This window comes from Campylobacter sp. 2457A (genome assembly GCF_020135895.1).
GTDB lineage: Bacteria > Campylobacterota > Campylobacteria > Campylobacterales > Campylobacteraceae > Campylobacter_D > Campylobacter_D taeniopygiae.
The window spans coordinates 1-43,623 of record NZ_JACHTO010000014.1; the positions used below are offsets into that span (position 1 = coordinate 1).

Below are 43,623 nucleotides of genomic sequence, written 5' to 3' on the forward strand. Positions count from 1 at the left end.
AAGTTTGAATTTATAGATTTTTTTGTTTGAGTAGGGTTTGAAATGGTTTTTTAGAAGGTTTTAGGGTTATGTTATCACACCTTAATATTCACACTTCTATGTTTAGTTTTAGTTCTAGAACTTAATTTACTAAGATGATTAGTATTAGAGTTGGAATTGTTATCATTAGAATTATCATTGCTATTAGAATTGTTATTTGTATTGTCATTATCTATTTTTACATTAAAAAGAATTTCTAATTCTTTTGCTAAATCAAATTTATTTTCAAGAAGTTTTTTTATGAGTTCATTTCTTATATTATCATCTTTATAAGTTTCTTTGTTTTTACTTTCTGCTTGGATGGGTTTGAAGGGTTTATCTTTTGTTTGATTAGTTTCATTGGTTTGTTGTGTTAAGTTAGAATTATTTTGTTGTGCTATTTGCGCCTTATATTTTTCTCCCATAGCGTCACTTTTAGCTTTCATTTCTAGCCATTGTTTTTTAAATTCTTCTATATCTGTATTTCCACTTAAAAGCTTTATTGTATTTACAAAATCAACTCCTATATCTCCAGTTATACTATAAGTAATAGGATTTTGCTGAATGAAATCTCTTAAACTTTGTATTTCATTTGCATTCATAGTTTTATCAAGTCCTAAAATTTTACCTTGTATGGTTACATCACCAACTAAAATTGAATAATTAGCTTCTGAAATTCTAGCATTTAAAAAAGCCATTAATGCACCACCTTTAGTTATACTTCCATCATTATTTGTATAAACATTTTGTCCTATATCAGTTTTTGCGGTATAAAAAATATTATCGATTTTAGGATCAATAAAATTTTTATTAGGATAAGTTTGAGTAGCGTTATGACTTTCATTAACGTATGGAGGTACAACTTTATAATAATCTTTAGCTTCATCTTGATTGAATGTTTTTGTAATTTCAAATGTATCGACGTCATAAACAAAAGCTACAGGCATACTTTGCAATTGTTCAAGTGTAAAAGAGTTTGATTTTGTATCTGGTGCAATTTGTGAAAAAAGCTTATAAGCATTTCCTATGGTTTTAGCAAAATCTACATTAACAAAAGTATTATTTATTCTTTTATAATATTCATTTGCAAAATTCTCCATACCCTTAGCATAGATCTTATAATCTTTAGGTATTCCTGCAGCTTCATTGAAATCACTGGTAAAAAAACCATCTTCATCTACACCATAACCTAGTATTTTATTAATAGCCTTAGATTTATCACTTACTAAATTTGAATTTGTTTCTTGGGTTTGTTTTAATGAGGTATTGTTTGAAATATTGTTATTTAAATTTGTATTGTTGTTTATTTCTTTATTATTATCTACTGAATCATTTGTTTTAGAATTCTTTTTAGAATTTAAAGTATTTGTATAGTGATTATAATTTGAATAAGAATTTATACTGTTTATCATTTTACTGCCTTTTGGTTGTAGTGGTAGATAATATTTTTATCATTTCTATATCATTTCTATATCATTTCTATATCGGTTAGAAATGATGAGAAGTTTATGTTATAGAAATAATGATGTATTTTTATAAATTTGTTTTTTTTAATAATTTTAAATTTTAAAATTATTTTTTAAATTCTTTTATCTATACCTTTTTCATTAAGTTTTTCCATAAGTTCTAAAATATCTACTCCATTTTCTTTTTGAACTTTTAAAAATTGTTCCCAAAAACTATTTTTTATTTCATCTTTATAAGTTTCTTTGTTTTTACTTTCTGCTTGGATGGGTTTAAAAGTTTTTATTTCTTGTTCTTGTGCAGTTTGCATTTCTTGCTGAATATCTTTTCTGCTTTGCTCGGCAATTTCACCAAATCTAGCTTCGTGTTTGGCTTGAAGATCTAACCATTTTTGTTTAAATTCTTCTACACTCATACTTGTGTGATAAATTTTTACATATTCTTTTTGTAAGTCTTCATCCATCCAATGCACCGAAGCTTTATTTTTTGCTTTAAAATCTTCAATTTCTTTAAAATCTTCTTGGCTTAATTCACCCTTTAAAATCTGATCTTGTATAGAGCCTTTAGCGATAGGAATTTCTTTTGTAAGTTCATCATAATAATCTTTGTAAGATTTTAGAAGTTCATCTAAATTTGCAACATTTGACTTTTTTTATCATTTGGAGTTTGAGCGGTATTTTTATCGCTCAGACTCCAGTCATTCGTTATACTTATTCCAAAAATACCCAAACTTGAATTAATGGTATTCATATTTTACCTCCTAGGATACCAACCGCCAAGAGTGCTTTTATATTTATTTGCCATTTTCTTGATTGTCATAATTATTATTTAGTATTTAATATCGACAAAATACAAATTTTTATTAATATCAATAAAATATAAAAATTAAATTTTATTGATACATTCTTTAAAGGTTTTTCCGCGTTCTATATAAGAACTAAATTGATCTAAACTAGCACAAGCTGGGCTTAAAAGAGCGACTTCATTTTTTTGAAGAACTTTTGAAATTTCTTCTACGGCTTTGCTTAATATTTCGCATTTGATTATTTTTATATTAGCATTTTTAGCATAATCAAGCATTTTTTTTGTGCTTATACCTATGGCATAAAGCGTAATGTCAAATTTTTTTATAAATTCAAATAAAGTGCTTAAATCCACACCCTTATCATCTCCGCCGATGATTAAATGGATTTTTTTATCCTTGTACCGATTTAGCGCCGCCATAACAGCACTTTCATTGGTCGCTTTTGTATCATTTACCCAAAGTCTTCCTTGGGTATCAAATAATTCTTCAAGTTTATTTTCTTCAAGGATAAATTGATTTAAAAGATCATAACTTAAGGTATCTAGTAAAATTTTTTCTATAGCTAAAGACATAACAGCATCAAGCAAAAAAGGACTTTTAAAAGAAATTTTATCTATATCAATAGCAAATTTACTTGCTAAATCTTTTTCATCTTCATAAGAAACAATATAGGCTTTAGTAGGGGTGTTCTCATAAATTTTTGGCAAAATTGCTATATCGCATTCATTCATTCTCTCTAAAACGCTGAGTTTATCTTTGACATAGTTTTCAAAATTTCCATGCCACGAAAGATGATCTGCGCTTATAGGTAAAAGAGCGTAAATTTCAGGTTTGGCAATATGGGTATAGTGAAGAGTAAAAGACGAGGTTTCAAGCACCCAAAGTTTAGCATGAGTATCAAGTTTGGCTAAAGGAGTTCCAATATTTCCTCCCATTATTGCGCCTACGTGTGATAATAAATGCGTTGTCATTTGCGTGGTTGTCGTTTTTCCATTTGTGCCACTAATCCAAACAGATCTTGGCATAGCATCATAAAAAAAGTCATATTCGCTTTGTAGATTTTTTGCTTTTTTTATTAATGCATGGTTTGGTGGAAAACCTGGGCTTGGAATTTCAAGATCGCTTAAATTTTCATCAAATTCTTTAGGATTTAAAAGATAATTACCTAATTCATCTTGAGTTGTATTTTTAAAATTATCATCATAAATATTAAAAACGCCAAATTTATCAGCAAGATTTTTTGCTATAGCCTGTGTTGTTTTTCCATATCCAAAAAGAGAAATTTTCATCAGCGTAACTTTATGGATGCAAGTGCGAGTAAATTTGTAAGAAAAGCGATCATCCAAAAGCGCACTATGATTTTATTTTCTACCCATCCTACTTTTTCAAAATGATGATGAATAGGTGCCATTTTAAAAACTCTTTTGTTAAAAATTTTAAAGCTTCCCACTTGTAAAATAACTGAAATGGTTTCAAGAACAAAAACAAAACCTATAAGCAAGAGTAAAACTTCATTTTTGCTGATGATAGCTAAAAAGCCTATAAATCCTCCGATAGCCAAACTTCCACTATCTCCCATAAAAACTTGAGCTGGATAGCAGTTATACCATAAAAATCCCATTAAAGCACCAATCAGCGCAGCACAGATAATGCTAACTTCGCCTAAACCTTGAATTTTTGGTAAAAGTAAGTATTCGCTATAGTTAAAATTTCCACTCAAATATAAAAGAATGCCTAAAGTTGATAAGGAAAAAATACTAGGTACGGTTGCTAATCCATCAAGTCCATCGGTTAAATTTACAGCATTTGAACTTGAAATTAGAACTAAAACCCAAAAGAAAAGTGCAAAAATTTCCATGTTAAAAAGAGGGTATTTGTAAAATGGAATATAAAATTCAGTGTTAAATTGAGAACTAAAATATAAAGGTAGGACGCAAATTAAACCCGCACCAATTTGGGCTAAAAGTTTCATTTTTGGACTGAGTCCTGAGTGATTATCTTTTTTTAAAACTTTGCCAAGATCATCAACAAGGCCAATAAGGCAAAAAAGAGTAAGACAAAGTAAAGAGCTTATAGCAAAAACATTTTCATATCTTATGCACAATAAACTTGCCAAAAGAGCGCAAAATATAAATACAAGACCACCCATAGTTGGAGTATGTGATTTTACCTTGTGGTTTTCAGGAGCATATTCATAAATAGGTTGATTAGCATTTTTAGTTTTTGCCCAAGCTATAAATTTAGGCATTAAAAACAAAGATAAACATAAAGCGATAAAAAACGCAAAACCAGCACGCACACTAATATAAGTAAAAAAAGCATAATTGCTTAAATCAGAAAGATAATACAAATTGAACCTTCTTTTTGGTTTTTAAAAGCTTAATTTTATTAAAATGTAACCAAAAAAATTCTTATAAAGTTTAGAATAATGAAACAAAAATGTATTTTAGTGATTACAGATGGAATAGGTTTTAATCAGGATAAAAAATTCAATGCTTTTGAAGCAGCAAAAAAACCTACCTATGAAAAGCTTTTTAAAGAAGTACCTTATTCTTTATTAAAAACCAGTGGTTTGGCAGTGGGTTTGCCTGAAGGTCAAATGGGCAATAGCGAAGTAGGTCATATGTGTATAGGCAGCGGACGGATTATTTATCAGAATTTGGTGCGGATCAATCAAGCTATTCAAAATGATCAGCTTAAAAACAATTCTAATTTAAAAAGTTTATTGGCAAAATGCAAAAAAATTCACATTATAGGGCTTTATAGTGATGGTGGGGTGCATTCTATGGATACGCATTTTAAGACTTTACTTGAAATTTGTGCTAAAAATGGCAATGAAGTTTTTGCGCATGCTATCACTGATGGACGAGATGTAGATCCAAAAAGTGCTTTAAATTTTATTAAAAATTTGCAAGAACATTGCGATCAATTAGGAATTTGTTTTGCAACTTTATGCGGGCGTTTTTATGCGATGGATAGAGATAAGCGTTGGGATAGAATTCAAGAATATTATCAATGTTTAATGGGTGAAAGTCAGAGTAGTGATGATTTTATAAAATATATACAACAATCTTATCAAGATCAAATCACAGATGAATTCATAAAAGCGGTCAAACATAAGGACTATAAAGGGATGGATGAGAATGATGGGTTAATTTTCATTAATTTTAGAAACGATAGAATGAAACAACTTGTTGAGGCATTAAATTTTCAAGATTTTAAAGAATTTAAACGAGATAAAATTTTTCAAAATTTATTAACCATGAGTGTTTATGATGATCGTTTTGATATCCCTGTAATATTTCAAAAAGAAAAAATTCAAAATACTTTGCCAGAAATAATTTCTAAAGCAGGATTAACTCAACTTCATACGGCTGAAACTGAAAAATACGCCCATGTGACCTTTTTCTTTAATGGAGGCAAAGAAGAGTTATTAGAAAATGAAACAAGAATTTTAATTCCAAGTCCTAAGGTTAAAACTTATGATGAAAAACCTCAAATGAGTGCTTTTGAAGTATGTGATATCGTAAAAAAGGGGATCAATAAGGGCGAAGATTTCATCGTTGTTAATTTTGCAAACGGTGATATGGTAGGACATACTGGAAATTTTGATGCGGCTATTAAAGCTGTAGAGACGGTGGATACTTGCTTGGGTGAAGTGATTGAATGTGCTAGAAAAAATAATTATGCTTTTATTATTACAAGCGATCATGGAAATTGCGAAGCTATGCAGGATGAAAAAGGTAATTTACTCACCAACCATACAACCTTTGATGTTTTTGTATTTATAGAGGCAAATGGAGTGCAAAAAATTAAAAACAATATGGGGCTTAGCAATATAGCTGCAAGTGTTTTAAAAATTTTAGATTTAGAAATTCCAAAAGAAATGAATGAAGCTTTGTTTTAATTGATTTGCTTTTTTCTTTTTAAATTTGTTAAAATTCTGACAAATTTAAAAGATTAATTTTTAATAAGGATAAAATGATGAAATTTAGCGGAAAAAACGTTTTAATAACAGGTGCAAGTAAAGGTATAGGTGCTTCTATTGCAAAAACTTTAGCTGATTTTGGACTTAAAGTTTGGATTAATTATCGTTCAAAACCAGAATTAGCGGATGCTTTAAAGGATGAAATCATTGCAAAAGGTGGCAATGCAGCGGTGATTAAATTTGATGCAAGCAAAGAAGATGAATTTGAAAATGGTGTGAAAACTATCGTTGAAAGCGATGGAGAGCTTAGTTATCTTGTAAATAACGCGGGTGTTACCAATGATAAATTGGCTTTAAGAATGAAGTTAGATGAATTTAGTTCTGTTGTGGATGTGAATTTAAATTCAGCATTTTTAGGATGTAGAGAAGCTTTAAAAACAATGAGTAAAAAGCGTTTTGGTGCTGTGGTTAATATCGCTTCTATTGTTGGGGAAATGGGAAATGCAGGACAAGTAAATTACTCAGCAAGTAAAGGCGGAATGATAGCCATGACAAAATCTTTTGCTAAAGAGGGAGCAAGTAGAAATTTACGTTTTAATTGCGTAACTCCAGGTTTTATAAAAAGCGATATGACTGAAGTTTTAAGCGAAGAAATTAAAAAAATGTACCAAGATGGCATTCCATTTAAACGTTTTGCTGAACCTGAAGAGGTGGCTTATTGCGTCGCATTTTTATTAAGTGATTATTCTTCTTATATTACAGGAGATGTGCTTAAGGTTAATGGCGGTTTGTATATGTAAGGAGTTGTGATGAATTTAGAAGAAATCATGCAATTTTTAGATAATAATCCACCTGCTTTTTTAGCAACTCTAGGTACTTGTGGAAATCCTAGAGTTCGGCCTATACAGAGTCCGCTTTTATTTAAGGATAGAATTTATTTTTGCACTTCAAATACTAAAGGACTTTATAAACATATCAAAAATTATAATGGAATTGAGTTTTGTTCTTGCTCTAAAGAGGGAACTTTTTTAAGGCTTAGAGCTAATGCGATTTTTGAATCTAATTTGGAAGTTAAAAAAATGATGTTTGAAAAATATCCTTATTTAAAAAATTTATACAATACTCCAGAAGATTTAAGATTTGAAGTTTTTTATCTCGATAATTTAAGTGCTAGAATGCAATTTAGCAATGGAGAATTTAAAACCTTAAAGTAAGAAAATCTTACTTTAGGTTTAAATATTTGTTTGCATTTTTAAAGAATGCTCCCAAAAAGCAATTTCCAAACGCACGACATTATGAAAAATTGAATTAAGTTTTTTAAATTTTTCTTCAGAAATTTGATCACTATAAGAATTAACAAAATCTTCAAATTCTTTTACTGTTGCCTGAAATTCTTGACTTGAATAAGTTAAAATCCATTCTTTATAAAGATGGTTTTGCAACTTTTCTTTTGAGATATTTTTACAAATTTCATTCCCTATGTATCCATAGCCTATTGCACAAGCACTAAGAGCAATTAGCATGTCTAAAAAATCTCCATTTTCACCCACGCTTAATATATAACGCGAATAAGCAATATTAATAAGACTTTCATCTTTTTCATTAAAATGACTTGTATCAATACCTAATTCCAAGATACTTTTATGAAGTTCCAATTCTCCTTCTAGGGTGTAATTTTGAAATTTAATAGCAAAACGTAACTCCTCTACTGTATTAGCATTTAAAGCAAGTCTTGCATAACATTTTGAGTAATTAATAAGATACATATAATCTTGCTTTAAATAGAAAAGAAATTGTTCTTTGCTTAAAGTTTCATCTTCAAGCTGTTTTACAAAATTATGATGTATATACTCATTCCAAATTTTTAAATTTTCTTTGATAAGTTTTTGAAAGAGCATTTTTTATCCCCTTGGTTGATTTAATTTTTTTAAAGTATAATCAAAAACTATAAATATTTTAAGTTTTTTATAGTAAAATACGCTTTATTTTTTAATTTTTTATTTTTAAGGAGATATAAATGGCAACATTTGATGATGTAAAAGCAGTAGTAGTAGAACAATTAAGTATTGATGCAGATACAGTTAAAATGGAATCTAAAATTATTGAAGATTTGGGTGCAGACTCTTTAGATGTTGTAGAATTGATTATGGCTTTGGAAGAAAAATTTGAAGTTGAAATTCCAGATAGCGATGCTGAAAAACTTATTAAAATTGAAGATGTTGTAAATTATATTGACAATCTTAAAAAGTAATTTTTATTAACTTTACAAGGAGTTTATTCTTGAAAAGAGTCGTGGTTACAGGCATTGGGATGATCAATGCCCTTGGTTTAGATAAAGAGAGTTCTTTTAAAGCTATTTGCGAAGGTAAAAGTGGGGTAAAAAAAATTACCCTTTTTGATACAACAGATTTTCCAGTTCAAATAGCGGCAGAAATCACTGACTTTAATCCTTTGGATGTTATAGATCCTAAAGAGGTAAAAAAAGTAGATCGTTTTATTCAGTTAGGTATAAAAGCTGCTAGAGAAGCAATGCAAGATGCTAATTTAAAAGATAATTTTAATCAAGAAGAATTTGGCGTAGTATCTGCTGCTGGTATAGGAGGTTTGCCTAATATAGAAAAAAATTCGATCATCTGTTCTGAACGAGGACCGCGAAAAATTTCTCCATTTTTTATTCCTTCGGCTTTGGTTAATATGCTCGGTGGTTTGATTTCGATCGAACATGGACTTAAAGGACCAAATATTTCTTGTGTGACTGCTTGTGCCGCTGGAACTCATGCTATCGCTGAAGCCTATAAAAGCATTGCTTTAGGTACTGCAAGTAAAATGCTTGTTATAGGTGCTGAAGCTGCTATATGTCCAGTAGGAATAGGTGGTTTTGCTTCTATGAAAGCTCTATCAACTAGAAATGATGATCCAGAACGTGCCTCAAGACCTTTCGATAAAGAAAGAGATGGTTTTGTTATGGGAGAGGGTGCAGGTGCTTTGGTTTTTGAAGATTATGAAGAAGCTAAAAAACGAGGGGCTACTATTTATGCAGAATTGGTAGGTTTTGGCGAAAGTGCCGATGCCCATCATATCACTTCTCCAACTTTAGATGGTCCTTTAAGAGCTATGAAAAAAGCTTTAAATATGGCTGGAAATCCTAAAGTTGATTATATTAATGCACATGGAACTTCAACTCCGGTTAATGATAAAAATGAAACTGCTGCCATTAAAGAGCTTTTTGGTGCTAATGTTCCATTGGTTAGTTCTACAAAAGGACAAACAGGACATTGTTTAGGAGCTGCTGGAGCAATTGAAGCGGTTATAAGCATCATGGCTTTAAGAGATGGTATTGTTCCACCAACTATAAATCAGCTTGTAAAAGATGAAGAATGCGATTTAGATTATGTTCCAAATTCTGCCAAAAAAATGGATCTAAAAGTAGTAATGAGTAATTCTTTTGGCTTTGGTGGCACTAATGGTTGTGTCGTTTTTAAAAAAGTAGATTAAGATGGCTTCATATTTAGAATTTGAAAAAAATATTCAACAACTTGATGAAGATATTGCTAATGCACAAATCAAGGGAGATGTTGATGCCATTGTTATTTTAAAAAAAAATCTTGAAAAAGAAATTATAAAAACTTATAAAAATTTAAACGATTATGGTCGTTTGCAGCTTGCTCGTCATCCTGATCGTCCTTATGCTCTTGATTATATAGATCTTATATTGCAAAATGCACATGAAATACATGGAGATCGTGCTTTTAGAGATGATCCTGCTATTGTTTGTTTTATGGGATATTTGGGTGATAAAAAACTTATTGTTATCGGTGAGCAAAAGGGTAGAGGAACTAAAGATAAAATAGCAAGAAATTTTGGAATGCCACATCCTGAGGGTTACCGAAAAGCTTTAAGAGTTGCGAAGCTTGCAGAAAAATTTCAAATTCCAATTTTGTTTTTAATTGATACTCCAGGTGCTTATCCTGGTATTGGTGCTGAAGAGCGTGGTCAAAGTGAAGCTATTGCTAAAAATCTTTATGAATTTAGCGATTTAAAAACTCCTACTATAGCCGTAGTGATTGGAGAAGGTGGTAGCGGTGGAGCTTTAGCTATAGGAGTTGCTGATAAACTTGCTATGATGAAAAATTCTGTTTTCTCTGTTATTTCCCCTGAAGGTTGTGCGGCAATTCTTTGGAATGATCCTAGTAAAATCGAAGTAGCAACTAAAGCAATGAAGGTAACCGCAGATGATCTAAAAGAGCAGGGTTTGATTGACGATGTTATAGAAGAACCCATTAATGGCGCACATAGAGATAAAGAAGGAGCTGCTATTGCTATTGCTAATTATGTAAAAAAAGCATTAGATGAATTAAATACAATAAATCCAAATGAGCTTGTGGCTAATCGTATGCAAAAAATACTTAAACTCGGAGCTTTTTTAGAAGTTTAATTTATTATTTTATCTTAATTTAAAATACCCGCGATATCATTAATAAAAAATTATTTTCTTATATCAAAGGTTTTTTAATGGCATTTAAAAATTTAAAAGAAATATTATTTGATCATTCCGAATATATTAAGCCTAAACGTTTTTCTTATGAAAGTAATGATAGATATTGCACTTGGGATTTTATAGAAGCAAAAGATAGTGTTTCTATACTTTTATATCATGAAGAATTTAAAAGCTTTGTTTTTGTTCGTCAATTTAGAATACCTCTTTGGTATCATCAGATCCATCATGAAAATTATCAAGGTAAAGAAATAGGATATACAGTAGAACTTTGTTCTGGTTTAGTAGATAAGAATTTATCTTTAGAGCAAATAGCCAAAGAAGAATGTGTGGAAGAGGTTGGATATTGTCCTAAAAAACTTGAAAAAATTAAAGATTTTTATACCGGTTTTGGTTCGGGGGTAAGTAAGCAAAGTCTTTATTTTGCAACTATAAATGAAAATGATAAAATTTCTGATGGCGGAGGAATAGATGGAGAGCAAATTGAAGTTATTTTTGTAAAAATTGAAGAATATGAAAAATTTTCACAAAATATTATTTGCAACCCTTTGTTAGATTTTTCTTATTTGTGGTTTTTAAAAGAAAAAAAAGATTTTTACCTTTAAAAAAGGTAAAAAGATTATTTTTTTGTGCTTTCGTGAAGCATTTCTTTAAAGACGTCGAATAAATTTAAGGAAGCATTTTCAGCTGTCTGACATCTTTCTATGATTTTATGTTGAGTTAAATTTGAACTTACGTCTTCTGCAGCAGCTATATCAATAGCACTATTCATATTTTCATGTACTTTTTCATGAGGTTCTGCAATTTTCAAGAAGCTTTTACTAGTTCCAAATCTTTCTTTTCCAGTACCAGCTAACCATTTTCCAAGACGACAGCTTGTGTGATCTGCTAATCTTTTTCCAGTTTTTGTAAAGATTTCTCTATATCCATTCAGTTTAAAAGCAATATGGTCTAATTTAGCAAGAGATATAAACGCTTCAGAGGCAATATTAACTGCGTTTGAATTTGTAGAATGTGCTTCAGATACAAGGTGGGAGAATTTCTCTGAAAAATTGACAATATGAGCACTAGAATCAAGAGAAATTTTTTCAACTTGTTCGCTTTGACTATACATTTCATTAGTATTTTGTTTTAAAAGATTGATATTCATTTCTACTTCTGTAGTTGCTTTTTGTGTTTTTTCTGCTAGTTTTCTAACTTCATCGGCCACGACAGCAAATCCTCGCCCATGTTCTCCTGCACGTGCAGCTTCTATAGCAGCATTAAGCGCTAAAAGATTGGTTTGATCTGATACATCTTTGATTAGATTAATAACATTAGTAATTTCATCAACGCTACGATGTAAAGTTCCAGCTGTATCGCGTGTTTTATTGGCGGATTCTGTGATATTACTTAAAGAAGCATTAATAGAATCTGCAATATGACTCAATTCATCCATTTCTATAAGTGAAGTTTTGGAGTAATTAGATATAACTTCGGCTTTATCAACATTTTCAAGCATATCATTTTGAACTATAGTGATATTTTTTAAAATACCATTTAATAATACGTTTAAAAGATCGGTTTTTAATTTAGATTCTAAAGCTTCTTGCTCTAAGTCTGAAATTTTATTTTTTAACTCTAAATTTTCGGCTTTAATTTTTTGAATTTGATTTGAAAGATTTTTATTTTCTTCTTCTAATTTTTGAAAACTCTCATAATTAGTTTTTTTACTAAACATAGCTCCACCTTTATTTTTTATAATTTTCTAAATATTTTTTCAATTCATCTTTAATATGAAGTTTTTCTTTTTTAAGATTTGAAATTTCAATATCACTAAGAGTTGAAATTTTATTTTCTTCTGCATTTTTAATTTGCTCATCAAGTTCATTGTGACGTTCAAATAATTTATCAAAATGAGCATCTTTACCTTTAAGCTCTGAAATAAGATCGCGATATTCGTGTAACATAAATTTCTCCTCATGTTGTGAAATTAATATTGTGTAATTAATTATATCTAAGTAAGTTAATATTTTTACTTAAAAAATATTAAAAATTTAATGATAAATTAAATGTATATATAATTTGGTAAAGTTTTAGTGTGATTTTTTGAGGATAAATCCTCAAAAATATTACTTAGAATTTTGTTTTTTTAGGGTTCTTAAAGTAGACGCAGCGATTTTCATTTTTCTAGTAGTACCATCTTCTAAGGTTACACGAACTGTTCTAAGATTAGGTAAAAAACGTCTTTTTGTTTTATTATTAGCATGGCTAACATTATTGCCTACCATTGGCCCTTTGCCTGTGATTTGACATACTCTTGCCATTTTAGTTCCTTATTGTTTGGGATAATTTTTAAATAGGGATTTTAACAAATTTAAACTTAAAATATTCAAATATTTATACTATTTTTATTTATAAATGGATAGAATATTTTTCTAAAAATTATTCTTACAAGAAGGTTTTTTAATCATGTATGTTGCTCCAAGTTTATTATCTGCTAATTTTTTAAATTTAGAAAAAGAAATTAAAGCTGTAGAAGAAGCAGGAGCCGATCTTTTGCATATTGATGTAATGGACGGTTATTTTGTACCTAATTTTACTTTTGGACCTTGCGTGATAGAAAAAATTTCTAGCATTAGCAACCTTCCTTTGGATGTGCATTTGATGGTAGAAGATGTTAAGAAATTTGTAGATTTATTTATTCCATTGAAACCTAAATTTATTTCCTTTCATGTGGAAATAGAAAAACACCCTATAAGAATGTGTGAGTATATAAGATCTTGTGGAATTCATCCAGCTATAGTTTTAAACCCTCATACGCCTATAGATTCTATTAAACACATGATTGATTTTGTAGATATGATTCTTTTAATGAGTGTAAATCCTGGATTTGGTGGACAAAGTTTTTTAAATTTTACCTATGAAAAAATTAAAACATTAAGAGAACTGATTGATTGTAAAAATGCTAAAGTTTTTATTGAGGTTGATGGTGGTGTTAATGGTTTAAATGCAAGCGAATTAGAACAAGCAGGAGCAGATATTTTAGTTGCTGGAAGCTATATCTTTTCTTCTAATGATTATAAAACTTCTATTTCATCATTAAAGTTAGAATTTTGAGTTCTCAACAAGTTGAGCAAATTATTTCTGTTTTGAGCAAACAAAGCAAACCTTATGAATGGGTGATTAAACAATTTTGCAAAGTTGATGAACTTCAAGATTATCAGCTTGATTTAGAAACTTTTGAACTTTTGGGCTTAGGTTTTTATTTAAATCATGATAATTTTTTAAGTTTAAAAACGCGTACTACAAAAATTAAAGAAGAGACTTTTTGCATAGTAGATATAGAAAGCACTGGCGGTATCAAGCATGGGCAAATTTTAGAAATTGGAGCTGTTAAAATTAAAAATTCCAAAGAATTAGATCGTTTTAATACTCTAATAAAAGTTGATCAAATACCGGAAAATATTACTGAATTAACAGGGATTAGTTTTGATATGGTTGAAAATGCCCCAAATTTAAAACAAGTTTTAAGAGATTTTAAACTTTTTTTAAAGGATAGTATTTTTGTAGCACACAATGTTCGCTTTGATTATGGTTTTATTTCCAAAGCTTTACATGAATGTGGCTTAGGAATTTTGCTTAATCGCTATATTTGCACTATAGAATTTGCACAATGCTGCATACAAAGTCCTAAATATAAACTTGATGCCTTAAAAGAATTATTGGGGATAGAAAGTGTCCACCATAGAGCTTTAAGTGATGCTTTAGCGGCGGCTGAAATTTTTAAATATTGTCTAGCAAAACTTCCCTATCATGTTCAAACTACAGAAGAGTTAATAAAATTTATTAAAACCTCTCGCACTCAACGTAAAATTGCGATATAATAATACAATAAATGACGGGAGCTTGTGAAACAGGCTGAGAGTAAGCTAAAAGCTTAGACCGAACCGGATCTGGATAATGCCAGCGTCGGGAAGATTTTATTATTAAACGCTTTAAAATTTACATTCACCCTTCATTTATCCAAAAATTTTTCAAGGATAAAATATGAAAACTCAAATGCTTTATGCTAAAGAAGGTATTTTTACCAAAGAAATGCAAATTGTCGCCCAAAAGGAGCAAGTAAGTCAAGATTTTTTACTTGAAAATATTGCTTGTGGCAAAATCATCATACCTGCTAATATTAATCATAAAAGCCTTGATCCCAATGGTATAGGATTTGGACTTCGCACGAAAGTAAATGTTAATTTAGGTGTTTCAAATGATTGTATCGACTATAGCGAGGAGATGAAAAAAGTAGAACTTGCACATAAATTCGGAATTGAGGCTATTATGGATTTAAGTAACTATGGAAAAACGAGTCATTTTAGAGACGAACTTATCACTTTTTCAAAGGCAATGATAGGTACAGTTCCTGTTTATGATGCAGTGGGATTTTTAGAAAAAGATTTAAAGCAAATTGAAGCTAAAGATTTTTTAGACGTGGTTTATCATCATGCAAAAAGCGGTGTAGATTTTATGACTATACATGCTGGAATAAATTCACGTGCTGTTAAAGTTTTTAAAGAGGGAAAAAGGCTTACAAATATAGTTTCAAGGGGAGGATCTGTGCTTTATGCTTGGATGATGATGAAGCAAGCTGAAAATCCTTTTTTTGAATATTATGACGATTTGTTAGAAATTTGTTTAAAATATGATGTAACCTTGTCTTTAGGTGATGCCTTGCGTCCAGGTTCTACGCATGATTCAACCGATGCATCACAAATTACAGAACTTATAGAATTATCTTTGCTGACGCAAAGGGCTTGGGAGGCTGGAGTTCAAGTGATGATAGAAGGTCCTGGGCACATGGCAATAAATGAAATCGAAGCCAATATGCAACTTGAAAAACGTCTTTGCAAAGGAGCACCTTTTTATGTTTTAGGGCCTTTGGTGACTGATATTGGCGCAGGATATGATCACATCAGCGGGGCAATTGGCGGCGCTGTAGCGGCTGCGAGTGGTGCTGATATACTTTGCTATGTAACACCAGCTGAACATTTAAGACTTCCAAATTTGGATGATGTTAGGGATGGAATAGTGGCAACAAAAATTGCAGCACATGCTGGCGATATTGCTAAGTTGCCAAAAGAAAGAATGAGAGATGATGATATGAGTAAAGCAAGGCAAGATATAGATTGGGAAAAAATGTTTAAACTTGCCATTGATGGAGAAAAGGCTAAAAAGATGTTTAATGAACGCCGCCCAGATGATTTAAATTCCTGCTCTATGTGTGGAAAAATGTGTGCGATGAATACAATAAATCAAATCTCAAAAGGAGAAGATGTCAATTTAATCTGAGTAAATTTCCACAGAAAAATTTATAGCAATGCCTTTTGGTGTTGCTTTTAATGTAATAGGATAACTGACTTTAATTAAATTATCATAATTTTTTAAAGCATTGATAAAATTGTAAAAATTTTTAGGATTATCCATTAAAGCTTCGATTTTTAATTCTTTACGTAAATATTCTTGTGGAGTTTGTATCTTTATGTTTGTTATTTTGATGTTTTTAAAATAATATTTTAGAAAATCATTGAATTTTTTTTCATCGAATTTTTGTTGAAATTGATCTAAGTTTTTTTCATTGTTATGTTTTAATTGTGTAATTTTATCTTCACTAGTTTTTAAATCGATTTTAAAAGAATTAACCGTTCCAATTTGAGAATTTTCTCTTAAATTAATTTGTTCATAATCTTTCAATACCGGCAATAATAAAAACAAAATTAAAGCCGTACATATACTAATAAAACTTAAAGCAAGAATGAGAATTCTTACTATATTGAGTTCTTCGAGGCTTTTATCTTTCATCGCAGCAACCTCCAGTATTTTTTTTGCTTATGCTTACAAAACGATACCATCCATTGCTTAAGCGATAATATGTGGTGTTGCTTTGATCAAAAATACTTTTCAAAGGAGTTTCCAAAAGAAGGCTAAACATTTCCATGGTTGGAGTTACTCCAATAAGTTGCAAAGAGTCTTTTTCTTGATCTACGCTTTCAAGTGTTATGGATCCTGTTTGCACAACGATGTCAAAAAGATTTTTTAAGCTTTTTTTTGCGATTTCATTTTGATCTTTGATATTGTTAGCAATTTTACTCTTATTTAAAAGAATTTGGTATAAATTTTCATTATCTTTGATTTCTTTTTGCATTTTAACAACTTCTTCTTTTTGTTTTTTAATAGAATGAGAAACAAATGCAATTTTTGTTAGATATAAAAAATACATAAAAAAGATAAAGACAATTCCAAAAATAAAAAGAGCAGCCCAAATTTTAATAAATAAGGTTAAAATAGGTTTTTTTCTAGGCTTTATAAAACTGTAAGTCATTGAATTTCCTTGTGCATAAGCTCAAACATGAGATCAAAAGTATTTATTTGTTTAGTAGTAATTTCTAAAAAAGTTTCATTTTCCAAAAATTCAGTAGCCTCTATACTTAGTTCTTGTTCGCTTAGTACATGTATATTGTTGATAAAATTTCCAGAATATTTTTCATCGTTGTAAAATTTTTCAATGCTAGAAATAATACAATGTGCAATTTCCATATCGTTATTAAATTGACTTAGACTATCAAAATTTAAAAATCCTTCCTCTTCTGAATCATTTTTTTCCTGTGATAAATCTTCAAAATTTTCATCCAAATTTTCAAAATTTAATTCATTATTGAAAATATCTTCATCTAATTCTTCATTTGATGTTTCATTGTTTTCAGACTCTTGATCTAAAAAATTTAATTCTCCGTATAAAATTTGATGATTTTTGCAAACCATAATTGTTAGCATTTGCCTACATTGATAAGCATATAGAGTTATTTTATCATCATTTTTGTTCTGCTTTGAAATATTAAAATAAAGCAAAGCAAAAGGAGAGTATAAAAAATCTAATCCATTATAATCTTCAAAAAGTTCATGGAAATATTCCACATGTTCGGTTGCTGTATAGGTTAAAGCATTATTAAGGGTTATAAATTTTAAACTTATCTTACCAACATTAAATTTTTCCAAGTCTTCATTTTTTGTGCTCGGGATAAGACCTTGTTCTTTGGCATTTAAAAAAAGTGCAGTATGGAAAAATAAGAATTTTTTACTTAAGGTTTTAACATATTCTAGCAAATCTTCACTTTTTTCAAAGCTTTTTTCGCTGCTACTTATTAATTTTTTATTTCTATATATTGCTGCTTTAAGGATATTTTTTTCATCTTCTAAAATAATACCAATAAAAATTTGAGGTAGGATTTTTTTAAGCAAAAATAACATTCTATTCCTTAAAACTGTCTAATTCTTCAATATCTTTAAAAAAAGCTAATAATTTTTTTTTAGCTTCCTCTTTATCTAAATTTGAAATATCTAAAGGCTCGCTTAATCGATAAATCAATGTTGTAAATGGCTTAGGAAGGATCATTTTATCCCAACTTTTAAATTCCCAAAAATGCTTTGCTTCATAATTTAGTAATCTTATTTTAACATTTTTTTTCTGAGCAAGCAATACAGCTCCATCTGCAATACTACGATAAGGACCGCGTGGTCCATCCGGAGTAATAACAATATCGTCTTTTTCATCCAAAACTTTAAAAGCAGATCTTAAGGCTGCACTGGCACCTCTTGAGGTACTCCCTCTAATGGTATCTAGATGAAATAATTTAATAATTCTAGCAATCATTTCCCCATCTCTATGATGAGAAATCATAACATAGGCTTTTTTATTTTTTTGTCTAAAATATCTAAAAGCAAAAGGCATTAAAGCCAAGCGTCCATGCCAAAAAAGTATAACATAAGGCGCTTTATCGACTTTATCTCCTTTATAGATTTTTTTACAACTTAAGAAAATCAGCCATTGTAAAATAAATACTAGATACGTTATTAATACGGTTTTAAACGAGTTCCCCATATAAAACCATACGCTTTGCATTTGTGATTTTTACTTTTTTAATTTGCCCCAAAAGTTCTTCGCTATGTTCAACTTGGACTAAGAAATTGTTATCTGTTCTTCCTGCTACTGAATGATTAGGTCTTAATTCTTCAAATAAAACTTCAAATTCTTTATTGTTTTGTTTTTCAACAATTTCATCTAAAATTTCATTATGGCGATTTTGCAAAATAGAAAGTCTTTGAGATGCTACTTCAGGATCAATTTGATTTGGCATAGTGGCCGCTTTGGTTAAAGGACGTTTTGAGTATTTGAAAGAAAACATTTGCTCAAATCGAATTTTTTCCAAAACATCCATAGTATCTTCAAAATCTTTTTCACTTTCTCCAGGAAATGCAACGATAATATCTGTCGAAATGCTAACATTTGGGCATAATTCTCTAAGTTTTAAAGCTCTATTAAGATACCATTCTTTTGTATAGCCGCGTTTCATTGCTTTTAGGATCTCAGTTGAGCCGCTTTGTAAAGGCATGTGCATAGATTTACAAACTTTAGGATTTTTTGCAAAAACTTCTAAAAATTTATCATCCATGTGCAAAGGATGAGGGCTAGTAAAACGAATACGCTCTAAGCCTTCTATGGTACTAAGTTCTTCAAGTAGATCTGAAAAATCCATTTTTTTATGATCATTTCTAAATCTTTTGCCATAATTATTAACATTTTGTCCAAGTAAAAAAATTTCTTTTGCTCCCTTTTGTACAGCTTTAGTTGCTTCATTGTATATGATGTCAAAAGGTATAGAAATTTCATCACCTCGGGTATGAGGAACTATACAATAAGTACAATGTTTATCACATCCTATAGAAATATTAATATAAGATTTATAAATACTGTTTCTAAAATCGGCAAAAGCAAATTCGCTTTCATCATAATCAATATCAACGCTAATAAATTTTGGAGTATTAATAGCTTGAGTAATTTTAGAAATATTTCTCGCACCTAAAACAAAATCAACATAAGGAGCACGACGAAAAATTTCATTACCTAAATGTGAAGCAGTGCAACCACATACTCCTATTTTAGCATCTTTCTTTTTGACTTTTTCAAATCCCCCAACTTCAGAAAAAAGCTTATGTACTGGTTTTTCTCTAACAGAGCAGGTATTAATAAGTATCAAGTCTGCTTCTTTAATATCTTGAGTTAGAGAATAATTTTCTTTTTGAGTAAGTTCTGCGATCATGTGTTCAGAATCTCTGACATTCATCGCACAACCTAAAGTTTGAATAAAAAGTTTTTTAGCACTCAAAGAATATGCACCTCATACATAAAATCATTATCATCTAAACCATATTTAATAGTTCTATGATAAACACTTAAACCTTTTTTTTCAAAATATTCTACTAGGGCAATAAGATCTTTGTGTGAATTTTCCTTGTCAAAATAGAAAAACTTTTGTCCATCCTTTACTACAGCTTCTTCAATTTTGCCAAGGCTTATATTTTTCGGTTTTTCATCAATTAAATTTCTTGCTAATTTTAAATCCATGTTATATCCTTAAAGCATCTTTTAAATTTATAATTTTATCAAATTTTACTTTTAATTAAACTTATTAAAGGTATACTTTTAATCTACTTTTTAAATTTAAATCCCAAAGTTAAGGTATTAATAATAATGGAAAAAATCGCAGATATTATAGAAAGCATTGCGAATGAAAAAAATTTGGAACTAGAAAGTGTTAAAGAAAAGGTTATCTTGGCCTTAACAAATACCGCTAAAAGAATTTATGGTCAAGAATATGATTTTTTTGTGGATAGAAAAAAATTAAATCTTTATCAAAAAATTACTGTTGTGGCAGATAATGATCCAAGATTGGAAGAAAATAAAGAAAGCTTTATAGCCCTTAGCAAGGCAAAAGCTGAAGCTCCTGATGTTGAAATTGGAGATGAACTTACTTATGAGTGTTCTTTGGAAAATTTAGGAAGAACGGCGGTTAATATATTGCATAAGGAATTAGAATATCATATCCAAAAATTATTAGAGCAAACTATTTTTGAAAAATATAAAAATAAGGTTGGTAAAATAGTATTTGGTAATGTTGTTCGTATTGATAATGATGAAAATACCTTTATAGAAATTGATGAATTAAGAGCTTTTTTACCGAGGAAAAATCGTATTAAGGGTGAAAAATTTAAGATAGGGGATGTTGTAAAAGCGGTTATAAAGCGTGTTTATACCGACAAAGGTATTAAGATGGAATTAAGCCGAACAAGCCCTAAGTTTTTGGAATGTTTATTAGAAGCTGAAGTTCCAGAAATTAAAGATGGGTATGTTAATATTATTGGATGTGCAAGAATTCCAGGAGAAAGAGCAAAAATTATACTCAAATCTAATGGAATCAATATAGATGCAGTTGGAGCTACAGTTGGAGTTAAAGGGGTTAGAATCAATGCTGTGAGCAAAGAATTGCACAATGAAAATATTGACTGTATTGAATTTAGCAATGAACCTGAAATTTTAATTGCAAGAACTTTAGCACCTGCTATAGTAAATTCTGTTAGAATTGAAGATAAAAAGGCCATTGTAAGTTTAAACAGTGAACAAAAAAGCAAAGCTATAGGAAAAAGCGGTATCAATATACGCCTTGCAAGTATGTTAAGCGGTTATGAAATTGAGCTTTGTGAATTAAAAAATGGACAATCTGGCCATTCTTTAAGCAATGAAGAAGCCTTAAAGAATTTACAAGATTTATTTAAAATTTAAAGCTAATCTGTAAATTTTTAAAATTTACAGATATTTTTTTTCAAACCATTTCCAATAAAAAGCTGCAAAAATAAATAAAGTTCCAAGAAGAAAAGTGATCATTCTTAAACTTAAATTTAATTCAAATAAAAATCCCATCAGTTGAGAAATAATAGCACTAAAACTAAGATAAACCATATCAGTATAAGCAATCACCCTTCCATAATAAACCTTATCGCAGTTTTTTTGTATCATGGTATAGGTATAAGCCCAAAGCGAAGAAGTGAAAAAACCTGCAGCAATTAGCCCTAAAAAAGAGATATAAAAATTAAATTGAGTCAAAGCCCATAATATAATCCCAAATGCCTGTCCTAAATATAGATAAAATAAGGTTTTATTGTTGATAAATTTGCTTAAAATTACAGGTCCTAATGCCAAAGAACAAGCACGCACAGCATTTAAAAAACCAATCACCAAAGCAGCGGATAAAACTTCTTTGTTGGTGAAAAAAAATTCTTTAATAGCAGATAAAGATTCTTGATATTGATGTTGAGCGAGCAAAGCTACTAAAGTTTCATAAGCTGTTAATCCTATAAAAGCATGAAGCAATATAAGATGAAGTATGATTTTATTTTTTAAAATGTAATTAAATCCCTCTTTAATCATCAAAGAGAAATTATCTTGATTTTTTTGCTTAATTTTGGGAATATCAAGTCTTGTTAAAATTAAAAAGCCACTCATAATAAGAAAACAGTCAAATAAAAAGGCGGTTTTTATTCCAAAGAAATAAATGAAAATTCCAGCGCTTGCCATTCCAGCTGTATAAGAAACTGCCCAAATAACACTATGCATTTCATTAGCAAGTTTTAATTCTTGTGTGTTTAGAATTTTAGCAAGAAGACTCATTTCAGTTTGAAAATAAATAGAGGCAACACACAATCTAATGAAGATTAGAATAAATAAAAGCCAAAGCATGCTAAGATTTGTCACAAAAGTAAGACAAAAGATAGAAATAAATTCAATACTTATCATGCTTAATAAAAGCTTTTTAGGTTTATTTCTTTCAACTATAACCCCATTAATAGGGGCGAGTAAAACTCCAGGTAAAAAGGCGAGCATAGCACTTGTCGAGGTTGCCCAAGTAGGAGCATTAAGATTAACCAGTAGGGTAAAAACACCTGTTTGTGAAAACCAAGCACCAAAATAAACTATAAATTGAACCGAAGCTAGAATTCTAATCGTCTTATTATTTTTTAGTAAATCAAAGTAATTCATAAATGAAACTATAGCACAATTTATATTTTAAATGCTATAATATTTTAAAAATTTAATGCATTAAGGATAAATATTTGAAAAGATTAAATAAAACGGAAGCTTTGGATTTATTGAAAAATGCGAGTTTGGTTGAGCTTGGAGAAATGGCTTATCAAAAAAAAATAGAACTTCATCCTGAAAAAATTACTACCTTTGTGGTGGATAGAAATATAAATTATACTAATGTTTGTTGTATTGATTGTTCTTTTTGTGCGTTTTATCGTCATCACAAGGAAAATGATGCTTATATCTTAAGTTTTGAAGAAATTGGTAAAAAAATAGAAGAATTAGAGGCTATAGGTGGAACTCAAATTCTTTTTCAAGGTGGAGTGCATCCAAAACTTAAAATTGAATGGTATGAAGAACTTGTTTCTTGGATTAAAGAGCATTATCCAAATATTACTATCCATGGTTTTTCCGCCGTTGAAATTGCTTATATTGCCAAAGCATCTAAAATTTCCATAGCAGAAGTGTTACAAAGATTGCAGCAAAAAGGTTTATTTTCTATACCCGGTGCAGGGGCTGAGGTTTTAAGTGATAGAGTGCGTGATATCATAGCACCAAATAAATGTGATACTAAAACTTGGTTAGAAGTGCATCGTCAAGCTCATAAAATCGGCATGAAAAGCACCGCCACTATGATGTTTGGAACGGTTGAAAATGATGAGGAAATTATAGATCATTTAGAACATTTAAGAGCACTACAAGATGAAACGGGCGGGTTTAGGGCTTTTATCTTGTGGAGTTTTCAAAGCGAAAATACCCTTTTAATTCAAAAACATCCTGAAATAATGAAACAAAGCTCTAATAAATATCTTAGACTTTTAGCACTTTCAAGGCTTTATTTGGATAATTTTAAAAATTTACAAAGTTCTTGGGTGACTCAAGGTTCTTTAATAGGACAGCTTGCTTTAAAATTTGGTGCTAATGATTTAGGTTCAACTATGATGGAGGAAAATGTAGTGAGTGCTGCGGGTGCAAGTTATAGAATGAATCAAGATGAAATGATAAGATTAATTAGAAGTTTAGGCGAAAATCCTGCAAAACGTAACACAGCTTATGAAATTTTGGAGAAATTTTAATGCAATATTTAGAAAGCAAAGGGGTAAAAATTCCTTTTATCTTTGAAAAAAATCAAGATTTGCCTATCGTTGTTTTAAAGCTTGTTTTTCAAAATTGTGGGCGAAGTTATGATGAAATTGCCGGACTTGCAAAAATGTTTTCTCGTATTTTAAACGAAGGCGTTGATGATCAATTTTTTAAAGAGTTGGAATTTAGGGCTATTAGTTTAGAAGCAAGTAGCGGTTTTGAGAGTTTAGAAATCAATCTTTCTTGCTTGAAAGAACATTTTAAATTTGCAATGCATCAAATTGAACGATTATTGTTAAATCCTAGAATAGAAGAAAAAATTTTAAAAAAAATAAAAATTAATGTTTTAGGAGAATTAGCAAGTAAAAAAAGCGATTTTGATTATTTGGCAAAAAATTTACTCAATTCTGAAGTTTTTGAATATTCAGAATTTCAAAGTCCTAATGATGGAGATGAAAAAAGTATCGAAAATATCACTTTAGAATCACTACATCGCTACCACAAAAAAAATATTCATTTAAATAATTTAGTATGTGTTATAGGTGGAGATATTGAAGAAAAAGAGGCGAAAGATTTTTTAAATGGCTTATTTGAAAAGCTTCATAAAGGAGAAACAAATAAAAACAAAAAATATGATCTTTGCAAAGAAAATAAAGATAAAATTTTAATCCGAAAAGAAAGCGAACAGGCTTATATTTATTTTGCCACTCCATTGTATTTAAACCTCGATGATAAAGATATTCATCTAGCCAAAATTGCTTTATTTGTTTTGGGTCAAGGTGGATTTGGCTCAAGAATTATGGAAGAAATTCGCGTAAAAAGAGGGTTAGCTTATTCAGCTTATGTTATGTTAGATGTTAAATTATCTTTTTCTAGAATTTTTGGATATTTGCAAACTAAGAATGAAAGCGCCGCACAAGCAAAAAAAATTATCAAAGAACTCTTTAAAGATTTTTTACAACATGGTATCAATAAAAATGAACTTCTTCAAGCTAAAAATTTCATTATAGGTTCTTCTCCTTTGCGTTATGAAAGTCTTTCTAAGCGTTTAGCTATAGCTTTTAATGAGTATTATCAAGGGTTAGAGCAGGGGTATTATAAAAAAGAATTAAATTTGATACAAAAGGTAAAACTTGAAGAAATCAATGCTTATATCAAACAGCATAAAGAGATATTAAATATGAGTTTTGCTAGTATTCAAAATGAAAATTAAAGAAAATGATTTTGAACTTTTTAAAAAGTTAAAAATAAAGAGCGCTATTGATTTGGCGCTTATTTTACCTAAAAAGATTGAAAATTTAAATTCAAGTAAATTTCCTAAAGAAAATGAAATTTGCACTCAAAAAATTATTTTAAAAAATGTAAATTATAATAAAAATCAACTTTTTGGTACAGGATTTTGCAAAGAGTGGAATAAAAATATTTCTTTTGTTTTTTTTCATCCAAGACCTTGGCATCATAAAATTTTAAAAACAGGAAAAGAAGTTATTTTTAACGCTAAACTCACTCTTTTTAATAATTTTTGGCAATTTAATAATCCTAAAATTTTAAATTCTTTTGAAGGTTTTATTCCAAAATACCAAATTGCAGGTATAAGGGATTTAAAAATTCAAGAATTCATGGCAAAATATCTTACTTTTGAAAATTTAAAAGAAAGTGGAATAGATGATAAATACATCAATTTTCTTTTAAATCTGCACGCTTATGATGAAAAAAGTTTTGCGATGTTTCAAAATTTGGAATTTTTTCTAAATGATTTAAAATATATTGAAATTTTTAATTTTCTAAGACGGTTAGGGGCAAAAAAAACTAATTACAAATCTTATAAAATTGATATTTTCAATATCGACAATTGGCTTAACAACCTCCCTTTTGCACCCACTCAAGATCAAATTAAGGCTTTAAAGGATATAAAGCAAGATCTCAATTCAAGTGAAGCTAAAAGACGGGTTATTATGGGTGATGTTGGATGCGGAAAAACCTTGATTTTATTAGGAGCCGCTTTAATGGTTTATCCAAAACAAGCCATTTTGATGGCACCAACTAGCATACTTGCCAATCAGATTTATGAGGAAGCAAAAAAACTTTTGCCCGATTTTGTAAATATTTTATTTATTAAAGGAGGTAAAAAAGAAAAAGATTTAGCGCAAAAATTACAAAGTGCTAATTTGATTATAGGTACTCACGCTTTAATACATTTAGAAAATCATGAGGCTGTTTTAGTGATGATTGATGAGCAACATCGTTTCGGTTCTGCTCAAAGACAAAAAATTTATACTTTAAACAAAAAAGATTTTGCACCGCATTTTATACAATTTTCAGCAACGCCCATTCCAAGAACTTTAAGCATGATACAATCAGAATTTTTACAATTTAGTTTTGTCAAACAAATGCCTTTTAAAAAAGATATTTCTACTTTTTGCATACAAAATGAAGATTTTTCAAAATTAAATGAAAAGATAAAAGAAGAGATTGCGCAAAATCATCAAATTATTATTATTTATCCTTTGGTTAATCCAAGTGATAAAATTCCTTATCTTTCTTTGGAACAAGCTAGTGAATACTGGCAAAGTCATTATGAAAAGGTTTTTATAACTCACGGAAAAGATAAACAAAAGGATGAAATTTTAAAGCGTTTTCGCGATGAAGGAAATATTTTATTAAGTACTACCGTCGTAGAAGTTGGAATTTCTTTGCCAAGATTAAGTACTATTGTCATAGTTGGGGCAGAGCGTTTAGGACTTGCCACTTTACATCAACTTAGAGGAAGAGTCGGAAGAGTGGGGCTTAAAAGTAGTTGTTATCTCTATACAAAACTTAAAGAAATTCCTATACGTTTAAAAGAATTTGCAAACACTTTAGATGGTTTTAAAATCGCAGAACTTGATCTTAAAAATCGTTTGAGTGGAGATTTGCTTGATGGCTTTTTTCAACATGGAAGTGAATTTAAATTTTTTGATTTTTCTAAAGATGAAGAGATTTTAAAACAAGCAAAAGAGGACTTGAGAAAAATAAAAATTTAATTTTTTATGATGGCGTCGATTAGTAAGACGCCTTATTGATAAAGCATATTTTTAAAATGAGAGGCTATCATCTGTGCTCGTTGTAAAATTACATTTTTCATTTCTTCATTATAGATTTTATCCAAGCTTTCTTCAAAAAGTTTTAACCAAATTTCAAAAAATTCTTTAGGAAAAGAAGGTAATTCGAGATGCTTTTTTAAAGGTTGTCCATTGTAATCACCTTTGCCTAAAAGAATACCTGACCAAAAATTTCCTATTTTTATTTTATGTTCCTCCCATTGTTTGTCGCTTGTTCCTATGGCATTGTTAAAAATAGATCCCAAATTTTCATCTTTTCTTATTTTTTCATAAAATATTTCCATAAGTATTTTTATATTTTCTTGGGTAATAGTATTTGATTTCATAGTCGATTTTCTCCAATATTAATTTTATAAAGCTAATATAACAAAAAATAGGAGAATTTTATTTAACATAGGTTAAAAATGAAGGATGAAAATTTATTAAAATATTTATATAAAATAGGAAAAACAAGAAAAATGCAAAAAAATAATATTTTATTTTATGAAGGAGAATTGGCAAAAAATTTTTTTATTTTATTGCAGGGAAGAATACGAGTTTATAAACATGCTAAAGGTGAAAAAGAAATTACTCTGCATTATTTCAAACCTTTTGATTTTATTGCAGAAATGCCAGCTTTTAAAAGATTAAATTATCCAGCGAGTGCTATCTGTGAGGAGGAGAGTCAAATATTAGAAATTAATTTTATTGAGTTTGAAAATTTATGTAATAACAATAATGAATTTAACTTGATACTGATTAGTTCTTTATTAAATAAGATAAAAATTTTGGAGAAAAAGATATTGCAGAATTCTTTAGATTTGAAAACAAAATTACTAAAATATATTTTGGAAAATGAAAAAAAATTAGATACAATTCCCCAAAAACAAATTGCGATAGATTTAAACGTAAGAGTGCAGTCTTTATCTAGGATGTTAAAAGAGTTAAAATTAGTCAAACTAATTGACACAAAAAAAGGTAAAATTGAAATTATAAATAAAAAAGCACTCTTGGATGAAGTTTGGTAAAATTAAGGATAAAAAGAATATGGATTTAAATTTTATAATCAATCATTTAAGTGTATTTGCAATAGCTGGTTGGCTTACTTTGAAATTAAGTTTTTTTGGTATAGCTTTTTCTATAATTATAGGATTATTTTGTATTTTAATGAGTTATTTTAGAATTAAATTTATAGAACAAATGTGTAAAATTTATATAGAATTATCTCGAAATACTCCTTTATTGATACAGCTTTTTTTTCTTTACTATGCTTTGCCCAAATTTGGCATCCATTTAGAAAAAATTCCTCCTTTAAATTTGATTTGTTTAAGCGTTGATGAAACTTTACGCCCCGCTTTTGCTTGTGCGATTGTTGGTCTTAGTTTTTTGGGTGGATCTTATATGGCTGAGAGTTTTAGATCGGGATTTGAGGCTATTAGAAAACAGCAATTTGAAGCAGGGCTTTCTTTAGGTTTTACAAAATTGGGAAATTTTTGCTATGTTATTTTACCTCAAATACTTGCTGTTTCAATATCAAGCATTAGTGCAAATATTATTTTTCTTATTAAAGAAACTTCGGTGGTAAGTATCATAGCCTTGCCTGATTTGGTCACGGCTATGAAAGATTTAAATTCTCTAACCTATAAAACAGATGAGCTTTTATTTCTTTTGTTTATGGGGTATTTATGCATTATTCTACCGATTTCTTTGATATTATTTTTTGTGGAAAAAAGGCTTTCAAATGCTTAATTTATTAAATTTAGATACTTTAAATCGTCTTTGGCAAGGTTTATTTGTTACGCTTGAAATTTCCATAATTAGTATTATAATTACATCTTTCTTTGGGCTTTTTTTAGGTATTTTGATGAGTTTTAAAAATCGCTATATTTATATTTTATGCCGTTTTATTTTAGAATTTGTGAGAATTATGCCTCTTTTGGTTTGGCTTTTTATAGTATATTTTGGTTTTTCAAGGTGGCTTGGGGTTAATTTAAGCAGCACAGCTTCAGCTATTATTGTATTTAGTATTTGGGGAAGTTTTGAGATGATGGATTTAGTTAGATCTTCATTGCAAAGTATTCCTAAACATCAATATGAAAGCGCTAAAAGCTTAGGTTTAAATAAATTTCAAGCGTATTTTTATATCATTATTCCACAAGCCTTCCGTCGTCTTACTCCTGTAAGTATGAATTTGCTTACTCGTATGATTAAAAGCACAACCTTTGCTTATTTAATTGGTAGTGTGGAGCTTGTAAAGGTAGGGCAGCAAATTATTGAATTTAATAATAAAAACGATTTAGCTCCTTTTATAATTTATGGTTTTATTTTTTTTATTTTTTTTATAATTTGTTATCCTATTGCTTTATATTCTAGAAAATTAGAAAAAAAATGGAGTTAAAATGAGTATTTTAAAAGTAACAAATTTGCAAAAATATTATGGAACTCATCATGTTTTAAAAAATATTAATTTAGAGGTAAAACAAAAAGAAGTTGTTGTGATCCTAGGTCCGAGTGGCTGTGGGAAATCAACTTTTTTAAGATGTATTAATGGATTAGAAGAAATTGCAGACGGAACGATACAAATTGGTCAGGATAAAATCGATAAAAATTTTAAAGATTGGACAAGGGTGCGTCAAAAAGTAGGCATGGTGTTTCAATCTTATGAATTATTTGAACATTTAAGTGTTAAAGATAATATACTTTTAGGCCCTTTAAAGGTGCAAAAAAGATCCAAAGAAGAAGTTTTAGAAGAGGCTAAAATATGGCTTGAAAAGGTAGGGCTAATCCATAAACTAGACGCTTTTCCTAGAGAATTAAGTGGGGGGCAAAAACAAAGAATTGCTATAGTAAGAAGCCTTTGTATGAATCCAGAACTCATGCTTTTTGATGAGGTAACGGCAGCACTTGATCCTGAAATTGTTCGTGAAGTTTTAGAAGTTATGTTAAATTTAGCTAAAGATGGTATGACTATGTTAATTGTTACACACGAGATGGGCTTTGCCAAAGCAGTTGCTGATAAAATAGTTTTTATGGATAATGGCGAAGTGATCGAGGAGAATAACCCACATGATTTTTTTGAAAATCCTAAAAGTGAAAGGGCGAAAAAATTTTTAAATTTGTTTGATTATCATAAATAATTTTATGATAATATTCTTTTTTAAAGAATATCTGGTAAAATTAATAAATATTTTCTTGACAAAATGTTTTTTTTAATATATAATTCGTCTTTTAAAAATTTTGATTCTAAATTTTAGGACGTAAGATTTGCTGGTTTAGCTCAGTTGGTAGAGCAGCTGCCTTGTAAGCAGCAGGTCGGGGGTTCAAGTCCCTTAACCAGCTCCATATTTATTTTTTTTAACAGTGTTTGACCAGATATTTTATATGGTGACAATGGTGAGTTACTCAAGTGGCCAACGAGGGCAGACTGTAAATCTGCTGGCTTTCGCCTTCCGTGGTTCGAATCCACGACTCACCACCATGCTTTGCGGGAGTAGCTCAGTTGGCTAGAGCATCAGCCTTCCAAGCTGAGGGTCGCGGGTTCGAGTCCCGTTTCCCGCTCCAATGTTTAACTGGGAGCTGTGTTTTCATTATAACTACAGTATATTCCCATAATTTTTTTCAGTTGTCTGTATTATATTGGTTTTCTGAGCGCTCGTATGGCTCAGAGGTAGAGCACTCCCTTGGTAAGGGAGAGGTCGCGGGTTCAATTCCCGCTATGAGCTCCATTGTTTTATTGAAAAGATTATAAATATAGACTTGGTTTTGCTTACATTTATTTTTATATTGGAGGAAAAAAATGGCTAAAGAAAAATTTTCACGTAATAAGCCACACGTAAATATAGGTACTATCGGTCACGTTGACCATGGTAAGACTACTTTGACAGCTGCTATTTCTGCTGTTCTTTCAAGAAGAGGTTTGGCAGAGCTTAAAGATTATGATAATATTGATAATGCTCCTGAAGAAAAAGAACGTGGTATTACCATTGCTACTTCTCATATTGAATATGAAACAGAAAATCGTCACTATGCACACGTTGATTGTCCAGGTCACGCTGACTATGTTAAAAATATGATTACAGGTGCTGCACAAATGGACGGTGCGATTCTTGTTGTTTCTGCAGCAGATGGCCCAATGCCACAAACTAGAGAGCATATTCTACTTTCTCGTCAAGTTGGTGTTCCATATATAGTTGTTTTCATGAATAAAGCAGATATGGTTGATGATGCTGAACTTTTAGAGTTAGTTGAAATGGAAATTAGAGAATTATTAAGCTCTTATGATTTCCCAGGAGATGATACTCCAATTATTTCTGGTTCTGCATTAAAAGCTCTTGAAGAAGCTAAAGCTGGTCAAGATGGCGAGTGGTCTAAAAAAGTATTGGATCTAATGGCAGCAGTTGATAGCTATATTCCAACTCCAACTCGTGATACTGAAAAAGATTTCTTAATGCCAATTGAAGATGTTTTCTCGATTTCTGGACGTGGTACGGTTGTTACCGGAAGAATTGAAAAAGGTGTAGTTAAAGTAGGTGATACTATTGAAATTGTTGGTATTAAAGATACACAAACTACTACTGTTACCGGCGTTGAAATGTTTAGAAAAGAAATGGATCAAGGTGAAGCTGGAGATAACGTAGGTGTTCTTCTTCGTGGTACTAAAAAAGAAGAAGTTATTCGTGGAATGGTTCTTGCAAAACCAAAATCAATTACTCCTCATACTGATTTTGAAGCTGAAGTTTATATTTTAAATAAAGATGAAGGTGGTAGACATACTCCATTCTTTAACAATTATAGACCTCAATTCTATGTGAGAACAACAGACGTTACAGGTTCTATTAAATTAGCAGATGGCGTTGAAATGGTTATGCCAGGTGAAAACGTAAGAATTACAGTAAGCTTGATAGCTCCAGTAGCTCTTGAAGAAGGAACACGTTTTGCTATTCGTGAAGGTGGTAAAACAGTTGGTTCTGGTGTTGTTTCTAAAATAATTAAATAAATATTATGAGAAAGTCAAGTTTTTTATACTTGACTTTTGTTTTAAGGGAAAAAAATGAGAATTAAAGTTGGTTTAAAATGTGAAGAGTGTGGTGATATCAATTACAGCACTTATAAAAATAGTAAAAATACAACTGAAAAGTTAGAATTAAAAAAATATTGTCCAAGATTAAAAAAACATACACTTCATAAAGAAGTAAAATTAAAAAGTTAAGCTCTTAGGGCAATAGCTCTAACGGTAGAGCGTCGGATTCCAAATCCGCAGGTTGGGGGTTCGAATCCCTCTTGCCCTGCCATATTAAGGTTTATATAAATGGAAAAATTAATAACTTATTTTAAATTATCAAAGGCTGAACTAAGGAAAGTAATTTTTCCTTTAAAAGAACAGGTGCGAAATGCTTATATTACTGTTTTTATAGTAGTTGCGGTTATTTCAGTATTTTTGGCATTAGTAGATTGGATTATGTCATCTATTGTTTCTTTGGTTGTATAAGGAGATAATGGTGAATACTTATAAATGGTATGCAATTCAAACTTATGCTGGTAGTGAAATGGCTGTAAAAAGAGCTATTGAAAATTTAGTTAAAGATAATGGTATTGAGGATAGACTAAAAGAAATAGTTGTTCCAACAGAAGATGTTATCGAATTTAAAAATGGAAAAGAAAAAATTAGTGAAAGAAGTTTGTATTCAGGATACGTGTTTGCAAATCTTGATTTAAATACGGAACTTTGGCACCGAATTCAATCTCTTCCAAAAGTAGGACGTTTTATTGGGGAATCAAAAAAACCAACCCCTTTAACAGAAAAAGATATCAATTTAATTTTGGAAAAAGTTCATAATCGTGCAGCTCCTAAACCAAAAATTTCTTTTGAAGAAGGAGAAAATGTAAGAATCACTGAAGGCCCATTTGCGAATTTTACTGCTATTGTAGAAGAATATGATATGGTTAGAGGTTTATTAAAATTAAATGTTTCTATTTTTGGACGTTCAACTCCAGTGGAGATTTTGTATTCTCAAGTTGAGAAAATAATTTAAATTTATTAAGGAGAATTGTTATGGCTAAGAAAGTTGTAGGCGAAATTAAATTACAAATTGCTGCCACTAAAGCAAATCCATCGCCACCAGTTGGCCCTGCTTTGGGACAGCAAGGTGTTAATATTATGGAATTTTGTAAAGCTTTTAATGAAAGAACAAAGGATATGGCAGGTTTTAATATCCCTGTTGTTATCACAGTTTATGCAGATAAGAGTTTTACTTTTATTACAAAACAACCACCAGCTACAGATTTAATCAAAAAAGCAGCTGGTATTTCTAAAGGCACAGATAATCCTTTAAAAAATAAAGTGGGTAAATTAACTCGTGCTCAAGTTTTAGAAATTGTTGATAAAAAAATTGCGGATTTAAACACTAAAGATAGAGACCAAGCAGCAAAAATTATTGCTGGTTCAGCTCGTTCTATGGGTGTTGAAATCGTTGATTAATCCTTTTGACCGCTAAAGTAAAAAGCGGTAGCACTTTAAAAATGCGGAGAGTATAAAAATGGCTAAAATGGTAAAAAGATTAAAAAATTTATTAGAGAAAATTGATTCAAATAAAATTTACAGTCTTAATGAGGCAATAGAAACAGTTAAAGAGTTAAAATCAGCAAAATTTGATGAAACTGTCGAAATTGCTTTAAAATTAAACGTTGATCCAAGACATGCTGATCAAATGGTAAGAGGATCTGTTGTGCTTCCTGCTGGAACAGGTAAAAAAGTTCGTGTAGCTGTTATTGCAAAAGATGCTAAAGCAGACGAAGCTAAAAATGCTGGAGCAGATATTGTTGGAAGCGATGATTTAGTTGAAGAAATTCAAAAGGGAAATATGAATTTTGACGTATTGATTGCGACTCCAAATTTAATGGGTTTGGTAGGTAAAGTAGGTAGAATTTTAGGTCCTAAAGGTTTAATGCCAAATCCAAAAACTGGAACAGTAACTATGGATGTTGCACAAGCTGTAAATAATGCTAAAAGTGGGCAAGTAAATTTTAGAGTTGATAAACAAGGAAATATCCATGCTGGACTTGGAAAAGTAAGTTTTTCTAAAGAGCAATTATGGGATAATATCTCAACTTTTATAAAAGCTATTAACAAACATAAACCAGCTGCAGCAAAAGGTAGATATATTAAAAGCGCTGCTTTATCTTTAACTATGAGTCCATCGGTAAAACTTGAAATTCAAGAGTTACTTGATATGAAATAAAGAGTTGTCAAAAACTCTTTATTTTTTTGAAATAAACATTTGAGAAAATGTTAATTTTTTGAAATGTTTATTTTAGATTGAAGATAGTCGAGGCGTAAGCTTAATTGGAAAATTTCCTCTCTACTTGAAATCTCAATCGGAAAGGAGAAAATGTGACTAGAAGCGAAAAAGTTGAAGTTATTGCTAAGCTTGAAGAAAATTTCAAAGCTAGTGAAGCTATTATAGTTTGCGACTATAAGGGTTTATCTACTAAGAAATTGGAAGAACTTAGAAATAATGCAAGAGAAAATAATGTAAAAGTTCAAATTATTAAAAATACTTTGGCTAACATTGCTCTTAATAATTCCGGAAAAACAGGTCTAGTTCTTAAAGATACCAATATTTATCTTTGGGGAGAAGATCAACTTAGTGTTTCAAAAGTAGCTGCTAAATTTGAAGAAAACAATGAAAAATTTCAAATTAAAACTGCTTTTGTTGATGGTGAAGTTGCAGATGTTGCTAAGGTTAAAGCCTTGGCTAAAATGCCTTCACGCAATGAGTTGCTTGCTATGCTTTTGCAAGTTTGGAAAGCGCCAATTGCCAACTTTACTATTGGTTTAAATGCGCTAAAAAATAAAAAAGAAACTGAATAAAAAGGATTTAAAATGGCAATTTCAAAAGAAGATGTATTAGAATATATTTCAAATTTAAGTGTTCTTGAGCTTTCTGAGCTTGTAAAAGAATTTGAAGAGAAATTTGGTGTATCAGCTGCTCCAGTAATGGTAGCTGGCGGTGCAGCAGCAGGTGGCGGTACAGCAGCTGCTGAGGAAAAAACAGAATTTGATATTGTTTTAACTGACGGCGGTGCTAAAAAAATCGAAGTAATTAAAATCGTTAGAGCTTTAACAGGTCTTGGACTTAAAGAAGCTAAAGATGCTGTAGAGCAAACTCCTTCAACTTTAAAAGAAGGTGTAGCTAAAGCTGAGGCAGAAGAAGCTAAAAAACAACTTGAAGAAGCTGGTGCTAAAGTAGAACTTAAATAATTTAATTTTTTAAATTGGATTTAGTTTAAGAAGATTTGTTTTTAACAAGTCTTCTTTTTTTGTTTTTACCTAGTTTTTAGGTCTTCTTTTTTAAATTTACAAAATTTACCATGAGGTATATGCAAATGTTAGATAATAAATTAAGAAATCGTTTAAGAGTAGATTTCTCCAATATTTCAAAACAAATAGAAATTCCAAATCTTTTACAATTACAAAAAGCTAGTTTTGATTATTTTTTAAATTTTAATAATGGTGAAAGTGGTATAGAAAAAGTTTTTAAATCAATTTTTCCAATACATGATCCGCAAAATAGATTGAGTCTAGAATATGTAAATAGTGAAATAGGTAAACCAAAATACACTATTCGCGAATGTATGGAAAGAGGTTTAACTTACTCTGTAAATTTAAAAATGAAAATCCGTCTTACTTTACATGAAAGAGATGAAAAGACAGGTGAGAAAGTTGGTATAAAAGATATTAAAGAGCAAGAAATTTATATCAGAGAAATTCCATTAATGACAGATCGTGTGTCTTTTATTATTAATGGAGTGGAAAGAGTTGTTGTTAATCAGCTTCATAGAAGTCCTGGTGTAATTTTTAAAGAAGAAGAAAGTTCAACAGTAGCTAATAAGCTTGTTTATACGGCACAAATTATTCCTGATCGTGGTTCTTGGTTGTATTTCGAATATGACGCTAAAGATGTGCTTTATGTGAGAATTAACAAAAGAAGAAAAGTGCCTATAACTATGCTTTTTAGAGCATTAGGGTATAAAAAACAAGATATTATAAAGCTATTTTATCCTATTCAAACAATCCATGTTAAAAAAGATAAATTCTTGACCGAATTTAATCCTAGTGATTTTATGGATAGAATAGAATACGATATTAAAGATGAAAAAGGTAAAGTTGTCCATCAAGCGGGAAAAAGATTGACAAAGAAAAAAGCCGAGCAATTGATTAAAGATGGATTGAAATGGATAGAGTATCCAGTAGAGGTTTTATTGAATCGTTATTTGGCAAATCCTATTTTTGATAAAAATAGTGGCGAAATACTTTTTGATTCTCTAACGCTTATCGATGAAAGCAAACTTGCAAAAATTAAAGAGCAAAAAAGTTTTGAAATTGCAAATGATTTAGCTAATGGTGTAGATACTGCTATTATCAACTCATTTATACAAGATAATGAAACTTTAAAACTATTAAAACAAACTGAAAATATTGAAGATGAAAATGATCTAGCTGCAATAAGAATTTATAAAGTTATGAGACCTGGTGAACCAGTAGTTAAAGATGCGGCAAAAACTTTCGTTAATGATTTATTTTTCAATCCAGAAAGATACGATTTAACCAAAGTTGGTCGTATGAAAATGAATCATAAATTAGGTCTTGATGTTCCTGAATATGTAACCGTTTTAACCAATGAAGATATTATTAAAACTGCAAAGTATTTGATCAAGGTTAAAAATGGCAAAGGTCATATTGATGATAGAGATCATTTAGGAAATCGTCGTATTAGATCTATAGGTGAACTTTTGGCTAATGAGCTTCATTTAGGATTGGCAAAAATGCAAAAAGCTATCCGAGATAAATTCACCTCTTTAAATTCGGATATTGATAAAGTTATGCCTTATGATTTGATTAATCCTAAGATGATCACTACAACAATTATTGAATTTTTCACAGGTGGGCAACTTTCTCAATTTATGGATCAAACAAACCCACTAAGCGAGATCACTCATAAGCGTCGTTTATCTGCGCTTGGTGAAGGAGGACTTGTTAAAGAAAGAGCAGGTTTTGAAGTTAGGGATGTTCATGCGACTCATTATGGTAGAATTTGCCCAGTAGAAACCCCAGAAGGGCAAAATATTGGTTTGATTAATACTCTTTCAACTTATGCTAAAGTGAATGAACTCGGTTTTGTTGAAGCACCTTATAAAAAAGTTGAAAATGGAAAAGTTACTGATGAAATTGTTTATTTAACTGCTACACAAGAAGAAGGTTTATTTATCGCACCTGCTTCCACTAAGGTAGATGCTAAGGGTAATATCGTTGAAGAATTCGTTGAAGCAAGACAAGATGGAGAAACTATTCTAGCTAAAAGAGAAGAAGTTCAACTTATCGATCTTTGTTCAGGTATGGTTGTTGGGGTTGCAGCTTCTTTGATTCCTTTCTTGGAGCATGATGATGCAAACAGGGCTTTGATGGGTTCTAACATGCAACGTCAAGCTGTTCCTCTTTTAACTTCAAGTGCTCCTATTGTAGGTACTGGAATGGAGAGTACTATCGCGCGTGATGCTTGGGAAGCTGTTAAAGCTAAGCGTGGCGGTGTAGTAGAAAAAGTAGATAATAAAAGTATTTTTATCTTGGGTGAAGATGAAAAAGGTCCTTTTATTGATCACTATATTATGGAGAAAAATTTACGCACTAACCAAAATACAAATTATATTCAACATCCTATTGTTAAAAAGGGAGAAGTGGTTAAAGCAGGGCAAATTATTGCTGATGGTCCTTCTATGGATCAAGGAGAATTGGCTATCGGAAAAAATGCTTTAATTGCTTTTATGCCTTGGAATGGTTATAACTATGAGGATGCTATCGTAGTAAGTGAAAGAATTATTCGTGAAGATACATTCACAAGCGTTCATATCTATGAAAAAGAAATTGAAGCTAGAGAATTAAAAGATGGTATAGAAGAAATCACCAAAGATATACCAAATGTTAAAGAAGAAGATGTTGCTCATTTAGATGAAAGTGGAATTGCAAAAATAGGAACTCATATTAAACCAGGTATGATTTTGGTTGGAAAAGTTTCACCAAAAGGTGAGGTTAAGCCAACACCAGAGGAAAGACTTTTAAGAGCTATTTTTGGTGAAAAAGCAGGCCATGTCGTAAATAAGTCTTTGTATGCTACTGCTTCATTAGAAGGTGTAGTTGTAGATGTAAAAATATTTACTAAAAAAGGTTATGAAAAAGACGAAAGAGCTTTAAAAGCGTATGATAAAGAAAAAATGTCTTTAGAAAAAGAACATCACGATAGACTTTTGATGATGGATAGAGAGGAAATGCTTAGAGTTTGCGCTTTATTGTCTAAATCAACTTTAACCAGCAGTCAAAAAATCGGTGATAAAACTTATAAAAAAGGTGAGAAAGCTGATTTAAGCGATTTAGAAAAAATCAATCGTTTTACACTTACTACTATTATTAAAGCTTATTCTAAAGAAGTTCAAAAACAATATGAAGATTTGAAAAATCATTTCCAAAATGAAAAGAAAAAACTAAAAGCTGAACATGATGAAAAACTTGAAATTTTAGAAAAAGATGATATCTTACCAAGTGGAGTAGTAAAACTTGTAAAAGTTTATATTGCTACAAAACGAAAGCTAAAAGTGGGCGATAAAATGGCAGGACGCCATGGAAACAAAGGTATTGTTTCTACCATAATCCCAGAAGTTGATATGCCTTATCTTGCAAATGGAAAAAGTGTAGATATTGCACTCAATCCTTTAGGGGTTCCAAGTCGTATGAATATAGGTCAAATTTTGGAAAGTCATTTAGGACTTGTTGGATTAAGACTTGGGGAGCAAATTCAAGAAATCTTTGATAGAAAACAAAAAGATTTCATTAAAGAATTAAGAGCAAAAATGCTTGAAATTTGTTCTATTCCAAGACTTGCAAATGAAAAAGAATTTATTAAAAAATTAAGCGATGAAGAACTTTTAGATTATGCTAGAGATTGGAGCAAGGGGGTTAAATTTGCAACTCCTGTTTTCGAAGGTGTCAATATAGAGGAATTTAAAAAATTGTTTGAATTAGCAAAAATTGACATGGATGGAAAAACAGAGCTTTACGATGGAAGAACCGGTGAAAAGATAGCAGAGCGTGTTCATGTGGGATGTATGTATATGTTAAAACTTCACCACTTAGTCGATGAAAAAGTTCATGCAAGAAGTACAGGACCTTACAGTCTTGTAACCCAACAACCAGTTGGTGGTAAAGCACTTTTTGGAGGTCAAAGATTTGGAGAAATGGAAGTGTGGGCACTTGAAGCTTATGGAGCGGCACATACTTTAAGAGAAATGCTAACTATTAAATCAGATGACGTAGAGGGTAGATTTAATGCTTATAAAGCAATTACCAAAGGAGAGAATGTTCCAGCGACAGGAATTCCTGAAACATTTTTTGTTTTAACTAATGAACTTAAATCACTTGCATTAGATGTTGAGATTTTTGATAAGGATGAGGACAATGAGTAAATTTAAAGTCATAGAAGTAAAAGAAGATGCTAGACCTAGAGATTTTGAAGCTTTTCAACTAAGGCTTGCTAGTCCTGAAAAAATAAAATCTTGGTCTTATGGAGAAGTAAAAAAACCAGAAACGATCAATTATAGAACTTTAAAACCTGAAAGAGACGGTCTTTTTTGTGCTAAAATTTTTGGTCCTATCCGTGATTATGAATGTCTTTGCGGTAAATATAAAAAAATGCGTTTTAAAGGTGTTAAATGTGAAAAATGTGGCGTTGAAGTTGCTAATTCTAAAGTTCGTCGCTCAAGAATGGGGCATATTGAACTTGTAACTCCAGTAGCGCATATTTGGTATGTGAATTCTTTACCAAGTCGTATAGGCACACTTTTGGGTGTAAAGATGAAAGATCTTGAGCGTGTGCTTTATTATGAAGCTTATATTGTTGAAAATGCTGGTGATGCATATTATGATAATGAAAATACTAAAAAAGTTGAATATTGTGATGTTTTAAATGAAGAACAATATCAAAATTTAATGCAGCGTTATGAAAGTAGCGGTTTTAAAGCAAGAATGGGTGGAGAGGTTGTTCGAGATTTATTGGCTAATTTGGATCTTGTAGCTCTTTTAAATCAATTAAAAGAAGAAATGGCCGCAACTAATTCAGAAGCAAAGAAAAAGACTATCATTAAACGTTTAAAAGTGGTTGAGAATTTTTTAAATTCAAATTCTAACACTGATGTTGATAGTGAAAATGCAGTTCCTAATCGCCCAGAATGGATGATGATAACTAATTTACCAGTATTGCCACCAGATTTGCGTCCTTTGGTTGCTCTAGATGGTGGAAAATTTGCGGTTTCTGATGTAAATGATTTATATCGTCGTGTTATCAATAGAAATACTCGTCTTAAAAAGCTTATGGAACTTGATGCACCAGAAATCATTATAAGAAATGAAAAAAGAATGCTTCAAGAAGCAGTAGATGCTTTATTTGATAATGGTCGTCGTGCTAATGCAGTTAAAGGAGCCAATAAGCGTCCTTTAAAATCTTTAAGTGAAATTATCAAAGGTAAGCAAGGACGTTTTAGACAAAACTTGCTTGGAAAAAGGGTTGACTTTTCGGGACGTAGTGTTATTGTTGTAGGTCCAAAATTAAGAATGGATCAATGCGGTCTGCCTAAAAAAATGGCTTTAGAGCTTTTTAAACCACATTTATTAGCTAAGCTTGAAGAAAAAGGTTACGCAACAACCGTTAAACAAGCAAAAAAAATGATAGAGAATAAAACCAATGAAGTTTGGGAATGTTTAGAAGAGGTTGTAAAAGGTCATCCTGTTATGTTAAACCGTGCTCCAACTTTACATAAGCTTTCTATTCAAGCTTTTCATCCGGTTTTAGTTGAAGGTAAAGCGATACAATTACATCCTTTAGTATGTGCTGCTTTTAACGCAGACTTTGATGGGGATCAAATGGCGGTACATGTGCCGCTTTCTCAAGAAGCCATTGCAGAATGTAAGGTGCTTATGCTTTCTTCGATGAATATTCTTTTACCAGCGAGTGGTAAATCAGTAACTGTTCCTTCGCAAGATATGGTTTTGGGGATTTATTATCTTTCTTTAGAAAAAGCAGAAGCAAAAGGATCTCATAAAATTTGCACAGGCATTGATGAAGTAATGATGGCACTTGAAAGCAAATGTTTAGATATTCATGCAAGTATACAAACTGTTGTTGATGGTAGAAAGATTACAACGACAGCAGGAAGACTTATTATAAAATCTATTTTACCTGATTTTGTTCCTGAAGCTAACTGGAATAAAGTTTTAAAGAAAAAAGATATAGCAGCACTTGTTGATTATGTTTATAAACAAGGTGGATTGGAAATCACAGCTAACTTTTTAGATAGACTCAAGAATTTAGGTTTTGAATATGCCACAAAAGCGGGTGTTTCTATCTCTATAGCAGATATTATTGTTCCTGATGATAAGCAAAAGGCTATTGATGCAGCTAAAAAGCAAGTTAGGGAAATTCAAAATTCTTATAATCTTGGTTTAATAACCTCTGGAGAAAGATATAATAAGATTATTGATATTTGGAAAAGTACAAATAATCTTCTTTCAAAAGAAATGATGAAGTTGGTTGAAAAAGATAAAGATGGCTTTAACTCCATTTATATGATGGCGGATTCTGGAGCTAGGGGTAGTGCAGCGCAAATTTCTCAGCTTGCTGCAATGAGAGGACTTATGACTAAGCCAGATGGCTCTATTATTGAAACTCCTATTATTTCAAATTTCCGCGAAGGTTTGAATGTGCTTGAGTATTTTATATCTACTCACGGTGCTAGAAAAGGTCTTGCAGATACAGCACTTAAAACTGCAAATGCAGGTTATTTGACAAGAAAATTAATTGATGTTGCACAAAATGTGAAAATTACCATGGAGGATTGTGGTACACATGAGGGAGTAGAAATCAATGAAATTACTGCGGATAGTTCTATAATAGAAACATTGGAAGAAAGAGTTTTAGGAAGAGTTTTAGCAGAGGATGTGATCGATCCTATTACAAATTCTGTTCTCTTTACAGAAGGTACTTTGATTGATGAAGAAAAAGCAAGAATGTTTAGTGAGAATGGCATTAAGAGTGTGAATATCCGAACCCCAATTACTTGTAAAGCTAAAAAAGGAATTTGTGCTAAATGTTATGGTGTAAATCTTGGCGAAGGAAAACTTGTTAAGCCAGGTGAAGCTGTTGGTATTATTTCTGCACAGTCTATTGGAGAGCCTGGTACTCAGCTTACGTTAAGAACTTTTCATAGTGGTGGGACTGCAAGTACAGATTTGCAAGATAGACAAGTTAGTGCTCAAAAAGAAGGTTTTATAAGATTTTATAATTTAAAAACTTATAAAAATAAAGAAGGAAAAATAATAGTTGCAAATCGTAGAAATGCAGCTATTTTATTAGTAGAACCAAAAATAAAAGCTCCATTTAAAGGGGTAATCAGTATAGAAAATATCCATGAAGATGTGATTGTTTCCATTAAGGATAAAAAGCAAGAAATTAAATATACGCTTAGAAAATATGATCTGGCAAAAGCAAATGAGTTGGCAGGAGTTAGTGGAAACATAGATGGCAAATTATATCTTCCTTATCAAAATGGTACCGAAGTTGATGAAAATGAAAGCATTGTAGAGGTTATTAAGGAAGGATGGAATATTCCTAATCGTATTCCATTTGCAAGTGAAATTTTAGTTAAAGATGGTGATCCAGTTGTACAAAATATCAAAGCAGGTGAAAAAGGCACCTTGAAATTTTATGTTCTCAAGGGCGATGGTCTTGATAGAGTTAAAAACGTTAAAAAAGGTGATATAGTTAAAGAGAAAGGTTTCTTTGTTGTTATTGCTGATGAAAATGGAAGAGAAGCAAAAAGGCATTATATTCCAAGAGAATCAAAAATTGAATTCAATGATAGTGCCCTTATTGAAGATTCTAGTGTTATCATAGCGAGTGCTCCAAAAAAAGAAAGTATTGTTATTGCAGAATGGGATGCTTATAACAATACCGTTATTGCTGAAATTGATGGAACTATAAGTTTTGAAGATATTGAGGCAGGTTATAGCGCCGATGAACAAGTTGATGAAGCAACAGGTAAGCGATCTTTAGTGATCAATGAATATCTTCCAAGTGGCGTTAGACCAACTTTAGTGATTGCTGGAAAAGGTAATAAGGCGGTGCGTTATCAATTAGAGCCAAAAACGGTTATTTTTGTACATGATGGTGATAAGGTTTCACAAGCTGATATTTTGGCAAAAATTCCAAAAGCCGCTGCAAAATCTAAAGATATTACAGGAGGTCTTCCAAGAGTTTCCGAGCTATTTGAAGCAAGAAAGCCAAAAAATGCCGCTGTGATTGCTGAAATTGATGGTGTAGTTCGTTTTGATAAACCATTGCGTTCAAAAGAAAGAATAGTAATTCAGGCGGAAGATGGCACAAGTGTTGAATATTTAATTGATAAATCAAAACATATACAAGTTAGAGATGGTGAATTTATACACGCTGGAGAAAAACTAACCGATGGTGTGGTTTCAAGTCACGATATACTTAAAATTTTGGGCGAAAAGGCCTTGCATTATTATTTAATTTCTGAAATTCAGCAAGTTTATAGAGGACAAGGTGTTGTGATTTCAGATAAACATATTGAAGTTATTGTTTCACAAATGTTAAGGCAAGTAAAAGTTGTTGATAGTGGGCATACTAAATTTATAGAAGGTGATTTAATATCTAGACGTAAATTTAGGGAAGAAAATGAAAG

Annotated in this window: 45 protein-coding genes, 5 tRNA genes and 1 riboswitch; of the genes, 33 read left to right on the plus strand and 17 right to left on the minus strand. The window is 30.6% G+C overall.

Annotated elements, in window-relative coordinates; all coding sequences use genetic code 11:
* Window positions 1-74 precede the first annotated feature (74 nt).
* The 5 genes from H2280_RS05370 to mraY form a co-directional block, all read right to left on the minus strand.
* Window positions 75-1,430 (minus strand): Cj0814 family flagellar-dependent secreted protein, encoded by a 1,356-nt coding sequence (locus H2280_RS05370; protein WP_337215908.1) that lies wholly within the window; start codon window positions 1,428-1,430, stop codon window positions 75-77.
* A 167-nt stretch (window positions 1,431-1,597) separates the two neighbouring features.
* The gene (locus H2280_RS05375; protein WP_337215909.1) at window positions 1,598-1,945 is read right to left on the minus strand and encodes a hypothetical protein; all 348 of its coding nucleotides are present in this window, start codon (window positions 1,943-1,945) and stop codon (window positions 1,598-1,600) included.
* Between the two features lie 164 nt (window positions 1,946-2,109).
* Window positions 2,110-2,232, minus strand: a complete 123-nt coding sequence (locus H2280_RS05380) for a hypothetical protein (protein ID WP_337200491.1) — start codon at window positions 2,230-2,232, stop codon at window positions 2,110-2,112.
* A 135-nt stretch (window positions 2,233-2,367) separates the two neighbouring features.
* On the minus strand, window positions 2,368-3,576 hold the full coding sequence (gene murD / locus H2280_RS05385; RefSeq protein WP_337215910.1) for a UDP-N-acetylmuramoyl-L-alanine--D-glutamate ligase: 1,209 nt from the start codon (window positions 3,574-3,576) through the stop codon (window positions 2,368-2,370).
* Entirely contained in the window at window positions 3,576-4,637 is a 1,062-nt protein-coding gene (gene mraY, locus H2280_RS05390; RefSeq protein ID WP_137624285.1) for a phospho-N-acetylmuramoyl-pentapeptide-transferase, read from the minus strand. The genes murD and mraY overlap by 1 nt, the downstream gene beginning before the upstream one ends.
* A 78-nt stretch (window positions 4,638-4,715) precedes the next feature.
* On the opposite strand from mraY, the gene gpmI reads away from it, so the two are divergent.
* From gpmI to H2280_RS05405, 3 genes are all read left to right on the plus strand, one after another.
* Entirely contained in the window at window positions 4,716-6,194 is a 1,479-nt protein-coding gene (gene gpmI, locus H2280_RS05395) for a 2,3-bisphosphoglycerate-independent phosphoglycerate mutase (protein ID WP_337215911.1), read from the plus strand.
* A 77-nt stretch (window positions 6,195-6,271) separates the two neighbouring features.
* Complete coding sequence (fabG, locus tag H2280_RS05400) at window positions 6,272-7,015, plus strand: 3-oxoacyl-ACP reductase FabG (protein WP_137624287.1); 744 nt, start codon at window positions 6,272-6,274, stop codon at window positions 7,013-7,015.
* 6 nt (window positions 7,016-7,021) lie between these two features.
* Window positions 7,022-7,429 (plus strand): pyridoxamine 5'-phosphate oxidase family protein, encoded by a 408-nt coding sequence (locus H2280_RS05405; RefSeq protein WP_337195837.1) that lies wholly within the window; start codon window positions 7,022-7,024, stop codon window positions 7,427-7,429.
* Between the two features lie 18 nt (window positions 7,430-7,447).
* Here H2280_RS05405 and H2280_RS05410 read toward each other — a convergent pair whose 3' ends face one another.
* Window positions 7,448-8,113 (minus strand): TenA family protein, encoded by a 666-nt coding sequence (locus H2280_RS05410; RefSeq protein ID WP_337215912.1) that lies wholly within the window; start codon window positions 8,111-8,113, stop codon window positions 7,448-7,450.
* Window positions 8,114-8,232: 119 nt separating this feature from the next.
* On the opposite strand from H2280_RS05410, the gene acpP reads away from it, so the two are divergent.
* The 4 genes from acpP (at window position 8,233) to H2280_RS05430 (ending at window position 11,315) form a co-directional block, all read left to right on the plus strand.
* A complete protein-coding gene (acpP, locus tag H2280_RS05415) occupies window positions 8,233-8,466 on the plus strand; it encodes an acyl carrier protein (protein ID WP_137620899.1) in 234 nt (77 codons plus the stop codon).
* A gap of 29 nt (window positions 8,467-8,495) precedes the next feature.
* On the plus strand, window positions 8,496-9,710 hold the full coding sequence (locus tag H2280_RS05420; RefSeq protein WP_137624290.1) for a beta-ketoacyl-ACP synthase II: 1,215 nt from the start codon (window positions 8,496-8,498) through the stop codon (window positions 9,708-9,710).
* 1 nt (window position 9,711) lies between these two features.
* On the plus strand, window positions 9,712-10,650 hold the full coding sequence (gene accA / locus H2280_RS05425; protein ID WP_337215913.1) for an acetyl-CoA carboxylase carboxyl transferase subunit alpha: 939 nt from the start codon (window positions 9,712-9,714) through the stop codon (window positions 10,648-10,650).
* Between the two features lie 77 nt (window positions 10,651-10,727).
* Window positions 10,728-11,315, plus strand: coding sequence for an NUDIX hydrolase (locus H2280_RS05430; RefSeq protein WP_337195834.1), 588 nt, complete (start codon window positions 10,728-10,730; stop codon window positions 11,313-11,315).
* Between the two features lie 14 nt (window positions 11,316-11,329).
* On the opposite strand, the gene H2280_RS05435 is transcribed toward H2280_RS05430, so the two are convergent.
* The 3 genes from H2280_RS05435 to rpmB all read right to left on the minus strand — a co-directional run bounded on the left by H2280_RS05435 (window position 11,330) and on the right by rpmB (window position 13,016).
* Entirely contained in the window at window positions 11,330-12,430 is a 1,101-nt protein-coding gene (locus H2280_RS05435) for a methyl-accepting chemotaxis protein (RefSeq protein ID WP_337215914.1), read from the minus strand.
* Between the two features lie 10 nt (window positions 12,431-12,440).
* Window positions 12,441-12,659 carry a YdcH family protein gene (locus H2280_RS05440; RefSeq protein WP_137624294.1) on the minus strand — a complete coding sequence of 73 codons (219 nt, stop codon included), beginning with the start codon at window positions 12,657-12,659 and terminating at the stop codon, window positions 12,441-12,443.
* Window positions 12,660-12,821: 162 nt separating this feature from the next.
* Window positions 12,822-13,016: a 50S ribosomal protein L28 gene (gene rpmB, locus H2280_RS05445; protein WP_137624295.1), complete on the minus strand. Its 195-nt coding sequence runs from the start codon at window positions 13,014-13,016 to the stop codon at window positions 12,822-12,824.
* Window positions 13,017-13,161: 145 nt separating this feature from the next.
* Here rpmB and rpe point away from each other — a divergent pair, with 145 nt between their 5' ends.
* From rpe to thiC, 3 genes are all read left to right on the plus strand, one after another.
* Window positions 13,162-13,809 (plus strand): ribulose-phosphate 3-epimerase, encoded by a 648-nt coding sequence (gene rpe / locus H2280_RS05450; RefSeq protein ID WP_137624296.1) that lies wholly within the window; start codon window positions 13,162-13,164, stop codon window positions 13,807-13,809.
* Window positions 13,806-14,576 (plus strand): 3'-5' exonuclease, encoded by a 771-nt coding sequence (locus H2280_RS05455; RefSeq protein WP_137624297.1) that lies wholly within the window; start codon window positions 13,806-13,808, stop codon window positions 14,574-14,576. The genes rpe and H2280_RS05455 overlap by 4 nt, the downstream gene beginning before the upstream one ends.
* Before the next feature lie 4 nt (window positions 14,577-14,580).
* Window positions 14,581-14,685: riboswitch (TPP riboswitch) on the plus strand.
* A gap of 54 nt (window positions 14,686-14,739) precedes the next feature.
* The gene (gene thiC / locus H2280_RS05460) at window positions 14,740-16,032 is read left to right on the plus strand and encodes a phosphomethylpyrimidine synthase ThiC (RefSeq protein WP_337215915.1); all 1,293 of its coding nucleotides are present in this window, start codon (window positions 14,740-14,742) and stop codon (window positions 16,030-16,032) included.
* Here the strand turns inward: thiC and H2280_RS05465 are convergent.
* From H2280_RS05465 to H2280_RS05490, 6 genes are read right to left on the minus strand one after another with little or no spacing between them, the layout of a single operon-like run.
* Window positions 16,024-16,542: a hypothetical protein gene (locus H2280_RS05465; protein WP_137624299.1), complete on the minus strand. Its 519-nt coding sequence runs from the start codon at window positions 16,540-16,542 to the stop codon at window positions 16,024-16,026. The two genes, thiC and H2280_RS05465, sit on opposite strands and share 9 nt — an antisense overlap.
* Window positions 16,532-17,062: a hypothetical protein gene (locus H2280_RS05470; RefSeq protein WP_337215916.1), complete on the minus strand. Its 531-nt coding sequence runs from the start codon at window positions 17,060-17,062 to the stop codon at window positions 16,532-16,534. Before H2280_RS05470 ends, H2280_RS05465 begins: the two co-directional genes overlap by 11 nt.
* Window positions 17,059-17,988 (minus strand): clan AA aspartic protease, encoded by a 930-nt coding sequence (locus H2280_RS05475; RefSeq protein WP_337215917.1) that lies wholly within the window; start codon window positions 17,986-17,988, stop codon window positions 17,059-17,061. Before H2280_RS05475 ends, H2280_RS05470 begins: the two co-directional genes overlap by 4 nt.
* A gap of 1 nt (window position 17,989) precedes the next feature.
* A complete protein-coding gene (locus H2280_RS05480) occupies window positions 17,990-18,619 on the minus strand; it encodes a lysophospholipid acyltransferase family protein (protein ID WP_137624302.1) in 630 nt (209 codons plus the stop codon).
* Window positions 18,603-19,904 (minus strand): tRNA (N6-isopentenyl adenosine(37)-C2)-methylthiotransferase MiaB, encoded by a 1,302-nt coding sequence (gene miaB, locus H2280_RS05485; RefSeq protein WP_337195829.1) that lies wholly within the window; start codon window positions 19,902-19,904, stop codon window positions 18,603-18,605. Before miaB ends, H2280_RS05480 begins: the two co-directional genes overlap by 17 nt.
* Complete coding sequence (locus tag H2280_RS05490) at window positions 19,901-20,143, minus strand: HP0268 family nuclease (RefSeq protein WP_137624304.1); 243 nt, start codon at window positions 20,141-20,143, stop codon at window positions 19,901-19,903. Before H2280_RS05490 ends, miaB begins: the two co-directional genes overlap by 4 nt.
* A 126-nt stretch (window positions 20,144-20,269) precedes the next feature.
* Here H2280_RS05490 and nusA point away from each other — a divergent pair, with 126 nt between their 5' ends.
* A complete protein-coding gene (nusA, locus tag H2280_RS05495) occupies window positions 20,270-21,358 on the plus strand; it encodes a transcription termination factor NusA (protein ID WP_337195828.1) in 1,089 nt (362 codons plus the stop codon).
* Window positions 21,359-21,382: 24 nt separating this feature from the next.
* On the opposite strand, the gene H2280_RS05500 is transcribed toward nusA, so the two are convergent.
* Window positions 21,383-22,612, minus strand: coding sequence for an MFS transporter (locus tag H2280_RS05500; protein WP_137624306.1), 1,230 nt, complete (start codon window positions 22,610-22,612; stop codon window positions 21,383-21,385).
* 74 nt (window positions 22,613-22,686) lie between these two features.
* On the opposite strand from H2280_RS05500, the gene H2280_RS05505 reads away from it, so the two are divergent.
* Genes H2280_RS05505 through recG form a run of 3 tightly spaced genes read left to right on the plus strand, consistent with a single transcriptional unit; the run spans window position 22,687 to window position 26,763 of the window.
* Entirely contained in the window at window positions 22,687-23,733 is a 1,047-nt protein-coding gene (locus tag H2280_RS05505; protein WP_337215918.1) for a dehypoxanthine futalosine cyclase, read from the plus strand.
* Window positions 23,733-24,953: a M16 family metallopeptidase gene (locus tag H2280_RS05510; protein ID WP_337215919.1), complete on the plus strand. Its 1,221-nt coding sequence runs from the start codon at window positions 23,733-23,735 to the stop codon at window positions 24,951-24,953. The genes H2280_RS05505 and H2280_RS05510 overlap by 1 nt, the downstream gene beginning before the upstream one ends.
* Window positions 24,943-26,763, plus strand: a complete 1,821-nt coding sequence (recG, locus tag H2280_RS05515; protein WP_337195826.1) for an ATP-dependent DNA helicase RecG — start codon at window positions 24,943-24,945, stop codon at window positions 26,761-26,763. The genes H2280_RS05510 and recG overlap by 11 nt, the downstream gene beginning before the upstream one ends.
* A gap of 32 nt (window positions 26,764-26,795) precedes the next feature.
* Here recG and H2280_RS05520 read toward each other — a convergent pair whose 3' ends face one another.
* Window positions 26,796-27,167, minus strand: coding sequence for a group III truncated hemoglobin (locus H2280_RS05520; protein ID WP_337215920.1), 372 nt, complete (start codon window positions 27,165-27,167; stop codon window positions 26,796-26,798).
* Window positions 27,168-27,299: 132 nt separating this feature from the next.
* On the opposite strand from H2280_RS05520, the gene H2280_RS05525 reads away from it, so the two are divergent.
* The 19 genes from H2280_RS05525 to rpoC all read left to right on the plus strand — a co-directional run.
* Window positions 27,300-27,848 (plus strand): Crp/Fnr family transcriptional regulator, encoded by a 549-nt coding sequence (locus H2280_RS05525; protein ID WP_281276532.1) that lies wholly within the window; start codon window positions 27,300-27,302, stop codon window positions 27,846-27,848.
* A gap of 19 nt (window positions 27,849-27,867) precedes the next feature.
* A complete protein-coding gene (locus tag H2280_RS05530; RefSeq protein ID WP_337215921.1) occupies window positions 27,868-28,569 on the plus strand; it encodes an amino acid ABC transporter permease in 702 nt (233 codons plus the stop codon).
* Window positions 28,562-29,218 (plus strand): amino acid ABC transporter permease, encoded by a 657-nt coding sequence (locus H2280_RS05535; RefSeq protein WP_337215922.1) that lies wholly within the window; start codon window positions 28,562-28,564, stop codon window positions 29,216-29,218. Before H2280_RS05530 ends, H2280_RS05535 begins: the two co-directional genes overlap by 8 nt.
* A 1-nt stretch (window position 29,219) precedes the next feature.
* The gene (locus H2280_RS05540; RefSeq protein ID WP_137624314.1) at window positions 29,220-29,957 is read left to right on the plus strand and encodes an amino acid ABC transporter ATP-binding protein; all 738 of its coding nucleotides are present in this window, start codon (window positions 29,220-29,222) and stop codon (window positions 29,955-29,957) included.
* A 129-nt stretch (window positions 29,958-30,086) separates the two neighbouring features.
* Window positions 30,087-30,162 (plus strand) — tRNA-Thr (locus H2280_RS05545).
* 50 nt (window positions 30,163-30,212) lie between these two features.
* A tRNA-Tyr gene (locus tag H2280_RS05550) sits at window positions 30,213-30,298 on the plus strand.
* Window positions 30,299-30,304: 6 nt separating this feature from the next.
* Window positions 30,305-30,381, plus strand: a tRNA-Gly gene (locus H2280_RS05555).
* 89 nt (window positions 30,382-30,470) lie between these two features.
* Window positions 30,471-30,545: transfer RNA gene (locus H2280_RS05560), tRNA-Thr, on the plus strand.
* Between the two features lie 71 nt (window positions 30,546-30,616).
* Window positions 30,617-31,816, plus strand: a complete 1,200-nt coding sequence (gene tuf, locus H2280_RS05565; protein WP_137622495.1) for an elongation factor Tu — start codon at window positions 30,617-30,619, stop codon at window positions 31,814-31,816.
* Window positions 31,817-31,870: 54 nt separating this feature from the next.
* Window positions 31,871-32,029, plus strand: a complete 159-nt coding sequence (gene rpmG, locus H2280_RS05570; RefSeq protein WP_002793551.1) for a 50S ribosomal protein L33 — start codon at window positions 31,871-31,873, stop codon at window positions 32,027-32,029.
* 6 nt (window positions 32,030-32,035) lie between these two features.
* Window positions 32,036-32,111: transfer RNA gene (locus H2280_RS05575), tRNA-Trp, on the plus strand.
* Window positions 32,112-32,128: 17 nt separating this feature from the next.
* On the plus strand, window positions 32,129-32,308 hold the full coding sequence (secE, locus tag H2280_RS05580) for a preprotein translocase subunit SecE (RefSeq protein ID WP_137624315.1): 180 nt from the start codon (window positions 32,129-32,131) through the stop codon (window positions 32,306-32,308).
* A 10-nt stretch (window positions 32,309-32,318) separates the two neighbouring features.
* Window positions 32,319-32,852 (plus strand): transcription termination/antitermination protein NusG, encoded by a 534-nt coding sequence (gene nusG / locus H2280_RS05585; protein ID WP_137624316.1) that lies wholly within the window; start codon window positions 32,319-32,321, stop codon window positions 32,850-32,852.
* 20 nt (window positions 32,853-32,872) lie between these two features.
* Window positions 32,873-33,298: a 50S ribosomal protein L11 gene (rplK, locus tag H2280_RS05590; RefSeq protein ID WP_002779452.1), complete on the plus strand. Its 426-nt coding sequence runs from the start codon at window positions 32,873-32,875 to the stop codon at window positions 33,296-33,298.
* A 58-nt stretch (window positions 33,299-33,356) separates the two neighbouring features.
* A complete protein-coding gene (gene rplA, locus H2280_RS05595; RefSeq protein ID WP_137624317.1) occupies window positions 33,357-34,058 on the plus strand; it encodes a 50S ribosomal protein L1 in 702 nt (233 codons plus the stop codon).
* Between the two features lie 152 nt (window positions 34,059-34,210).
* Window positions 34,211-34,690 (plus strand): 50S ribosomal protein L10, encoded by a 480-nt coding sequence (gene rplJ / locus H2280_RS05600; protein WP_137624318.1) that lies wholly within the window; start codon window positions 34,211-34,213, stop codon window positions 34,688-34,690.
* A gap of 12 nt (window positions 34,691-34,702) precedes the next feature.
* Window positions 34,703-35,080 carry a 50S ribosomal protein L7/L12 gene (gene rplL / locus H2280_RS05605; protein WP_337215923.1) on the plus strand — a complete coding sequence of 126 codons (378 nt, stop codon included), beginning with the start codon at window positions 34,703-34,705 and terminating at the stop codon, window positions 35,078-35,080.
* Window positions 35,081-35,205: 125 nt separating this feature from the next.
* A complete protein-coding gene (gene rpoB, locus H2280_RS05610; protein WP_337215924.1) occupies window positions 35,206-39,333 on the plus strand; it encodes a DNA-directed RNA polymerase subunit beta in 4,128 nt (1,375 codons plus the stop codon).
* A partial coding sequence (rpoC, locus tag H2280_RS05615) for a DNA-directed RNA polymerase subunit beta' (protein WP_337215925.1) occupies window positions 39,326-43,623 on the plus strand: 4,298 nt, incomplete at its 3' end. The genes rpoB and rpoC, both read left to right, overlap by 8 nt.

What these genes read in the sequence shown, in the direction of transcription:
- H2280_RS05370 (WP_337215908.1), bottom strand. Translation starts at nt 1,430, where the DNA reads ATGATAAACAGTATAAATTCTTATTCAAATTATAATCACTATACAAAT.
- H2280_RS05375 (WP_337215909.1), bottom strand. Translation starts at nt 1,945, where the DNA reads ATGGATGAAGACTTACAAAAAGAATATGTAAAAATTTATCACACAAGT.
- H2280_RS05380 (WP_337200491.1), bottom strand. Translation starts at nt 2,232, where the DNA reads ATGAATACCATTAATTCAAGTTTGGGTATTTTTGGAATAAGTATAACG.
- murD (WP_337215910.1), bottom strand. Translation starts at nt 3,576, where the DNA reads ATGAAAATTTCTCTTTTTGGATATGGAAAAACAACACAGGCTATAGCA.
- gpmI (WP_337215911.1), top strand. Translation starts at nt 4,716, where the DNA reads ATGAAACAAAAATGTATTTTAGTGATTACAGATGGAATAGGTTTTAAT.
- fabG (WP_137624287.1), top strand. Translation starts at nt 6,272, where the DNA reads ATGAAATTTAGCGGAAAAAACGTTTTAATAACAGGTGCAAGTAAAGGT.
- H2280_RS05410 (WP_337215912.1), bottom strand. Translation starts at nt 8,113, where the DNA reads ATGCTCTTTCAAAAACTTATCAAAGAAAATTTAAAAATTTGGAATGAG.
- acpP (WP_137620899.1), top strand. Translation starts at nt 8,233, where the DNA reads ATGGCAACATTTGATGATGTAAAAGCAGTAGTAGTAGAACAATTAAGT.
- accA (WP_337215913.1), top strand. Translation starts at nt 9,712, where the DNA reads ATGGCTTCATATTTAGAATTTGAAAAAAATATTCAACAACTTGATGAA.
- H2280_RS05430 (WP_337195834.1), top strand. Translation starts at nt 10,728, where the DNA reads ATGGCATTTAAAAATTTAAAAGAAATATTATTTGATCATTCCGAATAT.
- H2280_RS05435 (WP_337215914.1), bottom strand. Translation starts at nt 12,430, where the DNA reads ATGTTTAGTAAAAAAACTAATTATGAGAGTTTTCAAAAATTAGAAGAA.
- H2280_RS05440 (WP_137624294.1), bottom strand. Translation starts at nt 12,659, where the DNA reads ATGTTACACGAATATCGCGATCTTATTTCAGAGCTTAAAGGTAAAGAT.
- rpmB (WP_137624295.1), bottom strand. Translation starts at nt 13,016, where the DNA reads ATGGCAAGAGTATGTCAAATCACAGGCAAAGGGCCAATGGTAGGCAAT.
- rpe (WP_137624296.1), top strand. Translation starts at nt 13,162, where the DNA reads ATGTATGTTGCTCCAAGTTTATTATCTGCTAATTTTTTAAATTTAGAA.
- thiC (WP_337215915.1), top strand. Translation starts at nt 14,740, where the DNA reads ATGAAAACTCAAATGCTTTATGCTAAAGAAGGTATTTTTACCAAAGAA.
- H2280_RS05465 (WP_137624299.1), bottom strand. Translation starts at nt 16,542, where the DNA reads ATGAAAGATAAAAGCCTCGAAGAACTCAATATAGTAAGAATTCTCATT.
- H2280_RS05470 (WP_337215916.1), bottom strand. Translation starts at nt 17,062, where the DNA reads ATGACTTACAGTTTTATAAAGCCTAGAAAAAAACCTATTTTAACCTTA.
- H2280_RS05475 (WP_337215917.1), bottom strand. Translation starts at nt 17,988, where the DNA reads ATGTTATTTTTGCTTAAAAAAATCCTACCTCAAATTTTTATTGGTATT.
- H2280_RS05480 (WP_137624302.1), bottom strand. Translation starts at nt 18,619, where the DNA reads ATGGGGAACTCGTTTAAAACCGTATTAATAACGTATCTAGTATTTATT.
- H2280_RS05490 (WP_137624304.1), bottom strand. Translation starts at nt 20,143, where the DNA reads ATGGATTTAAAATTAGCAAGAAATTTAATTGATGAAAAACCGAAAAAT.
- nusA (WP_337195828.1), top strand. Translation starts at nt 20,270, where the DNA reads ATGGAAAAAATCGCAGATATTATAGAAAGCATTGCGAATGAAAAAAAT.
- H2280_RS05500 (WP_137624306.1), bottom strand. Translation starts at nt 22,612, where the DNA reads ATGAATTACTTTGATTTACTAAAAAATAATAAGACGATTAGAATTCTA.
- H2280_RS05510 (WP_337215919.1), top strand. Translation starts at nt 23,733, where the DNA reads ATGCAATATTTAGAAAGCAAAGGGGTAAAAATTCCTTTTATCTTTGAA.
- recG (WP_337195826.1), top strand. Translation starts at nt 24,943, where the DNA reads ATGAAAATTAAAGAAAATGATTTTGAACTTTTTAAAAAGTTAAAAATA.
- H2280_RS05520 (WP_337215920.1), bottom strand. Translation starts at nt 27,167, where the DNA reads ATGAAATCAAATACTATTACCCAAGAAAATATAAAAATACTTATGGAA.
- H2280_RS05525 (WP_281276532.1), top strand. Translation starts at nt 27,300, where the DNA reads ATGCAAAAAAATAATATTTTATTTTATGAAGGAGAATTGGCAAAAAAT.
- H2280_RS05530 (WP_337215921.1), top strand. Translation starts at nt 27,868, where the DNA reads ATGGATTTAAATTTTATAATCAATCATTTAAGTGTATTTGCAATAGCT.
- H2280_RS05535 (WP_337215922.1), top strand. Translation starts at nt 28,562, where the DNA reads ATGCTTAATTTATTAAATTTAGATACTTTAAATCGTCTTTGGCAAGGT.
- H2280_RS05540 (WP_137624314.1), top strand. Translation starts at nt 29,220, where the DNA reads ATGAGTATTTTAAAAGTAACAAATTTGCAAAAATATTATGGAACTCAT.
- tuf (WP_137622495.1), top strand. Translation starts at nt 30,617, where the DNA reads ATGGCTAAAGAAAAATTTTCACGTAATAAGCCACACGTAAATATAGGT.
- rpmG (WP_002793551.1), top strand. Translation starts at nt 31,871, where the DNA reads ATGAGAATTAAAGTTGGTTTAAAATGTGAAGAGTGTGGTGATATCAAT.
- secE (WP_137624315.1), top strand. Translation starts at nt 32,129, where the DNA reads ATGGAAAAATTAATAACTTATTTTAAATTATCAAAGGCTGAACTAAGG.
- rplK (WP_002779452.1), top strand. Translation starts at nt 32,873, where the DNA reads ATGGCTAAGAAAGTTGTAGGCGAAATTAAATTACAAATTGCTGCCACT.
- rplA (WP_137624317.1), top strand. Translation starts at nt 33,357, where the DNA reads ATGGCTAAAATGGTAAAAAGATTAAAAAATTTATTAGAGAAAATTGAT.
- rplL (WP_337215923.1), top strand. Translation starts at nt 34,703, where the DNA reads ATGGCAATTTCAAAAGAAGATGTATTAGAATATATTTCAAATTTAAGT.
- rpoB (WP_337215924.1), top strand. Translation starts at nt 35,206, where the DNA reads ATGTTAGATAATAAATTAAGAAATCGTTTAAGAGTAGATTTCTCCAAT.